The sequence below is a fragment of the Aeromonas sp. 601027 genome, assembly GCF_049174455.1.
GTDB lineage: Bacteria > Pseudomonadota > Gammaproteobacteria > Enterobacterales > Aeromonadaceae > Aeromonas > Aeromonas veronii_A.
In genome coordinates this window covers 115,344-160,176 of the sequence record NZ_JAAKTN010000013.1, presented here as the reverse complement: position 1 = coordinate 160,176, position 44,833 = coordinate 115,344, and the positions used below count along the sequence as shown (strand labels likewise).

37 protein-coding genes (1 of these 37 running past the window's edge) are annotated in these 44,833 nt (G+C 58.6%); 19 read left to right on the top strand and 18 right to left on the bottom strand.

The annotated features are described in order from the left end of the window. Window positions 1-186: 186 nt before the first annotated feature. A complete protein-coding gene (gene adhE / locus G5193_RS16685) occupies window positions 187-2,853 on the bottom strand; it encodes a bifunctional acetaldehyde-CoA/alcohol dehydrogenase (protein WP_421206503.1) in 2,667 nt (888 codons plus the stop codon). Between the two features lie 840 nt (window positions 2,854-3,693). Here adhE and G5193_RS16680 point away from each other — a divergent pair. The 7 genes from G5193_RS16680 (at window position 3,694) to G5193_RS16650 (ending at window position 11,451) form a co-directional block, all read left to right on the top strand. Next, complete coding sequence (locus G5193_RS16680) at window positions 3,694-4,329, top strand: YchE family NAAT transporter (RefSeq protein WP_005337678.1); 636 nt, start codon at window positions 3,694-3,696, stop codon at window positions 4,327-4,329. A gap of 279 nt (window positions 4,330-4,608) precedes the next feature. Beyond that, on the top strand, window positions 4,609-6,228 hold the full coding sequence (locus tag G5193_RS16675; RefSeq protein ID WP_421206501.1) for an ABC transporter substrate-binding protein: 1,620 nt from the start codon (window positions 4,609-4,611) through the stop codon (window positions 6,226-6,228). 98 nt (window positions 6,229-6,326) lie between these two features. Continuing rightward, window positions 6,327-7,247: an oligopeptide ABC transporter permease OppB gene (gene oppB, locus G5193_RS16670; protein ID WP_005337672.1), complete on the top strand. Its 921-nt coding sequence runs from the start codon at window positions 6,327-6,329 to the stop codon at window positions 7,245-7,247. A gap of 14 nt (window positions 7,248-7,261) precedes the next feature. Beyond that, complete coding sequence (gene oppC / locus G5193_RS16665; RefSeq protein WP_005337670.1) at window positions 7,262-8,173, top strand: oligopeptide ABC transporter permease OppC; 912 nt, start codon at window positions 7,262-7,264, stop codon at window positions 8,171-8,173. 54 nt (window positions 8,174-8,227) lie between these two features. Further along, window positions 8,228-9,208, top strand: a complete 981-nt coding sequence (locus tag G5193_RS16660; protein ID WP_005337668.1) for an ABC transporter ATP-binding protein — start codon at window positions 8,228-8,230, stop codon at window positions 9,206-9,208. Further along, window positions 9,209-10,204, top strand: coding sequence for a murein tripeptide/oligopeptide ABC transporter ATP binding protein OppF (gene oppF / locus G5193_RS16655; protein WP_058055903.1), 996 nt, complete (start codon window positions 9,209-9,211; stop codon window positions 10,202-10,204). A gap of 302 nt (window positions 10,205-10,506) precedes the next feature. Further along, complete coding sequence (locus G5193_RS16650; protein ID WP_005337664.1) at window positions 10,507-11,451, top strand: TerC family protein; 945 nt, start codon at window positions 10,507-10,509, stop codon at window positions 11,449-11,451. 64 nt (window positions 11,452-11,515) lie between these two features. Here the strand turns inward: G5193_RS16650 and alr are convergent, their stop codons facing one another. Next, window positions 11,516-12,742, bottom strand: coding sequence for an alanine racemase (gene alr, locus G5193_RS16645; RefSeq protein WP_421206498.1), 1,227 nt, complete (start codon window positions 12,740-12,742; stop codon window positions 11,516-11,518). Between the two features lie 173 nt (window positions 12,743-12,915). Between alr and G5193_RS16640 the strand changes: the two genes are divergently transcribed. Further along, a complete protein-coding gene (locus G5193_RS16640; protein ID WP_019446653.1) occupies window positions 12,916-13,365 on the top strand; it encodes a methyltransferase family protein in 450 nt (149 codons plus the stop codon). Window positions 13,366-13,460: 95 nt separating this feature from the next. Here G5193_RS16640 and tapW read toward each other — a convergent pair whose 3' ends face one another. Both tapW and G5193_RS16630 read right to left on the bottom strand, forming a co-directional pair. Further along, window positions 13,461-14,600 (bottom strand): type IVa pilus ATPase TapW, encoded by a 1,140-nt coding sequence (gene tapW / locus G5193_RS16635; protein ID WP_005353124.1) that lies wholly within the window; start codon window positions 14,598-14,600, stop codon window positions 13,461-13,463. A gap of 58 nt (window positions 14,601-14,658) precedes the next feature. After that, window positions 14,659-15,015, bottom strand: coding sequence for a DMT family protein (locus G5193_RS16630; RefSeq protein ID WP_005337656.1), 357 nt, complete (start codon window positions 15,013-15,015; stop codon window positions 14,659-14,661). A gap of 112 nt (window positions 15,016-15,127) precedes the next feature. On the opposite strand from G5193_RS16630, the gene G5193_RS16625 reads away from it, so the two are divergent. The 3 genes from G5193_RS16625 to G5193_RS16615 all read left to right on the top strand — a co-directional run bounded on the left by G5193_RS16625 (window position 15,128) and on the right by G5193_RS16615 (window position 17,829). Beyond that, window positions 15,128-15,859 (top strand): substrate-binding periplasmic protein, encoded by a 732-nt coding sequence (locus tag G5193_RS16625; RefSeq protein ID WP_421206496.1) that lies wholly within the window; start codon window positions 15,128-15,130, stop codon window positions 15,857-15,859. 99 nt (window positions 15,860-15,958) lie between these two features. Beyond that, the gene (btuC, locus tag G5193_RS16620; RefSeq protein WP_421206494.1) at window positions 15,959-16,966 is read left to right on the top strand and encodes a vitamin B12 ABC transporter permease BtuC; all 1,008 of its coding nucleotides are present in this window, start codon (window positions 15,959-15,961) and stop codon (window positions 16,964-16,966) included. Window positions 16,967-17,031: 65 nt separating this feature from the next. Next, window positions 17,032-17,829 carry an ATP-binding cassette domain-containing protein gene (locus G5193_RS16615; protein WP_162632481.1) on the top strand — a complete coding sequence of 266 codons (798 nt, stop codon included), beginning with the start codon at window positions 17,032-17,034 and terminating at the stop codon, window positions 17,827-17,829. Window positions 17,830-18,066: 237 nt separating this feature from the next. Here G5193_RS16615 and G5193_RS16610 read toward each other — a convergent pair whose 3' ends face one another. Continuing rightward, window positions 18,067-19,134, bottom strand: coding sequence for a 3-deoxy-7-phosphoheptulonate synthase (locus tag G5193_RS16610; protein ID WP_421206492.1), 1,068 nt, complete (start codon window positions 19,132-19,134; stop codon window positions 18,067-18,069). A gap of 144 nt (window positions 19,135-19,278) precedes the next feature. On the opposite strand from G5193_RS16610, the gene G5193_RS16605 reads away from it, so the two are divergent. Beyond that, window positions 19,279-19,659 carry a diacylglycerol kinase gene (locus G5193_RS16605; RefSeq protein WP_005337641.1) on the top strand — a complete coding sequence of 127 codons (381 nt, stop codon included), beginning with the start codon at window positions 19,279-19,281 and terminating at the stop codon, window positions 19,657-19,659. Between the two features lie 81 nt (window positions 19,660-19,740). On the opposite strand, the gene serA is transcribed toward G5193_RS16605, so the two are convergent. From serA to G5193_RS16580, 5 genes are all read right to left on the bottom strand, one after another. Further along, window positions 19,741-20,973 (bottom strand): phosphoglycerate dehydrogenase, encoded by a 1,233-nt coding sequence (gene serA, locus G5193_RS16600; protein WP_005337639.1) that lies wholly within the window; start codon window positions 20,971-20,973, stop codon window positions 19,741-19,743. 320 nt (window positions 20,974-21,293) lie between these two features. Further along, window positions 21,294-21,947: a ribose-5-phosphate isomerase RpiA gene (gene rpiA / locus G5193_RS16595; protein ID WP_005353106.1), complete on the bottom strand. Its 654-nt coding sequence runs from the start codon at window positions 21,945-21,947 to the stop codon at window positions 21,294-21,296. A gap of 161 nt (window positions 21,948-22,108) precedes the next feature. Next, a complete protein-coding gene (locus G5193_RS16590; protein WP_005337635.1) occupies window positions 22,109-22,705 on the bottom strand; it encodes a 5-formyltetrahydrofolate cyclo-ligase in 597 nt (198 codons plus the stop codon). Window positions 22,706-22,918: 213 nt separating this feature from the next. Further along, window positions 22,919-24,253, bottom strand: coding sequence for a Na+/H+ antiporter NhaC family protein (locus tag G5193_RS16585; protein WP_421206490.1), 1,335 nt, complete (start codon window positions 24,251-24,253; stop codon window positions 22,919-22,921). A gap of 438 nt (window positions 24,254-24,691) precedes the next feature. Next, window positions 24,692-25,672: an alpha/beta hydrolase gene (locus tag G5193_RS16580; RefSeq protein WP_421206488.1), complete on the bottom strand. Its 981-nt coding sequence runs from the start codon at window positions 25,670-25,672 to the stop codon at window positions 24,692-24,694. Window positions 25,673-25,945: 273 nt separating this feature from the next. Here G5193_RS16580 and dapB point away from each other — a divergent pair, with 273 nt between their 5' ends. The 3 genes from dapB to carB all read left to right on the top strand — a co-directional run bounded on the left by dapB (window position 25,946) and on the right by carB (window position 31,810). Then, window positions 25,946-26,758: a 4-hydroxy-tetrahydrodipicolinate reductase gene (dapB, locus tag G5193_RS16575; RefSeq protein WP_005347132.1), complete on the top strand. Its 813-nt coding sequence runs from the start codon at window positions 25,946-25,948 to the stop codon at window positions 26,756-26,758. Between the two features lie 670 nt (window positions 26,759-27,428). After that, window positions 27,429-28,565 carry a glutamine-hydrolyzing carbamoyl-phosphate synthase small subunit gene (carA, locus tag G5193_RS16570; protein WP_041208559.1) on the top strand — a complete coding sequence of 379 codons (1,137 nt, stop codon included), beginning with the start codon at window positions 27,429-27,431 and terminating at the stop codon, window positions 28,563-28,565. A 20-nt stretch (window positions 28,566-28,585) separates the two neighbouring features. Further along, complete coding sequence (gene carB, locus G5193_RS16565; protein WP_033113583.1) at window positions 28,586-31,810, top strand: carbamoyl-phosphate synthase large subunit; 3,225 nt, start codon at window positions 28,586-28,588, stop codon at window positions 31,808-31,810. A 124-nt stretch (window positions 31,811-31,934) separates the two neighbouring features. Here carB and G5193_RS16560 read toward each other — a convergent pair whose 3' ends face one another. Next, window positions 31,935-32,969, bottom strand: coding sequence for a sterol desaturase family protein (locus G5193_RS16560; protein ID WP_421206506.1), 1,035 nt, complete (start codon window positions 32,967-32,969; stop codon window positions 31,935-31,937). Window positions 32,970-33,226: 257 nt separating this feature from the next. Here G5193_RS16560 and G5193_RS16555 point away from each other — a divergent pair, with 257 nt between their 5' ends. After that, window positions 33,227-34,408, top strand: a complete 1,182-nt coding sequence (locus G5193_RS16555) for a DUF1615 domain-containing protein (RefSeq protein WP_421206486.1) — start codon at window positions 33,227-33,229, stop codon at window positions 34,406-34,408. A gap of 48 nt (window positions 34,409-34,456) precedes the next feature. Here G5193_RS16555 and G5193_RS16550 read toward each other — a convergent pair whose 3' ends face one another. After that, complete coding sequence (locus G5193_RS16550) at window positions 34,457-35,314, bottom strand: NERD domain-containing protein (protein WP_421206484.1); 858 nt, start codon at window positions 35,312-35,314, stop codon at window positions 34,457-34,459. A gap of 257 nt (window positions 35,315-35,571) precedes the next feature. Between G5193_RS16550 and katG the strand changes: the two genes are divergently transcribed. Beyond that, on the top strand, window positions 35,572-37,758 hold the full coding sequence (katG, locus tag G5193_RS16545; protein WP_421206482.1) for a catalase/peroxidase HPI: 2,187 nt from the start codon (window positions 35,572-35,574) through the stop codon (window positions 37,756-37,758). A gap of 106 nt (window positions 37,759-37,864) precedes the next feature. Here the strand turns inward: katG and G5193_RS16540 are convergent, their stop codons facing one another. Beyond that, a complete protein-coding gene (locus G5193_RS16540) occupies window positions 37,865-38,782 on the bottom strand; it encodes an autotransporter domain-containing protein (protein WP_227343024.1) in 918 nt (305 codons plus the stop codon). Between the two features lie 292 nt (window positions 38,783-39,074). Here G5193_RS16540 and G5193_RS16535 point away from each other — a divergent pair, with 292 nt between their 5' ends. After that, window positions 39,075-41,048, top strand: coding sequence for a methyl-accepting chemotaxis protein (locus G5193_RS16535; RefSeq protein WP_421206480.1), 1,974 nt, complete (start codon window positions 39,075-39,077; stop codon window positions 41,046-41,048). A gap of 68 nt (window positions 41,049-41,116) precedes the next feature. Continuing rightward, on the top strand, window positions 41,117-41,992 hold the full coding sequence (locus G5193_RS16530) for a flagellar protein MotY (RefSeq protein WP_005337611.1): 876 nt from the start codon (window positions 41,117-41,119) through the stop codon (window positions 41,990-41,992). Between the two features lie 84 nt (window positions 41,993-42,076). Here G5193_RS16530 and gloA read toward each other — a convergent pair whose 3' ends face one another. The 5 genes in view from gloA to rsxD are tightly spaced (at most 56 nt apart) and all read right to left on the bottom strand, a layout consistent with a single transcriptional unit that may run on beyond the window. Next, entirely contained in the window at window positions 42,077-42,490 is a 414-nt protein-coding gene (gloA, locus tag G5193_RS16525; RefSeq protein WP_005337610.1) for a lactoylglutathione lyase, read from the bottom strand. A gap of 56 nt (window positions 42,491-42,546) precedes the next feature. Beyond that, window positions 42,547-43,188: an endonuclease III gene (gene nth / locus G5193_RS16520; RefSeq protein WP_005337609.1), complete on the bottom strand. Its 642-nt coding sequence runs from the start codon at window positions 43,186-43,188 to the stop codon at window positions 42,547-42,549. Between the two features lie 13 nt (window positions 43,189-43,201). Further along, window positions 43,202-43,963 (bottom strand): electron transport complex subunit E, encoded by a 762-nt coding sequence (locus tag G5193_RS16515; protein WP_374844912.1) that lies wholly within the window; start codon window positions 43,961-43,963, stop codon window positions 43,202-43,204. Between the two features lie 15 nt (window positions 43,964-43,978). Next, the gene (gene rsxG, locus G5193_RS16510) at window positions 43,979-44,611 is read right to left on the bottom strand and encodes an electron transport complex subunit RsxG (RefSeq protein WP_421206477.1); all 633 of its coding nucleotides are present in this window, start codon (window positions 44,609-44,611) and stop codon (window positions 43,979-43,981) included. Between the two features lie 43 nt (window positions 44,612-44,654). After that, window positions 44,655-44,833: the 3' portion of an electron transport complex subunit RsxD gene (gene rsxD / locus G5193_RS16505; protein WP_204479647.1), read on the bottom strand. 874 nt of this gene lie beyond the right edge of the window; only the last 179 of its 1,053 coding nucleotides appear in the window; the start codon falls outside the window, past its right edge — the gene reads right to left on this strand; its stop codon occupies window positions 44,655-44,657.

Sequence of the window (44,833 nt, the reverse complement as noted above, 5' to 3'; positions counted from 1 at the left end):
GTTGGTTGGTTGGTTGGTTGGTTGGTTGGTTGGTTGGTTGGTTGGTTGGTTGGTTGGTTGGTTGGTTGGTTGGTTGGGAAGTTAGGGGCTGCACTACCGCAATCGGCTGGAGAGAGGAGCTCTGTGATAAGTGGCAGATAAAAAAAGCCCGCGCAGTGCGCGGGCTTGTTATCTCAGGACTGGTTATCAGGCCTTGGATTTCTTCTTGCCTTCAACCTTGGCTTCAACCGGGGCAGCAGTTACCGGAGCGGCTTCGGTGAACGGACGACCGTAGTAGGAGTCCAGCAGAACCTGCTTCAGCTCGCTGATCAGCGGGTAGCGCGGGTTGGCACCGGTGCACTGGTCATCGAAAGCTTCGATAGCCAGCTGGTCAACCTTGGCCAGGAAGTCAGCTTCAGTCACGCCAGCTTCGCGGATAGAGGCCGGGATACCCAGGGTAGCCTTCAGCTCGTCCAGCCAGGTCAGCAGCTTCTCGATCTTGGCGGCGGTGCGGTCACCGACAGCAGTCAGACCCAGGTGGTCAGCGACTTCGGCGTAACGACGACGAGCCTGCGGGCGGTCGTACTGGGAGAACGCAGTCTGCTTGGTCGGGTTGTCGTTTGCGTTGTAGCGGATGACGTTGCTGATCAGCAGGGCGTTAGCCAGACCGTGCGGAATGTGGAACTCGGCACCCAGTTTGTGAGCCATGGAGTGGCACACACCCAGGAAGGCGTTGGCGAACGCGATACCGGCGATGGTGGCAGCATTGTGTACCTTCTCACGAGCGATCGGGTCGTTGGCACCGTTCTGGTAGCTGGACGGCAGGTACTCTTTCAGCATTTTCAGGGCTTGCAGCGCCTGGCCGTCGGAGTACTCGTTAGCCAGTACGGAAACATAGGCTTCCATGGCGTGAGTCACGGCATCGATACCACCGAAGGCACACAGAGACTTCGGCATGCCCATGACCAGGTTGGCATCAACGATGGCCATGTTCGGGGTCAGCTCGTAGTCAGCCAGCGGATACTTCTGACCAGACACTTCATCGGTTACTACCGCAAACGGAGTGACTTCAGAGCCGGTACCGGAAGTGGTGGTGATACAGACCAGTTCGGCCTTCACGCCCATTTTCGGGAATTTGTAGATACGCTTGCGGATGTCCATGAAGCGCATGGCCAGATCTTCGAACGCAGTGTTCGGGTGCTCGTACATCACCCACATGATCTTGGCTGCATCCATCGGTGAACCACCGCCCAGCGCCAGGATAACGTCCGGTTTGAAGGAGTTGGCCATCTCGGCACCCTTGCGAACCACAGCCAGGGTCGGGTCAGCTTCTACTTCGTAGAACACTTCCACTTCCATATTCTGTGCTTTCAGCAGGCTGACCAGTTCATCGGCGTAGCCGTTGTTGAACAGGAAGCGGTCAGTTACGACCATGGCACGCTTTTTACCTTCCAGGTCGCTCAGAGCGATCGGCAGGGAACCACGACGGAAGTAGATGGATTTCGGAAGTTTGTGCCACAGCATGTTTTCTGCCCGTTTTGCGACTGTCTTCTTGTTGATCAGGTGCTTCGGACCCACGTTTTCGGAGATGGAGTTACCGCTCCAGGAGCCGCAACCCAGGGTCAGGGACGGTGCCATTGCGAAGTTGTACAGGTCACCGATACCGCCTTGGGTAGACGGAGTGTTGATCAGGATACGCGCGGTCTTCATCTTGTCGCCGAAGTACTTGATGCGGTCAGCGTTGCGATCCTGGTCGGTGTACAGACCGGAGGTGTGGCCGATACCACCGATGTTGACCATGTCACAGGCCATATCAACGGCGTTTTCGAAGCTGCTAGCACGGAACATACCGAGCAGCGGGGACAATTTCTCGTGAGCAAACTCATCTTCTGCACACAGCTTGACGCCTTCACCGATCAGGATCTTGGTATCAGCCGGTACAGTCACGCCTGCCATCTCGGCAATCTTGGTGGCTGGTTGGCCAACGATGTTGGCGTTCAGGGCACCGTTGATCAGGATGACTTTACGTACCTTGTCAGCATCTTCTTTGGAGAGCACGTGGCCCTTGTGGGATGCAAAGCGCTCTTTAACTTGGTCGTAGATGGCATCAACAACGATGACCGCCTGCTCGGAAGCACAGACCACGCCGTTATCGAAAGTCTTGGACATCAGGATGGAGGCAACCGCACGCTTCACGTCGGCAGTTTCGTCGATAACGATAGGTACGTTACCGGCACCCACACCGATAGCAGGCTTACCGGAGGAGTAGGCTGCTTTCACCATGCCCGGGCCACCGGTGGCCAGGATCAGGTTGATGTCGTCGTGCTTCATCAGGGCGTTGGAGAGCTCAACAGACGGTTGGTCGATCCAGCCGATGATGTCTTTCGGCGCACCAGCGGCAACAGCGGCATCCAGTACCAGCTTGGCAGCGGTATTGGTGGAGTTCTTGGCACGGGGGTGCGGGGAGAAGATGATGGCGTTGCGGGTCTTGAGCGCGATCATGGATTTGAAGATCGCAGTGGAGGTCGGGTTGGTGGTCGGAACGATACCACAGATGATACCTACCGGCTCGGCGATGGTGATGGTACCCATCTGATCATCTTCGCTCAGAATGCCGCAGGTCTTCTCGTCTTTGTACTTGTTGTAGATGTATTCGGAGGCGAAGTGGTTCTTGATAACCTTGTCTTCGATGATACCCATACCGGATTCTTCCACGGCCATCTGGGCCAGGGGGATACGGGCGTTGTTGGCGGCCAGGGCGGCGGCACGGAAGATCTTGTCTACCTGCTCTTGAGAGAAGCTGGCGAATTCACGCTGGGCTTCCTTAACGCGGGCGACCAGTGCATCCAGTTCAGCCAAATTGGTTACTGCCATGTTTATCTCCTGATTATTTGAAAACTGTTTAGTAAGACGTTGGCAATGCCCGGCAATTATAGTCGCCCTGTCAAGACGGTATCGTTGCAACAGCTTTTTCACATGCCTTACTAAATCGCTTTCTGAGTCGATTATAGAGCGGGGCTGACTCAGAAAAACTTGATCTGGATCATGTGTAACAAAAGAACAAAAGAAATTTTATTTCACAATCCTTGTTTGACTGATGTTATCGGAATGTGCATCAAAGGGAAAGGTGAGAGGCTTGTTAACGCAGGGTAATAAACCACATTTATCAAGTGGTTAATTGCAATCGAACATAGGATTGCAGAGCTATTTTGGCGGTATAGGTTAGTAAATATGAGTGAATCGGTTTCAAAATCACCGACAAACGCACTTTATTCCAGCGTTTGTTGCAAAAATGATTGTTGTTTTAATCCATGACTAATCCGCTTTATTCCCCGAGGGGGCCATTTCTGCCCGCTTTCCCGGTTTTTGCATTGTGGCTCTCTTGCCGAGTCAATGAAGTGATGTCTGGCCTGAAATAGTAGGAAGGCAAAGCTTGGATTCTCTCGAGTCGCTTGGTCATTCGGTCAGTCATCGTCGGACTCTCTGGTCATGATTAAGCAGGCTTGCGCTCACTTTTCTGGCGCGTGTCGGGCGGTAGAAAGGGCTTTTGGCATCGGTTTATGCCAGTTAGCGCGGATGCATTAGATGAACTAACTAAAAAACCCTCAAAATGGTGAGATTATTTGATTGGTACCCACTCTGGCTATGATGTAAATTTACGCACGAAATTAATGGACTGGCCCGCTGGGCCCGAAACTCTATTGGAAGGCGCCTATGGCAGCAATTGACGTCTCGTTGTATCTGAAGTTTTTTGTCGGTTTGTTCGCAATTATCAACCCGCTTGGTTTGTTGCCGGTGTTTGTCAGTCTGACCAGCCACCATACCCAGGCCGAGCGGATGAAAACCAATACCACCGCCAATATCGCGGTGATGGTGATCCTGCTGGTCTCCATGTATATGGGGCAACTGATCCTCGATGGGTTTGGCATCTCGCTGGCATCGTTCCGGATCGCCGGTGGGTCGCTGATTACCCTGATTGCCTGGTCGATGCTGCAGGGCAAGCTGGGCGAGGTGAAGCACAACAAACAGGAAAAGGGCGAACTGGCGGTGCGCGAGTCTATCGCCGTGGTACCGCTTGCGCTGCCGCTGATGGCGGGCCCAGGTGCCATCTCCTCGGTGATTGTCTACGCCAGCCAGAGCCACTGGCAGCAGCTGCTCGGCATGTCAGTGGTTGTCGTGGTCTTCTCCTTCTGCTCCTGGCTCATCTTCCGCGCCGCGCCGCTGTTGTTCAAGATCATGGGCAACACAGGCATCAACGTGGTGACCCGTATCATGGGTCTTATCATGATGTCGCTGGGTATCGAGATCATGGTGGCCGGCATCAAGGGGGTTTTCCCCAGCCTGATGTGAGCCAGCTCCGCTTTATGAAAGCCGGTCCTCGTGACCGGCTTTTTATTGGTTGCTTTTTGCCCAGTCTTTTCTAGAATCGGTCGTTTGTGTGAAAAATGAGCGCTTTGCTGGTGTTTTAATACTGAAAAAGCGCATGCTAGCTGATTTTTTGACCAGAAAATGACGATTACCCTGACAATATCTGTTGCATTATCGGAATTGGCAGGGAATTATGCTGGGAGCGGGTTTTAACCCCGTCACTTTAAAAAATGCATGGAATGTTCTTGTTGGAGTAGGGAAATGACTCATAAAAAAACAATGATTAACACATTGCTGGTGGCTGCACTGTTTGGTGGCATCAATATGGCTCAGGCTGCCGATGTCCCGGCGGGAACCAAGCTGGCTGAAGTCCAGCAACTGGTAAAAGGCAACGGCTCCGAGCCTGCGACCCTTGACCCGCACAAGACCGAAGGAACGGTCGAATCCAATATCCTGCGCGACCTGTTCGAGGGTCTCGTTGCATCCGGCCCGAAAGGGGAAATTCTCCCGGCGGTGGCTGAATCCTGGGAAACCAAGGATAACAAGCACTACGTCTTCCACCTGCGCAAAGATGCCAAGTGGTCCAACGGTGACCCGGTCACTGCCCACGATTTCGTTTTTGCTTTCCAGCGTGCCGTTGATCCGAAAACCGCCTCTCCTTACTCCTGGTATCTGGAGATCCCGACCATTGCCAATGCCTCCGAGATCATCGCAGGTAAAAAGCCGGCTGATACGCTGGGCGTGAAGGCGACCGATGACTACACCTTCGAAGTGCAGCTCGAGAAAGCGATCCCTTACTTCGTCAGCATGCTCTCCCACACCACCACCTATCCGGTACCGAAGAAGGTGATCGAGAAGTTCGGTGACAAGTGGACCCAGCCGGAAAATATGGTATCCAACGGTGCCTATACCCTGAAGAACTGGGTGGTGAACGAGCGCGTCGAAGTGGAGCGCAACAAGCACTACTGGAACGATGGCAAGACCGTTATCAACAAGGTGGTCTATCTGCCCATCCAGTCTACCAACGCCGACCTGAGCCGCTATCTGGCGGGCGAAGTGGACATCACCTATCAGATGCCCATCGAGCGCTTCAAGCAGATGAAGAAAGAGAAGCCGGACGAGCTGAAAGTGACCGGTTATGTTGGTACTTACTACTACCAGTACAACGTCAAGAAGAAGCCGTTTGACGATGTGCGTGTCCGTACTGCGCTCTCCTATGCCATCGATCGCGACGTGATCGCCGACAAGGTGATGGGGCAGGGTCAGACGCCCGGTTACACCCTGGTGCCGGACTTCGTCGATGGCTTCAAGCCGGTAGCGCCCGAGTGGTCGAAGATGACCCAGGCCGAGCGTGATGCCAAGGCCAAGGCGCTGCTGCAAGAGGCCGGTTTCGATGCCAGCAAGCCGCTGAAGTTCGAGCTGCTCTACAACACCGACGACAACCACAAGAAAGTGGCTGTGGCCGTGGCATCCATGTGGAAGAAGCTGGGCGTGCAGGTGAGCCTGGTCAACCAGGAGTGGAAAACTTACCTGGAAACCAAGAAACAGGGTCAGTTTGACGTAGGTCGTGCCGGCTGGATCGCCGATTACAACGAAGCCTCCTCCATGCTGGATCTGATGCAGACCACCCACGGTAACAACGACGGCAAGTACTCCAATCCGGAGTTCGACAAGCTGATGGATTCATCCCGTGATCAGGTCGATGTGGCTGCCCGTAACAAGCTCTACGTCCAGGCTGAAGAGATCCTGGCCAAAGACATGCCGATCGCCCCCATCTACCAGTACGTGACTGCCCGTATGGTCAAACCCTATGTAGGCGGCTACCCGGCCAACCCGCTGGATAACCTCTACAGCAAAGATATGTACATCATTGCTCACTGATTTAAAGCAACAAGTCGCATAACAAGCAGGGCCCGCCAGACGGCGGGCCTTTATTACAACCGCGACCATTTGGAAGCAGTACAGGACAGGAAATGTCTATGTTGAAATTCATTTTTAAACGGCTATTGGAAGCGATCCCGACTCTGCTGGTCTTGATCACCGTCTCTTTCTTCATGATGCGTTTCGCCCCCGGTAACCCCTTTACCAGCGAGCGTTCACTGCCCCCCGAAGTCATCGCCAACATCGAGGCCAAATACGGGCTCGACAAACCCATTGGCATGCAATATCTCACCTACCTGGGCAACCTGGTGCAGGGTGATTTGGGCCCCTCTTTTAAATACAAGGATTTCACCGTCAATGATCTGGTGAGCCAGGCGCTGCCTGTTTCCGCCAAGATCGGGACCACGGCCTTCTTCTTCGCCGTGCTGCTGGGGGTCACCTTCGGCACCATAGCGGCACTGAAACAGAACACTATCATCGACTATCTGCTGATGTCATCGGCCATGGCCGGGGTGGTGATCCCGGGCTTTGTGCTGGCACCCTTGTTGGTGCTGTTTTTCAGTATTCATCTGGGTTGGTTCCCTGCCGGTGGCTGGCAGGGTGGTGGCATCCAGTTTATGGTGCTGCCGGTGTTCGGCATGATGATGTACTACATCTCTGCCATCTCGCGGATCATGCGGGGCAGCATGATTGAGACCATGAACTCCAACTTCATCCGTACCGCCCGTGCCAAGGGCTTGCCGCTGCGCCACATCATCCTGAAACACGCGCTGCGTCCGGCCATGCTGCCGGTGGTCTCCTATCTGGGCCCGGCCTTTGTCGGCATCATCACAGGTTCCGTGGTGATCGAGACCATCTTCGGCCTGCCGGGGATCGGTCAGCTGTTCGTCAACGGTGCCCTTAACCGTGATTACTCCATGGTGCTCGGTCTGACCATTCTGGTCGGCGCCCTCACCATCACCTTTAACGCAGTGGTCGATATTCTCTACGCCTTTATCGATCCCAAGATCCGTTACTAATTCGGGAGTTCATCATGGTTGTTTCAACTGAAAAACGCGATGCCGTCGAGGCGTTCGCGCAAAAAGTGGAAGTGGTGGAGGGGCGCTCCCTGTGGAAGGATGCCCGTCGCCGTTTCCTGCGCAACAAGGCTGCACTGACCAGCCTGATCATTCTGACCATCATCGGTCTGGCGGTCATCTTTGGCCCCCATTTGTCCCAATACACCTTTGACGATCCGGACTGGGGCGCCATGCAGTCGCCGCCCGATATGGAAGCGGGTCACTACTTCGGTACCGACAGTCTGGGGCGGGATCTGTTCGTGCGCACCCTGCTGGGCGGTCGCATCTCCCTGATGGTCGGCATCATGGGCGCCATGGTGGCGGTCATCATCGGCACCCTGTATGGCGCGGCCTCCGGCTTTATCGGCGGTCGGGTCGACAGCCTGATGATGCGGGTACTGGAGATCCTCAACGCCTTCCCGTTCATGTTCTTTGTCATCATGCTGGTCACCTTCTTTGGCCGCAACCTGGCGCTCATCTTTATCGCCATCGGGGCGGTGAGCTGGCTCGACATGGCGCGGATCGTGCGCGGCCAGACTCTCAGCCTCAAGAGCAAGGAGTTTATCGAGGCAGCCCACGTCTGTGGCGTCTCCAAGTGGAAGATCATCACCCGTCACATCGTACCGAACGTACTCGGTATCGTGGCCGTTTACGCCACCTTGCTGGTGCCGGGGATGATCATGTTTGAATCCTTCCTGAGTTTCCTGGGCCTTGGTGTTCAGGAACCGATGACCAGCTGGGGCGCCCTGCTGGATGAAGGCTCCAAGTCGATGGAAGTGGCCATCTGGCAACTGCTGTTCCCCGCCTGCTTTATGGTGGTGACCCTGTTTTGCTTCAACTTCCTCGGGGATGGTCTGCGTGACGCCCTCGATCCGAAAGATCGTTAATCGAGCATCGGGTCGACAGGAAAGCATCACGAAAGATCGATAAGGAGTTTTTATATGAAGTTACTGGATGTGAAAGATCTGCGGGTCGAGTTCAAGACCCCGGACGGCAATGTGGTGGCGGTCAACGACCTCAACTTTTCTCTCTCTGCGGGTGAAACCCTGGGGATCGTCGGCGAGTCCGGCTCCGGCAAATCCCAGACGGCCTTTGCCATCATGGGGCTGCTGGCCAAAAACGGCATTATTACGGGCTCCGCCAAGTTTCAGGGGGAGGAGATCCTCAACCTGCCGGAGTCCAAGCTCAACAAGATCCGCTCCGAGAAGATCGCCATGATCTTCCAGGACCCCATGACCTCGCTCAACCCCTACATGAAGGTGCAGGATCAGCTGATGGAAGTGCTGATGTTGCATAAGGGCGTCAGCAAGGCGGAAGCGTTCGAAGAGTCGGTACGGATGCTCGATGCGGTGAAAATTCCCGAAGCACGCAAGCGGATGGGCATGTATCCCCACGAGTTCTCCGGCGGTATGCGTCAGCGGGTGATGATCGCCATGGCGCTGCTCTGCCGGCCGCAACTGCTGATCGCCGACGAACCGACTACCGCACTCGACGTGACCGTACAGGCCCAGATCATGACTCTGATGAACGAGCTCAAGCGCGAGTTCAACACTGCCATCATCATGATCACCCATGACCTTGGCGTGGTCGCCGGTATCTGCAACAAGGTGCTGGTGATGTATGCCGGTCGTACCATGGAGTACGGCAAGGTAGACGATATCTTCTATCGCCCGAGCCACCCCTACACCGAAGGCCTGCTGCGCGCCATTCCTCGTCTCGATACCGAAGGGGAAGTGCTGCCCACCATCCCGGGCAATCCGCCCAACCTGCTGCGTCTGCCCACCGGCTGCCCCTTCCAGGAGCGTTGCCACCGGGTCAGCGAGATTTGCGGCCAGCAGTCACCGATCCTGACTCCGTTCAACGATGGTCGGGAGCGTGCTTGTCACTGGGTTTCGGATGCCATGAACAAGGGGGCCAACTAAATGGGTGCCGACAAAAAATTGCTGTTGGAAGTGTCTGACCTCAAGGTCCACTTCAGTATCAAGAGTGGCAAGGCGTGGCCCTGGGCCAAGCCGTCTGACCTCAAGGCGGTCGATGGGGTGACCTTGCGTCTCTATGAGGGTGAAACCCTCGGTGTGGTGGGGGAGTCCGGCTGCGGCAAATCGACCTTTGCCCGCGCCATCATCGGTCTGGTACCGGCCACCGATGGCAAGGTGGTGTGGCTGGGTGACGATCTCACCAAGCTCGATCAGAATGCCCTGCGCGAGAAGCGCAAAGAGATCCAGATGATCTTCCAGGATCCGCTGGCTTCTCTGAACCCGCGCATGACTATTGGCGACATCATCGCCGAGCCGCTCATCACCTTCTATCCCAACCTGCCACGGGAAGAGGTGAAGGAGAAGGTGCGCGCCATGATGAGCAAGGTGGGGCTCTTGCCCAACCTGGTCAACCGCTATCCGCACGAGTTCTCCGGCGGCCAGTGCCAGCGGATCGGGATTGCCCGGGCGCTGATCCTCGAGCCCAAGATGATCATCTGCGACGAGCCGGTCTCGGCGCTTGACGTCTCCATTCAGGCGCAGGTGGTTAACCTGCTCAAATCCCTGCAAAAGGAGATGGGGCTGTCGCTTATCTTCATCGCCCACGACCTGTCTGTGGTCAAACATATCTCCGATCGGGTGCTGGTGATGTATCTGGGCAACGCCGTCGAGCTGGGGACCGGCAAGGAGATCTTCGCCAACCCGTTGCACCCCTACACCAAGGCGCTGATGTCAGCGGTGCCGATCCCGGACCCTGAGCTGGAGCGCAACAAGGTGATCCAGATCCTGGAAGGAGACCTGCCATCGCCGATGAATCCGCCGTCCGGCTGCGTGTTTCGTACCCGCTGCCCGGTGGCAGGCCCCGAGTGTGCCAAGACCCGCCCCGTGCTGGAGGGTAACTTCGATCACGCGGTCTCCTGCCTCAAGGTCGATCCGCTCTGATGGGGATGTGTTGAACCTGTTTGCGGGGCTCCTTGATGGGGTCCCGATTTATTTCTGGCGGTAGTGAAGATGCCTCTTGGCGTTATCTTTTACCGCTGCTACTATCCGCGCAACAAGGGGAGTAACTTCTCGCCGGTTTGTCGTCATTACGGTGCACCCATTTCCTGCAGTGCACCCGGCAGCCGGGCAGTCGATGCAAATCAGCTGTAAGTGAGACCTTGCCGAGAGGCAAGGTGTATCTGCTCCAAACGCAAACCCACGCCTCTCGGTCGTGGGTTTTGTCGTTTTTGGGAGAAGTGAAAATGGGTGAATGGTGGATGTGGACCGGTTTCTTCAGCATAGTGCTGGTCCTGTTATGGATAGACATACGCTTTGTCGGTGGTGGCAAGTCACACAAGGTGTCCCTCAAAGAGGCGGGTGTCTGGTCCCTCATCTGGGTCAGCGTGGCGCTGCTCTTCAACCTGGCCATCTGGCTCTGGCTCGATCACAGCGCGGGCCGTGAAATCGCCAACCAGAAGGGACTGGAGTTCCTCACCGGCTACCTTATCGAGAAAGCGCTGGCAGTGGACAACGTCTTCGTCTGGCTGATGCTGTTCGGCTACTTTGCCATTCCAGCCGAGTTACAGCGCCGGGTGCTGCTCTACGGGGTACTGGGGGCCATCGTGATGCGTGCCGGTATGGTGTTCGCGGGCAGCTGGCTCATCGAGCAGTTCCACTGGATCCTCTATCTGTTTGGCGCTTTCCTGCTGCTGACCGGTGCCAAGATGCTGTGGGCGGCCGACAAGGAGCCTGATCTCGCCAACAACCCGTTGCTGGGCTGGATGCGCCGTCGTTTCAAGGTGACCGAGACCCTGGAAGGGGAGAAGTTCTTCGTCTGGCGTGACGGTGTGCGCTATGCCACCCCGCTACTGCTCATTCTGGTGTTGGTGGAGGTGAGCGATCTCATCTTCGCGGTGGACAGTATCCCGGCCATCTTCGCGGTGACCACGGATCCCTTCATCGTGCTGACCTCCAACATCTTCGCCATCATGGGTCTGCGTGCCATGTACTTCCTGCTGGCCGGTGTGGCTGATCGCTTCGCCCTGCTCAAATACGGTCTGGCGCTGATCCTGATGTTTATCGGGGTCAAGATGCTGCTGCTGGATATCTTCAAGATCCCGACCGGCATAGCACTGGGCGTAGTCGCGTTGATCCTGCTGGCATCCATGGGGCTGAGTCTGTTTGTGACCCGAAAAAAGGCCGCTTAAACGCAACATCATTTAATACCAAACAACAAGGGCTCCCGCGGGAGCCCTTTTTCATATCGCGTGATCAGCGTTTGATCTTCTTGGGGTTGGTGTAGCCCCAGATGGTGTACATATCCGCCAGCAGGGCGCCGTTGTACTCCTCCAGATCCGCCTGTTTCACTTCGGCGTCACCCTGACGGCCAAACAGCACCACCTCGTCGCCGGGTTTCACCCCTTTCAGATCAGTCACATCCACCATGATGGTGTTCATGGAAGTCTTGCCGACCACCGGCACCTTCTGACCCTGGATCAGCACATAGGCCTTGTTGCTGAGGGCGCGGCGATAGCCATCGGAGTAGCCCAGCGGCAGATTGGCGAGCCAGGAGTCACGCTTGAGGGTGAAGGTGCGGTCATAACCGACGGTGTTGCCGGCCGGGTAGTGGTTGACGGAGGCAACCTGGGTCTTGAATGCCATCACCCGCTTGTACTCGGTGTGAGAGGGGATGGAGTCACCGTACAGCAGGCCGCCCGGGCGCACCATGTCGAAGTAGGCGTCCGGCACGGCCAGAGTGGCGAAGGAGTTGGCGGCGTGGATGGTGATCTTGCTGCGATCCAGCTTGCCCGCTTCCAGCAGCCACTGGGAGTCCAGTTTGAACTGGGCCAACCCCATCTTGACGTCCTCTTTCTCCTCAACCGGGAAGTGGGTCATGATGCCGACCGGGGTGATCCCCTTGAGCTTGAGCATGGCCAGCGCATCCTGCTTGGCATCGGCCAGACGCAGGTCGATGCCGTTGCGGCTCATGCCGGCGGAGTTGAGCGCGATATGCACCGGAATGGTGGTGTGGTGCCGCTGGGCGATATCGGCGATACCCTGTGCACTCACCAGACTGCCGATCAGCTCCTCCATCTTGTAGGGCAGGGCCTGCTCTACTTCATCCGGGGTGGCAGCACGCACCCGCATCAGACGGCCGGTAAAGCCCTTCTCCCGGGCGACGCGCGCCTCTTCGTTGCTGGCGATGCCGATGCAGGGGATATTGGCCTTGACCACGGAGGGGACCAGCAGGTCGATGCCATGACCATAAGCGTCGGCCTTCATGATGGCGCAGATCTGCGGGCCCTTGTCGCCGAGGCGATCCTTGAGGGTCTGGATATTGTGTTCAAAGGCGCCCAGATCCACTTCCAACCAGGCGTTGCTGGCGGTTTGCTCCTGGCCGCTGCGATGATCCGTCGCAAGGGGCAGATAGGGAGCCGCAACGGCTTGGCCCGCGAGCAGGCCGAAGATCAGGGTAGCCAGCAGAGTTTTCTTGTGCATGGTGATTCCTTTTTGTTGTTCGCGTTGGATAGTTTGGACGGGGTCGGCCACATTGGTGGTGGTTTAACCACAACTTGTTGTTATTATTATGATCTTTGTCACTCTCAACAGGCGCTGACTGGTTGGGAGTCTACCGCAACACGGGTTCGGCCGACACTCGTCAGGGGAATAAAATGGTCAATCTTGAGTTACGTTTGCCACCACCGCTGATCTTCCTGCTCTGTGCCGGGGCCATGTGGTGGCTAAGAGGGGAGAGCCAGCCCGGCATCTGGGCAATGGCGCTGATGGCTGTGCTGGTCGTGGCGGGGGCCATCATGGGCTTTGGTGCCCTGCAACGATTTCGTCACCACCAGACCACGGTCAGCCCCACCAAACCTCAGCACACCAGTCGTCTGGTGACCTGTGGCGTCTATCGTGTCAGTCGCAATCCCATGTATCTGGGGCTGCTCTGCTGGCTGGCCGCCTGGGGCTGTTATCTCGGTGGAAGTTGGGTCTGGGTTGGGCCAATCGTGCTGGTTGCCTGGCTGACTCGCTTTCAGATCATGCCGGAGGAGCGGCTGTTGCATGCTCGTTTCGGCGACGAGTATGTGGCGTATTGCCAGCGCGTTCGCCGTTGGTGCTGACTGGCTGTGAGCTGCGTGAGCTGAGCGGATAATTCGGGTCAGCCGTGCTGGATAAAGAGAACCCCGGGCGGGCCCGGGGTTCTCGAGGGGACAGGTTAGAAAAAATCGCCCTTCTCGTCCTTGGTGGGTTCGAGGCTCCAGCCAGTGGCATCGCTGCTGCTGGCAATCTGCCCCTTCTCCTTCCACAACTTGATCTTGAGGCGCAGGTTGTTGGCCGAGTCGGCGTTTTTCACCGCCTCTTCTTCCTCAATTACCCCTTCCACCACCAGATCAAACAGGGCGCTGTCGAAGGTGACCATGCCGAGGGCCTTGGATTTTTCCATCACCTCTTTGAGGCCGCCAAATTCGCCGCGCTTGATCATGTCGCGGATGGTGTGGGTGCCAAGCATGATCTCCACTGCGGCCCGGCGGCCGCCATCGGTGGTTTTCACCAGCCGCTGGGAGACAAAAGCCTTGAGGTTGTTGCCCAGATCGTTGAGCAGCTGGGGGCGGCGCTCCTCGGGGAAGAAGTTGATGATGCGATCCAGCGCCTGGTTGGCGTTGTTGGCGTGCAGGGTGGAGATGGCAAGGTGGCCGGTTTCGGAGAAGGCCAGCGCATGTTCCATGGTCTCGCGATCGCGGATCTCGCCGATAAGAATGACGTCCGGCGCCTGACGCAGGGTGTTTTTCAGGGCGGCGTGGAAGCTGCGGGTATCCACGCCAACCTCCCGCTGGTTGATGATGCTCTTGCGGTGGCGATGAACGAACTCCACCGGATCCTCGATGGTAATGATGTGGCCGCCGCTGTTGCGGTTGCGGTGGTCGATAAGCGCCGCCAGCGAAGTGGATTTACCCGAGCCGGTACCGCCGACAAACAGCACCAGACCGCGTTTCTCCATGATGGTGTCGAGCAACACAGGCGGGAGTTTGAGATCTTCAAAGCGGGGGATTTCGGTCTTGATGTTGCGGGCCACCAGAGAGACTTCGTTGCGCTGCTTGAAGATGTTGACCCGAAAGCGGCCGATCTGGGGCAGGGAGATGGCGAGGTTCATCTCCAGATCCTTCTCGAACTGCTGCTTCTGCTCGCCATCCATGATCTCGGCGGCGATCCGCGCCACTTCACCCGGCTCCAGCGGCGTTTCGTTGAGGGGGCGCAGGCCGCCGTTAAATTTGGCGCAGGGGGGCGCGCCGGTCGACAGATAGAGGTCTGAGCCATCCTGCTTGGCCAGGATCTGTAACATGTCTCGCAATTCCATTTTTTTGCCTCTTCGATCAATGAGATGCCATGAGCGGGATGATATTGAGTGTACAGCCTCAGGCGCCGGTCAGTTTCTCGCGAAAGACAAAAAAGACCGCACCGAGAATGCAGAGCCCTGCCCAGAGATAGTCCCATTTCAGATCTTCCTTGAGATAGAAGATAGAGAAGGGGACGAATACGGTGAGTGTGATCACTTCTTGCAGGATTTTAAGTTGGCCCACGCTCATCACCGTATGGCCGATGCGGTTGGCGGGCACTTGCAGCAGGTATTCGAACAGGGCGATACCCCAGCTCACCAGGGCGGCAATGATCCAGGGTTTATGGTTCATGCTCTTGAGGTGAGCGTACCAGGCGAAGGTCATAAAGACGTTGCTGCAGAGCAGCAGACCGATACTGGTGAAAATCGGGTTCATAGGGTTCTCCTTGAAAATCCGGCGCATTTTATCCCTGAACCACGGGTTTTCATACGTGGTGCGGGAGGGTATTTTTAACCAACAGGATAAGCCGTGCGAGGTATGCGACGGGATGGGCAAGTTATGCGGGATTGTGTTGTTACTGTTATTTGCCATGCCGGTGCGTGCGGCCCCGACGCTGACGGTGGCCACCGATCTGTGGCCGCCATTTCGCATCCTGCAAGCTGATGGCCGGTTGCAGGGGCTCGACATGGACATCCTGCGTCGGTTGCAACAGGCGAGCGGCATTGAGTTGCAGGTACGACGGATGCCGTGGGGCAGGGCGCTCAAGCAGATGCAGACCGGTCAGGTCGATCTGATGATTGGCCTCGCCTATACCGCCGAGCGGGCGCAGTTTATCGACTATCTGCAGCCTGCCTACTACCAGTGCTGGCCCGCGTTTTATGGTCAGCCGGTCAATGTGGCCCGGATCCACCAATACCGCGATCTGCAGGGGGTGAAGGTGGGCTATGTGCTCAACTCCGCCTACTTTGAGCCCTTCAACAGTGACGGCCGCCTCGACAAGCACGGAGTACCCACCGAAGATCAGCTGCTGCGCATGGTGCAGCGCGGTCACCTGCCGCTGATGATTGGCACTGACTGTCAGGTGGACTATGCCCTGAGTCAGGGAAATGCCAGCCGGATAGGCAAGGCGGACTACCGCCCCGCCACGCCGGTGACCCTCTATCTGGGGATGAGCAAGCACTCACCTCATCAGTCGTTGCGCCAGCCCTTGCTGGTAGCGCTGCAAAATCTGGTGGCCAGCGGCGAGATAAGCGTGATGGCAAAGCGTTACCAGCCTTGACCTTGGGTGGCAAGCCACTGTTATCATGCCCTTTTCCTGCTTCCCCCAGGCGCTGCGACAGGGCTGGGGATGTAGCCTTGTTATTGTTGGGGATCATCCTTGTACCTCTCCCTTATCGCCCGCCAGCAGCGCTGGCAGCGGCGCTGGCTCTGTGGCCTGACGCTGCTGACCCTGCTGCTGTTTCTCTTATCCCTCGTCTGGGGCGAGTTTGTGCTGCTGCCCTGGCAGCCCCTTGGCGATCTCGAACAGCGCATCCTGCTGGAGCTGCGTCTGCCGCGCGCCTTGCTGGCCCTCTTGGCTGGTGCAGCGCTTGCCTGTGGCGGTGCCGTGCTGCAGGTGATGCTGCACAACCCGGTGGCGGAGCCCGGGCTGCTTGGTGTTTCAAGCGGGGCAGGACTGGCTGCCATGGTAGCGATGGCGGTAGCCAAATCCCTCGGTGTCTATCTGCCCGGCTGGGGGCTGTCACTGGCGGCCTTCGGTGGCGCCCTGCTGGTGACCATGCTGCTCATTCGGCTGGCTCGCCGGGCGCGTCTCGGCCATGCCCGCTTGCTACTGTTTGGGGTGGCTATCGGTATTCTCACCAATGCCGCCATGACCTGGCTGATGTACTTTGCCGACGACGGCTCCTTGCGTGAATTCATGTTCTGGATGATGGGCAGCCTCTCTTACGGCAGCCAGCAGTTTGCCTGGTGGTGGCTGGTGCTGCCGCTCACCCTGTGCTGGCTCTGCTGGCAGGGCAAGGCGCTGCAACAGTTGTTGTTGGGGGAGACCCAGGCCCGCCTGATGGGGATGGATGTCGACAGGATGCGGGTGCGGTTGGTGCTGGCGGTCTGTCTGCTGACCGGTGTGGCGGTGTCGCTGTGCGGCGTGATCGGTTTTGTCGGGTTGGTGGTGCCCCATCTGCTGCGGCTCTGCGGTGGCAGCGATCAGCGCTTTCTGCTGCCTGCCTCGGCGCTTGGCGGCGGGGCCCTGCTGCTGGCGGCCGATCTGGTTGCTCGATCCACCCTGAGCGCGGGGGAGTTGCCTATCGGCGTCATCACCGCCTCGGTGGGGGCGCCGCTCTTTATCTACCTGCTATTGAGGCAAACTGCCGATGGTGCTGCATGAATATCTGCATGATTTGGTCGGGGCGCGCAGTCTTCTTATTTACCCGTTGTTGAGGCAAGATGCCGATGTCACCCGCTGATCCCATGCCGGTTTCTTCTCGTGCTGCTGCGCCGATGCTGGAGGCGCGCGCACTCGCCATTGCCGGACGGCTCTCTCCCCTGGATATCCGCTGGCATGGCGGCCAGTTGGTGGCGCTGCTTGGCCCCAATGGCAGTGGCAAGTCGACCCTGCTCGGGGCGCTGGCGGGGATTTTACCCGCCGATGGCACAGTGCTGCTGGGGGGGGAAGTGCTTACTGACATGAGTTGGCCCGAGCTTGCCAAACGGCGCGCCATGCTGCCCCAGCGTCAGCCCCAGCTGTTTCATATTCCGGTGTTTCAGGTGTTGAGCCTGGGGCTCGATGAGATGGTTGCACCTGCCAGACAGAACGAGGCGATAAATGCATTGTGCGAGGCATTGGAGCTGGAAGCTTTGCTGGCTCGTGACTTCAGCCGGTTGTCGGGGGGCGAGCAGCAGCGGGTGCTGATTGCCCGCACCCTGTTGCAGCTGTGGCCGAGCCTCAATCCGACCGGCAAGGTGCTGCTGCTAGACGAGCCGCTGGCGGGGCTCGATCTGCATCATCAGTTGGCGCTGTTGCGCTTGCTGAAAACCCTGGCCGTGCAGGGATTGCTGGTGGTGCTCGCCATCCACGATATCAATCTGGCCATCGACTGGGCCGACCGCATTCTCTGCCTGCAAGGGGGCGCGGTGGTGCGTGAAGGGGGTGTCGAGCTGGTGGATGAAGCGCTGCTGGCGCAGGTGTTCCAGATTCGCACCGACCGTATCGAAGCGGCAGGGCGCGTGTGGTTTATGCCCAGTTTGTGAGTAGGGTGTACAGGAAAGAGGGCGCATGTAGGGCCGATTAGCGAAGCGTAATCGGCCGACAGCAAGAAGAAGGGGCCGGTATCAAAAATACCGGCCCCTTTGGTTTTATTCGCAGTTCAAGCCTGTTTGCTCAGGCGTACCTACGCGGCTTCTGCCAGCATCGCCAGCAGGGTTTCGGTGTCGCTCCACGACAAGCAGGCATCTGTGATGCTCTGGCCGAAGGGTGATGTCGCAGTCTTACCGCAGGTTTGCTTTGTTCAGCCGTACCCGCGCGGCTTCGGCCAGCATCGCCAGCAGGGTTTCGGTGTCGCTCCATGACAGGCAGGCATCGGTGATGCTCTGGCCAAAGGTGGCGGCGCAGCCGTTCTCCACATCCTGACGCCCTTCCACCAGGAAGCTCTCGGCCATGATACCGGCGATGCCGGTGCGGCCGCGGCGCAGCTGATCGCAGATATCTTGCGCGACCAGCAGCTGGCGACGGTGATCCTTCATGCTGTTGCCGTGGCTGAAATCGACCACCAGCCGCTCCGGCAGGCCCACATCGGCCAGCGCCTCGCACGCTTCATCGACACTGGCGGTGTCGTAGTTGGGTCGGTGGCCGCCACGCAGGATCACATGACCAAAGGGGTTACCGGCGGTGCGGTAGATGGTCATCTTGCCGTCCTTGTCCGGCGAATAGAAGATGTGGCTGTGACGGGCGGCGCGCACCGCATCGATGGCGATGCGGGTATTGCCGTCGGTGCCGTTCTTGAAGCCAACCGGGCAGGAGAGGGCCGAAGCCATCTCGCGGTGTACCTGGGATTCGGTGGTGCGTGCGCCGATGGCGCCCCAGGTGATGAGGTCGGCAATATACTGGCCGGTCACCATATCGAGGAATTCGGTGGCGGTGGGCATGCCGATCTCGTTGATGTCGACCAGCAGTTTGCGCGCCAGTTTCAGCCCTTCGTTGACATCGAAGCTGCCATCGAGGCGCGGATCGTTGATCAGTCCCTTCCAGCCGACGATGGTGCGTGGTTTCTCGAAATAGGTGCGCATCACGATGCAGAGGCTCTCTTTATACTGCTCGCGCAGGGCGTTGAGGCGCTGGGCATACTCGCGAGCAGCAGCGGGATCATGGATAGAGCAGGGGCCGACAATGACCAGCAGGCGCTGATCGTCTCCGGCCAGAATGGCTTCCACTTCGCGACGGGCATCCAGCAGATTCTGGGCAATGGTATCGGTGATCGGAAACGCGTGTGCAAGCTCGCTCGGAGTGATCAGTGACTCCAGGCGACGGGTGCGCAATTCATCTGTGTGAATGGACATACAACTCAAGTCTCGAGTGGGTGGTGTCAGCCGCAAGGGGCGAAAAAGCAAAGAGATAAAATAAAGCAAAAGTCCCCTGATTGAAACCTTGGGGGGCTCTGATAGGATGTGAGGCCAAAATCGATTCCAAATGAGGTAGTTAGCGTGGCAAAGCCAGGGGCAACCGGGGTCACCCGCATCATCAACGCAACCGGTTACAGCATGAAGGGGCTCAAGTCAGCCTGGATTAACGAGGCGGCTTTTCGGCAGGAGCTGATGCTGATCCTGTTGCTGATGCCACTTGCCTTCTGGCTGGGGGATTCTCTCAACCAGATCCTGCTGCTTATCGTCATCAGCTGGCTGGTGGTGATCGTCGAGATCCTCAACTCCGCCATTGAAGCTGTGGTAGACAGGGTTGGCTCCGAGCATCATGAGCTCTCCGGTCGCGCCAAGGATTTGGGCTCCGCCGCCGTCTTTATCGCGTTGGCCCTCAATGCCCTGGTGTGGGGCGCGCTGGTGGGCCGCAACCTGTTGGGGTGGTGGTAAGCCATCACGCTGCTTTGAGGTTCTGCTTTATACAAAAGCCCGTCATCACGACGGGCTTTTTGCTGCGCAGATAAGGGTCTATCAGTGGAGGATGCGGGCACGGATGGTGCCGTTGATCTCCTTGAGCTTGGCGAGCGCCTTCTCGCTGTGCTCGGTCTCCACGTCGATCACCACGTAACCGATATGGCTGCTGGTCTGCAGGTATTGACCGGCGATGTTGATCCCCTCTTCGGCGAAGATCTGGTTGATCTGGTTCATCACGCCCGGCTGGTTGCGGTGAATGTGCAGCAGACGGCTGGAGCCCTTGTGGCCCGGCAGCGACACTTCCGGGAAGTTGACGGCGGAGAGGGTGGAGCCGTTGTCGGAGTATTTGACCAGCTTGTTGGCTACTTCCAGCCCGATGTTCTCCTGCGCTTCATGGGTGGTGCCACCGATGTGCGGGGTCAGGATGACGTTCTCCAACCCACGCAGCGGGCTTTGGAACTCCTCGTCGTTGGACTTGGGCTCGACCGGGAAGACGTCGATGGCGGCGCCGGCGATATGGCCGCTCTTGATGACGTCAGCCAGCGCATCGATATCCACCACGGTACCGCGGGCGGCGTTGATAAAGATGGCGCCCGGTTTCATCATCCGCAGCTGCTCGGCTCCGATCATGTTCTTGGTGGAGGCGGTCTCCGGCACGTGCAGGCTGATGACGTCAGACATATTGAGCAGCTCGACCATGCTCGGCACCTGAATGGCGTTACCCAGCGAGAGCTTGTTCTCGATATCGTAGTAATAAACCTTCATGCCGATGCTCTCGGCGATGATGCCAAGCTGGGTACCGATGTGGCCGTAGCCGATGATGCCGAGCTTCTTGCCGCGCGCTTCCACCGAGCGGTTGGCCAGTTTTTCCCACACGCCGCGATGGCACTTGGCGTTCTTCTCGGGGATGCCGCGCAGCAGCAGCAGGATCTCGCCCAGTACCAGCTCGGCGACCGAACGGGTGTTGGAGAAGGGGGCGTTGAAGACCGGAATACCGCGGATCTGGGCCGCTTCCAGCTCGACCTGGTTGGTACCGATGCAGAAGCAGCCGATGGCGACCAGCTTGTTGGCGGCGTCGAGGACTTTCTCGGTGATCTGGGTGCGGGAGCGCAGCCCGATGAAATGGACGTCGCGGATCTGCTCGATCAGCTCCTCTTCGGAGAGCGAGGTCTTGAGATACTCCACACTGGTGTAACCTGCGGCACGAAAGGTCTCTACGGTGTTGGGATGAACCCCCTCCAGCAGCAGAACCTTGATTTTATCCTTGTCCAACGAAAACTTGGCAGTCATGACGATCCCTCTGTATGTGCAAACGTAAGTGCAGATTTGGTGTGCGAAGAAAACCGTAAAGTAGCAAAAACGTTTGGGAGAGGGAATATTTGTGACGAAAGTCAAATTCTTTGAAGTTATCAACGAATGTTGTAAACATCCGTATGCAACTTGTTGAGGGATAAATAAAAACGGCGCCATCAGGCGCCGTCATTTATTCACAGTGCAATGTTTGGGTCATATCCCATCCCGGGGCTCAATCAACACCGCTGTTGCGTCAGGGCTGGCACAATGGCGTTGGCGGGCGAGGATGCCGCTGCACTGTGTTACCGATGTCGGGATTACTGGGTAATCACGCCGTCCGGCGTACCGATCAGGACCACATCGGCGCCGCGGGCGGCGAACAGGCCGTTGGTGACCACGCCAACAATGGCGTTCAGTCGCACTTCCAACGCCTTGGCGTCGGTAATGGCCATGCCTTTCACATCCAGAATGTGGTTGCCGTTGTCGGTGACCACCCCTTCACGCCACACCGGGTTGCCACCCAGTTTGCGAATTTCGCGGGCCACGTATTCGCGGGCCATGGGGATCACTTCCACCGGCAGCGGGAACTGGCCCAGCACGTCGACGGTCTTGGTGTTGTCGATGATGCAGATGAACTTGTCAGCGACGGCGGCAACGATCTTCTCGCGGGTCAGGGCTGCGCCGCCGCCCTTGATCATGTCGCGGGTTGCGTTGATCTCGTCGGCGCCATCCACATAGACGGAGAGGGCGTCGATCTCGTTGAGATCATATACTGTGATGCCGAAGCCCTTGAGGCGCTCGGTAGAGGCCACGGAGCTGGATACCGCCCCCTTGATCTCGTCCTTCATGGTCGCCAGCGCGTCGATAAAGTGGTTGACGGTAGAGCCGGTGCCCACCCCGACGATGGTGCCGGGAACCACATACTTGAGCGCAGCCCAACCGGCCGCCTTCTTCATTTCATCTTGAGTCATGATCGTTCCTTAAGAAAAAAGCGGGCGCATTATATCCAACCCGGTACCCCGTCGCGACCTTGTTGCTCACGTTCCGGGGCAAAAAGAGGGACTTTGTAAATCGTTTGCCTGTTTATTCTGCGTTTGCGCGCACAAAGCAGGGGCTGCCTGCCAAAAACAGCCTATTCAAAGCGCCAGCAGTGGCTCGGGGTGATGATCTGGGGCAGCGGCACATCCCACTCCTCTTGCGGGACCGCATCCACCTGCTGGCAGTCGTGGGCAATGCCGAGCGGTTTGGGGCCCAGCTTGTGCTCATGCCAGATGGCGAGAGTGCGATCGTAGTAGCCGCCTCCCATGCCAAGACGATTGCCCTGGGCATCGAAGGCGACCAGCGGGGTGCAGATAAGATCGAGCGTGCTGTGGGGCACCACCTGCAGGATATCCAGCTCCGGCTCTTCGATGCCGTAGCGGTTGCGTACCATGGGGCTGGTGGCGGTATAGCGCAAGAAGAGCAGGTGACCCGGGGTAAAAGGGTGGAGCACCGGCAGGTAGACCTCTTTGTGCTGGGCCCACAGCCAGTGGATGGTGGGCAGGGGGTTGATCTCCCCGTCATTGGCCAGATAGAGGGCAATGCGTTTGGCGGCGAGGATCTCGGGGTGTTGCTTGAACTGGGCCAGCAGCTGTTGGGCCGCCGCTTGCTGCTCGGCCGGACTCAGATTTTTGCGGCGTTGACGAACCAGTTGGCGCAGGGATTGACGTTCGGGTTGGGACTCATGCATGGGGAACCTCTGGTATAGCTGCGCATCGATGGCTTGAACGCGCTCTACCTTAGCACATTCACTCTTGACGTTAAGGGGTGACAGGGGAACTCTCGCCCCGGACGGCTGATGCCCGGAACGGTGGGATAAATGCTGGCGGATCCGTTAGTGAGTCAACAAGGGCCAGGGTGTGGCCCCTGTTGACAGCATGTCGGCGCGCCAGCCTCTGGTCTGTTACTTGTCAGCTTTGCCGCGCATCTGGTGCTTCACAAACACGGCAATGAGTGCTGCTACAGCGAGTGCCATCGGGTAGAAACTCATGCTCACTACCGCCAGCGGTGACAGGGCGAAGATGGATCCCAGAAGCAGCGCCTGTGCGCCCCAAGGGATCAGACCCTGTACCACGCAGGAGAAAATATCGAGCATGGAGGCGGCTCGGCGCGGGGTGACACCGTGGTGTTCGGCCAGATCCCGGGCTACCTTGCTGGCGACGATAATAGCCACCGTGTTGTTGGCGGTGCAGAGGTTGGTGAGGCTCACCACCCCGGCGATGCCGAGCTCGGCGGCTTTCTCGTTCTGTTCACCATTGTGCTCGCGAGTGAAACGGGCAATCAGGGCGCTGATGCGCTCACTGATCCAGGCCAGACCACCCTGACGCTCCATCAGGGCGCCGAGACCGCCGATCAGCATGGAGAGCAGGAAGATCTCCTGCATGCCGGTAAAGCCCTGATAGATATCCTTGCTGAACTGACCGATGGCGTAGCCGTTGATCATGCCCACCGCTCCGGCGGCCAGAATGCCGATCCCCAGCACCACAAACACATTCACTCCGGCGAGCGCCAGCCCCAGGATCAGCAGATAAGGCATCACCTTGAACAGTTCGATGGCGCTGTCACTGGCAGGGGATTCACCCACTGACCCCAGGGTCAGATAGAGCAGGATCACCGCGATGGCAGCGGGGGCAGCAATCTTGAAGTTCTCGCGGAACTTGTCCTTCATCTCGCATCCCTGGCTGCGGGTTGCTGCTATGGTGGTGTCGGAGATGATGGAGAGGTTATCGCCAAACATGGCGCCGGAGAGAATGGTGCCTGCCATCAGCACAGGATCAATACCGGCTGCCTGCGCTACGCCAAGGGCCACCGGCGCCACGGCACCTATGGTGCCCATGGAGGTGCCCATGGCGGTGGCAATAAAGGCAGAGATGAGGAACAGCCCGGGCAGCAGTGCCCAGCCGGGGATGAGGGAGAGACCCAGCGCCACAGTGGCATCAACGCCGCCGGTGGCCTTGGCCACGCTGGCAAAGGCCCCTGCCAGCAGATAGATAAGGCACATCGCCATGATATTGCTGTGGCCAACCCCCTTGAAGAAGGTCTCCAGATTGCTGTTGAAGCTCTCTTTGCCAAGCAGCAGGGCGAGCATCACCGCAGGCAAGGCTGCAACCGGAGCGGGCAGCTGATAGAAGGCGAATTCGACCCCCTGCAGGGTCAGCCAGGTACCGGTACCGATAAAGAGTGCGAGAAAAACCAGAAGTGGCAACAAGGCCCTGGCACTGGGTTGAGTCTGGATCATGTGTTCCTCTGAAATTGAACAATGACCTCCTGTCATAAACTGCTTTGTACCTGTATCTGATAGGGATAGGGGGAAAACAGGGCGGGCATCCTGCCGCATTGGGGTGCCCACAGTAGTGAGTCAACCTCGCTTGGTCAAGATAGACGTCCAGATGGATAAGTGTTTTTGTTTGATGATTCTGGTGTTGTTGAGATATCCAAAGAATATTCGGAAAAAGAAGTTAGCGCTGTTTATTGTTCATTGCTGTTCTGGCGCAGTCCGCGGGTATCTGGGGGTATCGCGTGTCTTTAATAAGGAAAGAGGTAAACGATAAGATCTCTGCATGCCATCTTGGGGATTTCTCCCGCAGCCAAACGTCAGCCGCACCTCTCTCTATCTCTACGTGAGCATGGTACGGATATTTCCAGAACGCGTGGACACAAGATCTTGTCTGTGTGGTTACTGTGTCAGTTTCTCTACCGCCTGAACGGCTGTCGCAATGGCATCCTGTTCCAGCGTCAGCGGAATGTGGCCAATTCCGGGCAGCAGGGTGACAGGCCAGGAGATGCCGAGACGTCTTAACTCAGGTTCAAGTTGATCTGTTTGGAAAGCTTCGTCATTTGCACCCGCGATCACGGCGCAGGGGAGTTGCACATTGCGTAAATTCTGCTGATAGTCGCGCTCTGGCTGAAAGTTAGAGGCAAGGTTGAAGGAGTAGGAGGGGGTCAGCAGGGATTTCGCCTCATCATTGAGAGCAAAGTTCAGCACGGTCAGAGGGTTGAGTGCGGAAATATGGAAACCGTTGAGGATGCTCAGGGCGATGAGGCGAGGCAAGCCGACACGTACCCAGCCACCGCTGTTGGGCCGGTAGTTGGCGGCGGTGGGGCCGAGATAGGGGGAGAGCAGCAGATAGCTCTCGAACAGGGTTTGTCGCGCACTGCCAGCAACACGCAGCACAAAGCCGCCGCCTGACGAGAAGCCGACGAGTGTTGCAGGCTTGTCGGGGGCTACCGACTTGATGAAATCTTCCAGATCGTCTTCAAGCTGACCGATGTAGGCAATGGTGCCTTTGTTGCCCGATGCGCCATGGCCGCGAATATCGAGGGCGTAGGCGTCGTATCCCGCTTGCGAAAAGGCGTTCGCCATCTTGTGCATGCTTTGACTGCTGGCAGAAGAGCCGTGAACCAGTACCACGCTGCCCTTGACCTTGTTGTTCTTCGTATTGCCCTCTGCGCCATAGTGCCGATAGGCCAGCTGCGTGCCGTCACGCGCCGGGTATCTTGAGATAGGTGGCATGTTGCTCCAGCCACTCCCCTTGAAAGGGTCGTTGATGCTGGCCATCGCCGGTGCCGGACTAGGCCCGCCAAACAGCAGAGCCGCTGCCAGCATGACCAGGGTCAGTGATATCAACCCCACAGCAAACAGCAATCCTGCGCTCATCCTTGCACCTCGTTTGATATCGACACGGGCGTTGCCCTGGTTCCGTGTATTCTGGCATTTCACTCGTTCGAACCTATCAGATGGCACCCGGTCTGCCAAATGATGGAGTGAGACGATGAAAAGCGGCCTGTGACCAAAAGGAAGTTCTTGGCCAGCCAGCGGGCGCTGCTGTTGGCGAGTGCAGCAAGGAGTGGTGGCATCATGGCTTTTCAAACCCGGCGCGGGCTGGTAAAACGGTCTCTTTCCATAATTAAAAGAGATGAGAGGGTGGAGATGGACAATCCGATCCGTGTGGCCGTGATGGGCTGTAATGGTCGTATGGGCAAGGTGCTGCTGGAGGCCATCACCAACACCGATGGCGTGGTGGTTGGTGCTGCGCTGGAGCGGCCGGGTTCGGCGGTGATCGGTCTTGATGCCGGTGAGCTCAATGGGCTGGGCCATCTGGGTGTGGCCATCAGCGACAGTCTGGACAAGGTGCGCGATGAGTTTGATCTCATCATCGACTTCACCCGCCCCGAGGTGACCCTTGCCAATCTGGCTTTTGCGCTGGCCCACCACAAGCAGATGGTGATCGGCACCACCGGTTTTGACGATGCAGGCAAGGCCGCCCTGAAAGAGGCGGGCAAGCAGATCGGTATCGTGTTCGCCTCCAACTACTCGGTCGGGGTCAACCTGGTCTTCAAGTTGCTGGAACAGGCCGCCAAGGTGATGGGGGATTATACCGACATCGAGATCATCGAAGGCCACCATCGCCACAAGGTGGATGCGCCATCCGGTACTGCGCTCTCCATGGGGGAAGTGGTCGCCAAAACGCTGGGCCGGGATCTCAAAGAGTGCGCCGTCTATGGTCGCGAGGGGATCACTGGCGAGCGGGATCGCAACACTATCGGCTTTGCCACCATCCGCGCCGGCGATCTGGTGGGGGAGCACACCGTCATGTTTGCCGATATCGGCGAGCGGGTGGAGATCAGTCACAAGGCCTCCAGCCGTCTGACTTTCGCCAACGGTGCTGTGCGGGCGGGCAAGTGGCTTGGTCAGCAGGGTGCCGGTCTTTATGACATGCAGGATGTGCTCAATCTCAAGTGATGCCTCTGAGCGGCACTTTCGTACTACTGCTACCCCAGTGAAAAACCCCGGCTTGCCGGGGTTTTTGCTGTCAGTCAGCCAGAGTTTGTGTAAAAAGACACGCTATCGGCAATTTTTGTCTGAATGCCCTATAAATCACAATATTGCGTGATCCGCCAGATTTTCCCTTCCTGAATGTCATCACCAGGTAACAGATTTGAGCATCTTTATGGCTGATGAAGCCATTTTTTTACACCAATCTGAAAAGACTAAAAATTCAAACGAAGAAAAACGTTTTCCATTTTTCACGTTCACTCTTGTCATCATAAAAACGTTAAATCTGTCATTAATGTTTTGTTTGTAAAAATAAATGCCATTGTTTTAATTGGGTTTTTTGTTTGTTTTTGTCGCTATTGCTGGCTTGGTGTCATCTTTTGGTGGTGGTTTTTCCTTTTCTTTCATGGGAGGGGGTTGCAAAGCGATTGAGTGCATAGATAATGGGTAATGTTGCTTTTTTATTGAATTTAGATGCATTTCATCTGAGAAAAGACGTTGAAATGCCACTTTTTTTAAGTAGAATGCGCCCAATTTGCCAGAAATCTGCCGGGTTCGAGTCCTGTCCAAGACCGGAACCGAGCCCGCAACACCCAGGTAAATTGCTGAATTTAAAGCTAAATAACTGGAGGTTGTCTTGAATCACACTGCATTGCTAGTGCTGGAAGATGGAACTGTATTCAAAGGCGTGTCGATAGGCGCCGAGGGATGTTCCGTTGGTGAAGTGGTTTTCAATACGTCGATGACGGGCTATCAGGAAATCCTCACCGATCCCTCTTATTCCCGTCAGATAGTCACCCTCACTTACCCCCATATAGGCAACACCGGCACCAACAGCGAAGATGAAGAGTCCAGTCAAATCCATGCTCAGGGATTGATCATCCGGGACCTTCCGATACTTGCCTCCAATTTCCGCAATCAGCAATCCCTCTCCGAATACCTCAAGTCTCACAATATCGTTGGCATCGCCGACATCGACACCCGCAAACTGACCCGCATCCTGCGCGAGAAAGGCGCCCAGGCTGGCTGCATTCTGGCCGGCAAGCAAGTCGATGAGGCCTATGCCCTCGAACAGGCCCGTGCCTTCCCCGGTCTGAAGGGAATGGATCTGGCCAAAGAGGTCACGGTTAATGAGGCGTACAACTGGACCGAAGGGAGCTGGCAGCTTGGCAAGGGGCACGTCACCCCGGATGCCGACCAGCTGAAATACCACGTGGTGGCCTATGACTTCGGCGTCAAGCGCAACATCCTGCGCATGCTGGTTGACCGTGGTTGCCGCCTGACTGTGGTACCCGCCAAGACCCCGGCCGCCGAGGTACTGGCGCTGAACCCGGATGGCATCTTCCTCTCCAACGGCCCCGGTGACCCCGAGCCGTGCGACTACGCCATCGACGCCATCAAGACCTTCCTTAATACCAACACGCCGGTGTTCGGTATCTGTCTGGGACACCAGCTGCTGGGTCTGGCCTCCGGCGCCAAGACCGTCAAGATGAAGTTTGGCCACCACGGCGCCAACCATCCGGTCAAGAGCCTGGACGACAACACAGTGATGATCACCGCCCAGAACCACGGTTTTGCGGTAGACGAGAACAGCCTGCCGGATTGCCTGCGCGCCACCCACGTCTCCCTGTTCGATGGCTCCCTGCAAGGCATCCATCGCACCGACCGTCCGGCCTTCAGCTTCCAGGGTCACCCCGAGGCGAGCCCGGGCCCGCACGACTGTGCCGGTCTCTTTGACCACTTTATTGAATTGATTAAGCAGTATCGCGCCTAAGGAATAGAGGAAAGAGTTTCATGCCAAAACGTAACGACCTTCAGAGCATCCTGATCCTCGGCGCCGGCCCCATCGTCATCGGCCAGGCCTGCGAATTTGACTACTCCGGCGCCCAGGCGTGCAAAGCCCTGCGCGAGGAGGGCTACCGCGTCATTCTGGTCAACTCCAACCCGGCCACCATCATGACCGACCCGGAGATGGCAGACGCCACCTACATCGAGCCCATCACCTGGGAAGTAGTGCGCGAAATCATCAAGAAAGAGCGCCCGGACGCCATCCTGCCCACCATGGGTGGCCAGACTGCGCTCAACTGCGCACTGGCACTGGAGAAGCACGGCGTGCTGGCCGAGTTCGGTGTCGAGATGATCGGCGCCACTGCTGACGCCATCGACAAGGCCGAAGATCGCTCCCGCTTTGACAAGGCGATGCGCAGCATTGGCCTCGAGTGCCCGCGCGCCGGCATCGCCCACAACATGGAAGAGGCGTGGGGCGTGCAGCAGATGGTTGGCTTCCCCTGCATCATCCGTCCCTCCTTTACCATGGGCGGCTCCGGCGGCGGCATCGCCTACAACACCGAAGAGTTCGTCGAGATCTGCGAGCGCGGTCTGGATCTCTCCCCGACCAAAGAGCTGCTCATCGACGAGTCGCTGATCGGCTGGAAAGAGTACGAGATGGAGGTGGTGCGGGATCGCAACGACAACTGCATCATCGTCTGCGCCATCGAAAACTTCGACCCCATGGGTATCCACACCGGTGACTCCATCACGGTCGCGCCAGCCCAGACGCTGACCGACAAGGAGTACCAGCTGATGCGCAACGCCTCCATGGCGGTGCTGCGCGAGATCGGCGTCGAGACCGGCGGCTCCAACGTCCAGTTCGGTATCAACCCGAAAGATGGCCGCATGGTCATCATCGAGATGAACCCGCGGGTGTCGCGCTCCTCGGCGCTGGCCTCCAAGGCGACCGGTTTCCCCATCGCCAAAATTGCCGCCAAGCTCGCCATCGGTTACACCCTGGACGAGCTGATGAACGATATCACCGGCGGTCGTACTCCGGCCTCCTTCGAGCCGGCCATCGACTACGTGGTGACCAAGGTGCCGCGCTTCAACTTCGAGAAGTTCGCCGGTGCTAACGACCGTCTGACCACCCAGATGAAGTCCGTCGGTGAAGTGATGGCCATCGGCCGCAACTTCCAGGAGTCCCTGCACAAGGCGCTGCGCGGTCTCGAGACCGGCAAGGCGGGCTTCGACCCCATGGTGGATCTGAACGCCCCGGACTCCCTGACCCGCATCCGTCACGAGCTGCAGGATGCCGGTGCCGAGCGTATCTTCTACATCGCCGACGCCTTCCGCGCAGGCCTCTCCATGGACGGCATCTTCAAGCTGACCAAGATTGACCCCTGGTTCCTGGTGCAGATTGAAGAGCTGGTGAAGCTGGAAGAAGAGGTGAAAGAGCGCGGCATGGCCGGTCTTGATGCCGACTTCCTGCGCGCCCTCAAGCGCAAGGGCTTTGCCGATGCGCGTCTGGCCAAGATCCTCGGTGTGGCCGAAGGGGAAGTGCGCAAGCTGCGTGCCCGCCACAACATCTTCCCGGTCTACAAGCGGGTCGATACCTGCGCCGCCGAGTTCGCCACCAACACCGCCTACATGTACTCCAGCTATGACGAGGAGTGCGAGGCCAACCCCACCGACCGCGACAAGATCATGGTCATCGGTGGCGGCCCGAACCGCATCGGTCAGGGCATCGAGTTTGACTACTGCTGCGTGCATGCGGCGCTGGCCCTGCGTGAAGACGGCTACGAGACCATCATGGTCAACTGTAACCCGGAGACCGTCTCCACCGATTACGACACCTCGGATCGCCTCTACTTCGAGCCGGTGACCCTGGAAGATGTGCTGGAAATCGTGCGCATCGAGAAACCCAAGGGCGTTATCGTCCAGTACGGTGGCCAGACCCCGCTGAAACTGGCCCGCGCACTGGAAGCCAACGGCGTGCCGATTATCGGTACCAGCCCGGATGCCATCGACCGCGCCGAAGACCGCGAGCGCTTCCAGTCTGCCGTCGAGCGCCTTGGCCTCAAGCAGCCGGAAAACGGCACCGTCACCGCGCTGGAGCAGGCGGTCGTGGTGGCCGAGCGCATCACCTACCCGCTGGTGGTTCGCCCCTCCTACGTGCTGGGTGGCCGCGCCATGGAGATCGTCTACGACGAGACCGACCTGCGTCGCTACTTCGCCGAGGCGGTGAGCGTCTCCAACGAATCGCCGGTACTGCTGGACCGCTTCCTGGACGATGCCACCGAGCTGGACGTGGATGCCATCTGCGACGGTACCGATGTGGTTATCGGCGGCATCATGGAGCACATCGAGCAGGCCGGTATCCACTCCGGTGACTCCGGTTGCTCCCTGCCTCCTTACACCCTGTCCAAAAAGATTCAGGACGAGATCCGCGAGCAGGTGCGCAAGCTGGCGCTGGAGCTCGGCGTTATCGGCCTGATGAACGTGCAGTTCGCGGTCAAGGGCAATGACATCTACCTCATCGAGGTGAACCCGCGTGCCGCCCGTACCGTGCCGTTCGTCTCCAAGGCGACCGGTGCGCCGCTAGCCAAGATTGCCGCCCGCGTGATGGCCGGTCAGAGCCTGAAAGAGCAGGGCTTTACCAAAGAGATCATCCCGCCCTACTACTCGGTGAAAGAGGTGGTGCTGCCGTTCGCCAAGTTCCCGGGGGTTGACCCGCTGCTGGGGCCGGAGATGCGCTCCACTGGTGAGGTGATGGGGGTGGGCAGCAGCTTTGCCGAGGCTTATGCCAAGGCGCAGCTGGGTGCCAACCACGCCGTACCGAAAGAGGGGCGAGCCCTCTTGTCAGTGCGTCACAGCGACAAGGCGCAGGTAGTCGACTTGGCTGCCAAGCTGCTGGAGCTGGGTTACGAGCTGGATGCCACCCACGGCACCGCTGTCGCGCTGGGCGAGGCGAGCATCAACCCGCGTCTGGTCAACAAGGTGCACGAAGGTCGCCCGCACATTCTCGACCGCATCAAGAATGGCGAGTACACCTACATCGTCAACACCGCCGAAGGGCGGGTGGCCATCGAGGACTCCAAGCAGCTGCGCCGCGCCGCCCTGCAGAACAAGGTGGCGTATACCACCACCATGAACGAGGCATTCGCGACCTGCATGGCCATCAGCGTGGATGCCACTGCCAGCGTCAACTCGGTGCAGGAGTTGCACGAGCGGGTGAACAACCGCTAACGCTCTGCGCGCGAGCCATGCTCGCTCCGCATAGATGACAAGCCCCCGCCAGTAATGGCGGGGGCTTTTTTATGACGACGGGGTGGGTGCTGCGAGGACTGGACTTATGGGGCGAAGAGCGTAACTACCGTAAATCAGGCTGCGGCTTGCGACTGCGTGGACGGGGCAGGGCATGCCACAGCTTGCGGGCCGTGACCAGAAAGGGGCGCAGGATCAGCGCGCTCAGGCGGCTGTAGCGCACATTGTCTTTCGGGCCGACCCCGAAGGTGAGGGGCTCTGGCTGGTGGTTGGTGACGTAAAGAGTGCCGAACCACCAATCCCACAGCGACAGGTTGATCCCGAAGTTGTGGTTGAAGTGGCGGGGATCCCGGCTGTGGTGGATCTGATGCTGGGCCGGGCTGTTGAAGATATGCTCCAGCCGCGGGCCAAACGACAGCCAGATATGGCTATGGCGCAAATTGGCGGCCAGCGAGTTGAAGATCAGCACCAGATAGCCCACCCCAAACAGTGTGTAGGGGCGCACGGTTCCTCCGCACAGCCAGTAGAAGGCACCGGAGTAGAGGGAGAGAGCGCTCCCCTTGAGCAGGATTTCAGCGAGCTTCTCCACCAGATGAATGCGGCTGGCGGTCGGCGGTACCAGCACGGTGGCGCTGTGGTGCACCTTGTGAAACTCCCACAGCCAGCGGCTGTGAAAGAGACGGTGCAGCCAGTAGTGGACGAAATCGCTGACCAGAAATACCCCGAGACCGTAAAGCATCATCAGCCAGCTAGCCTCGGCCAGACGGGGACGCTCCCCCCACAGACGGGTGAGCGCGGAGGTAATATCCGTTGCCTGCAAAAGCCAGGGGTTGAGCAGGGTCAGGAGCGGCACGATCAGGGCCACATGGAGCAGGGCACGCACCAGATAATACTGATAATCGAGCAGGGCGGAGGGATGCAGCCAGATGGCACGGCCGCCGAGAAAACCGGCGAAACTGCCCGCTGCGGGGCCTTGCTGGTGCCGGCGCACACGGTAGAGGAGGTAGGCAATGAGGCCGGATATCAGCAGAAAGGGGAGGCCCAGCCGCCCGTTGAAGTCAAACAGTCCGGTCAGGCAGTGCCAGATCGGAGTGAGCAGCCACTGCTGCACGTAAGCAAAGAGATGGGCGAGCGTATCCATAGGGTCCATACCGTGAGCATCCTGGCGGCGGCATTCTAAATGTAAACAACTCTCGATAAAAGCCCATGTCTGTTGTCGGGTCATACCTGTTATCTGGTCATATCTGGGGGCGCTCCTGTTGCGGCAACCCCTGTCTGGTCAGGAAGAGGGGCGAGGTGATGGGACTTTAGCCTTGTGGATCAATTCTCTACAATGAGCCATCATGTGTGCGCCCGCCGCCTGGCGGGTTTGCCTCCAGCCTCAGTACCGGATATCCGATGACGCTCTCTCTCTTTTCTGTTTCCCCCGCCATGCGCACGCTGGCGCTGCTGATCCCCTTGCTGCTGGCCGGCTGTGCCAGCGATCCCGCTTCTGCCCCGGCGCCTGGCGACACAACGGGCGCAACTACGCCCGCCAAAAAGGCGACCCCGCCAGCCATGCAGCCGCGCAAGCCGGCGGATATGAAGAGCCGCATCGTGAGGTTTCTGCCCCGCCATGTGGCCGACAAGCAGGGGTGGGCCAACGATGTGGTGACGGCGCTCACTACCCAGGGGGTGACAGTCAATGACCACAACGTCTGTACCGTGCTGGCGGTAGCGGAGCAGGAGGCGACCTATCAGGCCGATCCCGTGGTGCCGGGCCTTGGCAAGATCGCCTGGAAGGAGATCAACTCGCGGGCGGCCAAGCTGCTGATCCCCGAGTTTATGGTGCGGGCCGCGCTCTCCATCAACTCGCCGACAGGCAAGAGCTATGCCGAGCGCATCGATGCGCTTCGCACCGAGCGGGAGATGAGCGAAATTTTCGAAGACATGATCAGCATGCTGCCGATGGGCAAGACCCTGTTTGGCAACATGAACCCGGTGCACACCGGCGGCCCGATGCAGGTGAGCATCGCCTTTGCCGAGGCCAATACCCGTGGTTACCCCTATCCGGTCAAGGAGTCCATCCGCCACGAAGTCTTTACCCGTCGCGGCGGTATCTGGTTTGGCACCAAACATATCTTCGGTTATGAGGCGGAGTACCCCGATACCCTCTACCGTTTCGCTGACTTCAACGCCGGCTGGTATGCCAGTCGCAACGCCGCCTTTCAGGCCGCCGTCAGCCGTTTGAGCGGTACCACGCTGGCTCTGGATGGCGATCTGATCCGCTATGACTCCGACCTGCCGGGCAAGACGGAACTCGCGGTCTATACCATTGCCAGCCGGATCAACATGAGTCAGCAGGCGATCCATCAGAGCCTGAAACTCGGCGATACCGCCGAATTTGGCCAGAGCGACCTCTATCATCGCGTGTTCACGCTGGCAGACCAGAAAGCGGGCAAGCGGTTGCCCCGCGCCATCCTGCCGGGCATTCAGCTGAAAAGCCCCAAGATCACCCGCAACCTCACCACCGCCTGGTTTGCCAAGCGGGTGGATGACAGGGAGCAGCGCTGCGTGCGGCAGATGGCGACCATTCGCTAAGAAACACAACAAGGGCGGCCAATTGGCCGCCCTTGTTGTTTCCGATGTTTACCGCTCTTCAGCTTGCCGCGTGATTATCTGCCGGCATTTCGGGTAAGCGCTGCATCCCCAGAACTGTTCCCCCTTGTTGCTGCCACGACGTGCGGTGCGAAGCACCATGGCGTTGCCGCATTTCGGGCAACGCTGCTGGGCGTGACTCGTGTCATGAAGGATGGGGAGCTCCTCTTTTACCATGCTGACGTTATTGCTTGGGGAAGAGGGAATGGCAGGTTGGTTGTGGCGCGCCTTTAGCTGCGCCACATGCTGTTTATGGGTCTGCCAATTGGCGGCCAGTCGTCCCCGCTGGATGGTGTCGATCACTCTGGTGACTTCGGCAGAGGTCAACACCTGCGTGGTTTTACTCTTGATATAGCGAATAAGCCCGCGGTTCATCACGTTATCCGGCATGGGGGTTTTAAAGGTGCAGTCGCCAGTAAAGTAGATAATCGAATGGAGCTGATGATCAGCAAGACCCAGCAAGGATTTGAGCGTCATCAGGTGCAGATAGTTTTGGCGCAGGGGATTTTGAAAGGTATGTCTGCGGCGATAGAGCTGCTGGGTCCAGCTCTTGTGGGCTGGATTGCCAAATATCCACCCCTTGATGTTCTTGGTTTCGATCACAAATAGCCCGAAGCGCGAGATGATCACATGGTCGATCTGGGTAGTGCCCTGCGGGGTTGGCAGCGTCACATCCTTGAGCAGGTGGTACTCCCGCTGGTCGAGAAAAAGCCGGATGCCCAAGTTGATAAATGCCTCCCCAACCATCCCCTTGAACCTGGGCGTTTTGATCAGGGTGGCAATCAACAACAGGGGCAGCAGATACCAGAACTGGCCCAGTAGAATCGCAATAACGGGTGTGAAGTCCATTTCAACGCTGTCGTCTGATGTGCAATGGCAACATGTTAACAGTGGGTTCAACAAGCGTGTGTGATCTATGCCACTACTACTCTGCCAGCGCCTGCATTGTTCTGTTTGTTACCCGGTGACGAGATAGTTCAATCGCAAAACCAGATTGAATTGAACTTTTTTATTCGGTTTTTTAAGTGACTGGTGGGGGGTAGGCTAGTCTCTACTGCGAAGCGAAGGGTTTCGCCGTCATTATGACCACAATGAGGATCTGATAGATGGACAAACACGCTAGCGGGGCCGGTCAGTGCCCCTTTGCCCACGGTGCCAATACCTCTGCCAGCCAGGAGCATCAAGTCTGGTGGCCCAATGCCCTTAACCTCGACATCCTGCACCAGCATGACAGCAAGACCAATCCGATGGATGAGACTTTCGATTATGCCGATGCCTTCAACAGCCTCGATTACGATGCCCTCAAAGCCGATCTGCATGCCCTGATGACCGACAGCCAGCCCTGGTGGCCGGCAGACTGGGGTCACTATGGCGGCCTGATGATCCGCATGGCCTGGCACTCCGCCGGCAGCTATCGCGCTACCGACGGACGCGGCGGTGCCAACACCGGCAACCAGCGCTTCGCTCCCCTCAACAGCTGGCCAGACAACGGCAACCTCGACAAGGCGCGCCGTCTGCTGTGGCCGATCAAACAGAAGTACGGCAACAAGATCTCCTGGGCTGACCTGATGATCCTGGCGGGCAACGTCGCCTATGAATCCATGGGGCTCAAGACCTTCGGCTTTGCCGGTGGCCGCGAGGATATCTGGCATCCGGAAAAAGATGTCTATTGGGGCTCCGAGAAGGAGTGGCTGGCACCGAGCGGTAGCGAAGGGAGCCGTTACAGCGGCGAACGGGATCTGGAGAACCCGCTGGCCGCGGTGATGATGGGGCTGATTTACGTCAACCCGGAAGGGGTGGATGGCAATCCCGATCCCCTGAAAACCGCCCACGACATGCGCGTCACCTTTGCCCGTATGGGGATGAATGACGAAGAGACCGTCGCCCTCACCGCCGGTGGCCACACCGTCGGCAAGGCCCACGGCAACGGCAGCGCAGCCAAACTGGGACCAGCCCCCGAAGGGGCGGATGTGCACGAACAGGGGCTTGGCTGGATCAACCACGAGAGCCGCGGTATCGGCCGTGATACGGTGACCAGCGGGATCGAAGGTGCCTGGACCAGCAACCCGACCCGCTGGGACAACGGCTACTTCAAGATGCTGCTGGGCCACGACTGGTGGCTCAAGAAGAGCCCGGCCGGTGCTTGGCAGTGGGAGCCCGTCGCCATCAAGGAGGAAGATCGTCCGGTGGACGTGGAAGACCCCTCTATCCGCTGCAACCCCATCATGACCGATGCGGACATGGCGCTGCGTTTTGACCCCGTCTATCGGGAGATCTCCGAGCGCTTTGCCGCGGATCAAGCGCTCTTCTCCGACGCCTTTGCCCGCGCCTGGTTCAAGCTTACCCACCGCGACATGGGGCCGCGCAGCCGCTATCTGGGGCCAGAAGTGCCGAGCGAAGTCATGGTGTGGCAGGATCCGGTTCCGGCGGTGGATTACCAGCTCTCTGACAAAGAGGTTAGTGAGATCAAGGCCAAACTGCTGGCCTGCGGCGTGGCGCCAACCGATTTGATCGCCACCGCATGGGACAGTGCCCGCACCTTCCGCGGCTCCGATTATCGCGGTGGTGCCAACGGTGCTCGCATCCGTCTCGCGCCGATGAAAGAGTGGGAAGGCAACGAGCCCGCTCGCCTCGAGAAGGTGCTCAACGCCCTGATCGCCCTGCAGGCCTCCCTGAGCAAGCCGGTCAGCATCGCCGACCTGATTGTGCTGGGTGGCAGCGCAGCGGTGGAGCAGGCGGCCAAACTGGCTGGCGTCGATATCGTCGTTCCCTTTGCGCCGGGCCGCGGCGATGCCAGCGCCGAACAGACCGATGCTGAGTCGTTCGCCTTCCTCGAGCCGGTTCACGATGGTTTCCGCAACTGGCAGAAGGGGCACTACAAGGTGCAGCCGGAGGAGATGCTGCTCGACCGTGCCCAGTTGCTGGGGCTTACCGCCCGCGAGATGACTGTGCTGGTCGGCGGTATGCGGGTGCTTGGCACCAACCATGGCGGGTCGGCCCACGGCGTCTTTACCGACCGGGTCGGTGTGCTCAGCAACGACTTCTTCGTCAACCTGACCGACATGGCCTATAGCTGGCAGCCGACTGGCCGCAACAGTTACCAGATCGTGGATCGCCAGAGTGGTGCGGTGAAGTGGACTGCTACCCGGGTTGATCTGGTGTTTGGCTCCAACTCGGTGCTGCGTGCCTACGCCGAGGTCTATGCCCAGCAAGATGGCAAGGAGAAGTTCGTCCGAGACTTCGTCAAGGCCTGGGTCAAGGTGATGAACAATGACCGTTTCGATCTGAAATAAGTCACTTCAACCCCAATGAGAACGCCAGCCGCAAGGCTGGCGTTTTTTATGGTGGCGGTGATAGCTGCATGATGCGACTCGGAGGATGCCCCTCTGGCAGCCCGGGTTAGAAGCTCATGGCCAGCCCGATGGAATAACCGCTGGTGTTGTGGCTGAACATGTAGCGGGCAACCAGCCGGGTACGGGTGACAATGATGTCGTACTTGCTGCTGTCCAGCTCCAGACCGGCGCCGATGGAGTTGAGGGAGTCAAAGCCAAGCAACCCCCGTTGCTCCCCCAGATATGCGGTATGAGCCCCCTCCAGTACATAGCGCACCGGTCTGTCGAGCAGGGTCCAGTGGAACAGCGGGGCGCGGCGGCGCAGATAGAGGCCGAGGTTCTCCGCCTCGGCGTGACCACGGACGCTGGTCGAGGTGCCGCCAAAGCTCTGCAGGTGCTGATAGGAGTAGCGCAGTTCGGCATCTATGTCCTGGGCCGGTGAAAAGAGTTCGTAATCGAGCATCAGCGAGCCACCCAGCCCGTACATATTGAGCTGACCCCCATCGAGAAAGTCCAGCGAGTAGCCCTTGGTACGATCCAGCAGCCAGTTGCCGATCCGCAGGTCACTGGCCATGGTACCGAGCGAGACGTTGGCTATGGGGCGCAGCACCCAGTGGCCGCCACGCGGATCTTTGTGAAGGGTGACATCCCAGCCGATCCCGCCCGAGGCGGTCAGGCTATTCCACTTGGTCGGTATGGTGCGACTTTCGGTACCATTGCTTATCACAAACTGGGGGTCGTAGCGGCTGTAGCCCAGCGCCCCCTCCAGATAGATGGGCACGGCTTCGCTCAGGGTTGCGCCGCCTCCCAGTTGCCCCATGTTGAGCGCAGAAGATTGGCCAGTGCTGCTGCCGATGTCCAGGTTGCTGGCGGTGATGTCCGGCACCACGCTGAAAGTCATCAGCGAGATCACCGCATTGGCCCGTTTTTGCGCCCAGTCCTCCTCCTGATCGTCAAGGTTGTTACTGGCCGCGAGTGACGCCATGGGCAGGGTCGCCGCGAAGAGGGCGCAACCCAGACGGTAAAGCGGGCAGAGCGGGTGTTTCATGGCTGGATTCCCCAAACAAGCGACCTCCTGTCGCCCTGATCTACTGTAGCGAGTTTCTCTCTGGCTGTCTCGACCTGACCATTGGGCTGGGCTATGGGGGGGCTGCGTGGCCATCTACAGAAAATGGTTGATGCAGCTCATGGTTCTGGCCAATGGCAGATGTCGTCAGCGGCATAAGCGAGCAGGCCGGATATAATCAACGCGTTGATAAAAATGACAGGAGTGCGGGATGAACAGACTCGGATTGGCCGGCAAGATGTTGCTGGCAATTTGCCTGCCGTTATTGGCGCTGCTGTTTTTCGCCAGCCACTACGCATACGACAGATATCGGGTGACCCATGAGATGACGCAAGCCCTGCAGCAGCTGACTGTGGTCGAACGCAGCGCCCAGTTGGTGCACGAGCTGCAAAAGGAGCGTGGCATGTCGGCGGGGTTTATCGGCTCTGAAGGGCGCAAATTTGCAGATGCCCTGCCACGTCAGCGGCAACAGGTTGATGAAGCCATTCATCGCTTTCAGGGGTTGGAGAGGGGGGTTGCCCACGAGCAGGTGGATCTGGCTTTGCGCGAGTTGATGGGGATCCGCAATCAGGTGGACAAACTGGCCATAGAGGCCCCGCGTCAGGTCGCCTTTTATAGCCAGTTGATTGCTTCTCTGCTCAAGGTCGTGGATGAGATTAGTCTGCGTAGCCAGGATGCCGCTATTGCCTTGCAGACCAATGCCTACGCCGCATTTTTGCAAAACAAGGAGCGTATGGGGATGGAGCGGGCGACCCTCAGCAATGTCTTTGCCAAAGGGAGTTTCACCCCGGCTACCTTGCAGCAATTTATGTCCCTGCTCGCTGCCCAGCAGAGCTATCTGGAGCGTTTTCGCGCCGTGGCAAGCGAGCCGCAGCGACGCCTGCTTGAGCAAATTGAGAAGAGTCCGGTGATGGCAGAGGTCGCGAAATATGAGCAGCTCGCCCTGGGCAAGATGACCGAGGGGAGCTTTGGCGTCGATCCGGAGCGCTGGTTTGCCGTGAGCACCGAGAAGATCGACCAGCTCAAACAGGGCGAAGATCAGCTCTTCCAGCAGTTGTTCGAACGGGTTGAGCAGATGCAGGGAGAGAGTCAGCGCAACTTCTGGTGGGGGGCTATGGCGGTTCTGTGCTGCCTGCTGTTGACTACCCTCATCAGTTGGAAGGTGCTGCGGGATGTGCATCTGGGCTTCGTCGCTCTGCATCGCACCTTTTCACGGCTCGTCAATGACAATGATCTGACGGTGAGGGTCAACTGGCAATCGGGTGACGAGCTTGGGGCATTGGCGCGGGATCTCAACCACTTTCTGCAGCATCTGGAAGGCTTGTTGCTGGAGGTGCGCCGCTCCTGTGAGATATTGACCCGTAGTGCCAGCAACTCCAGCGAGGTGATTGCCGAAGTGAATGAAGGTGTGGTGCGTGGCGTCGGTCAGGTTGAACTGGTTGCCACCGCCGCAACGGAAATGGCTTCGACGGTGGCCGAAATTGCTCGCAATGCGACCCAGACCTCACTGGCGACCCAGCAGGCCATTGGCCGTGCCCGGCAGGGGGACAAGGAGGTGGATCAGACTATCGCCGCCATCGAGCAGGTGGCCGGCACCCTCGACGAGACCCGGCTGTTGGTCAACAACCTGCATCAGGATACCGAGTCCGCCGTCGAGGCACTCAACCTCATCAAGCAGATCTCCGATCGCACCAATCTGTTGGCCCTCAATGCCGCCATTGAGGCAGCCCGTGCCGGTGAGTCGGGGCGCGGCTTTGCCGTGGTCGCCGATGAGGTTCGTTCACTGGCTGCCCGTACCCAGCAGGCGGCAGATGATATCGAACAGATGCTCTCCCGTTTGCGGGCTGGAGCCCTTCAGGCGGTGGTGGCCATGCAGTCGGGCAGCGAGCAGGCGGGCCTCAGTGTCAGTGAAGCGCAGCGGGCGGGTCACGAGCTGACCGACATCGTCAATGAGGTGCGCAAGGTGAGTGACATGACGGCACAGGTGGCTACCGCAACCGAGCAGCAGCGCTACGTAACGGACGATATCCAGCACAACGTAATGACCATCCGCGAAGTGTACGAGGCCCATCGCCAGCACTCGGTCACCCTGCAGCAGAATAGTGTCGAACTGGATCAGTTGGCACGGGAGCTGGCTGGACGAATTGCCAGCTTCAAGTTGCTGGAGAGAGCCTCTCCCCACTGATCCATTTGCGCTAAAGCTTGTCCCTCCCTGGCCGATACCCCTTGTGAGATCGTGTGGAGGACAAGCAATTGAACGCTTGGGTGTTGGGGTTGGTCAGCATATCCGTGAGTATGCAGTTACAGGCTGGGGTCACCGAATTTGGTGCCGGTCTGGATCAATCCGTCTGGCGTTTGACCTCCGATACCCAGATTGAGTGTCGCCTCGAGCACCCTATTCCCAACTGGGGAACGGGGGCCTTTGTCAGCCGCGCCGGGCGCAAGATCAACCTCGACTTCGAGCTCAAGGGGAAGCGGCCACAAGCCCAGACCCAGACGGTGAGCCTTGGCATCATGCCGCCGGTATGGCGCCCAGGGATTGCCGGGCGAGAAGTGAGCCAGCTGCGCTTCTATCAGCAGTTCGATGGGCTGGTGGAGGGGCAAACCGCCTGGACCATGCTCGACGAGCTGGAGGGGGGGCGGATGCCCACTTTCCAGTATCGGGACTGGTATCGCCAGAACCGCGCGGTGCGAGTGTCCCTCTCGTCGGTCAACTTTCGGGTTAAATATCAGGCCTTTATAGATTGTCTGAGTGGGCTCTTGCCCTACAGCTTCAACGATATCGCCTTTAGCGTGCTCACCTACGACAAAAACAGCGATCAGCTCTCCATCCCCTCCAAGCGGCGGCTGGCGATGATCAGCGAGTTTATCAAGGCGGACAAGAGCATCGATGTGGTGGTAATTGACGCCTACAGCGACAGCTATGGCGGCCGCTGGCCGAACCTGAAACTCTCCGAGAAGCGGGCCGATGCCATCAAGAAGGTGTTTGTCGATCTGGGGATCGATCCCGGCAAGATCTCGGTGGAGGGGCATGGCGAGAAGCAGCACGTCGCCTCCAACGAAACGGAGCAGGGTCGTGCCAAGAACCGGCGGGTGGTGATCAGCATGGGGCGCAATGGCGAGATCTAGTGCTGTCCCCGGCAAAGAGGCATAAAAAAGAGCGCAGATGCGCTCTTTTTTGATCCTGCTATTCAGCAGCGGGATTAGGGCAGCTTAGAAGCTGTCACCCAGGCCGGTACCGGCATCTTTCTTGGCAATCAGTTCAATCTTGTAACCGTCCGGATCTTCGACGAAGGCGATGACGGTGGTGCCGCCTTTGACCGGGCCCGGCTCACGAGTGATCTTGGCACCGGCGGCGCGCAGTGCTTCGCAGGTGGCATAGATGTCGTCCGCTTCCAGCGCGATATGGCCGTAGGCGGAGCCCAGTTCGTACTCGCTCACCCCCCAGTTGTAGGTCAGCTCGATCACCGCTTCATCCTTCTCGTCACCGTAACCGACGAAGGCCAAGGTGTACTTGTACTCGCTGTTCTCGCTCTTGCGCAGCAGCTTCATGCCAAGGACGCGGGTGTAGAAGTCGATGGAGCGTTGCAGATCGCCGACACGCAGCATGGTATGCAGAATTCTCATTGCTCAGTTCTCCGGGTTGGTGATGTGTACTGCTTTCAATCTCGGTTGCGAGGCTATCAGCTTTCTGGATAGACCTTCTCTTTGTATTCGCACAAGTCCTCGATGATACAGGAACCACAACGGGGCTTGCGAGCCAGACAGGTGTAACGCCCGTGCAGGATCAGCCAGTGGTGGACATCCAGCTTGAACTCGGCGGGTACCACTTTGAGCAGCTTCTCCTCCACCTGATCCACGTTCTTGCCTACCGCAAAGCCGGTGCGGTTCGATACCCGGAAGATATGGGTATCGACGGCGATAGTGGGCCAGCCAAAGGCGGTGTTGAGCACCACGTTGGCGGTCTTGCGGCCGACGCCGGGCAGGGCTTCCAGCGCTTCGCGGTTCTCTGGCACCTCGCCTCCGTGGCGCTCCAGCAAGATGGCGCAGGTCTTGATGACGTTCTCGGCCTTGGTGTTGAAGAGGCCAATGGTCTTGATGTACTCCTTGAGCCCGTCCACCCCGAGATCCAGCATTGCTTGCGGGGTGTTGGCCACCGGATAGAGTTTGTCGGTCGCCTTGTTGACGCTGACATCGGTCGCCTGTGCCGAGAGTAGCACGGCGATCAACAGCTCGAATGGCGAGTTGAAATTGAGCTCTGTGGTGGGGTGGGGGTTGTTTTCCCGCAGTCGCTCGAGGATCTCTCTGCGTTTCTGGTTATTCATGCCTTGCGTCCGATCATAGTTCGGTCGCCCGGACGCGAGCCGGGGCAACGTTGCAGTGGGCCACTGTGGATGCTTGTTTGCGGTCCCGCCAGTCGTTGATGGCGTTCTTGGCGGCGATCAGCAGTCCCAGCCCGATAAAACCGCCCGGCGGCAAAATCGCCAGCAGCAGACTGGCATCGGCGTGGAACAGCTCGATGCGCAGGGATTTGGCCCACTCGCCCAGCAGCAGCTCGGCGCCATCAAACAGGGTGCCCATGCCGATGATCTCGCGCATGCCGCCCAGTACCAGCAGCACCAGGGTAAAACCAAGGCCCATCATCAGGCCGTCGAGGGCCGCCAGCAGCGGCGGGTTCTTGGAGGCATACGCCTCGGCGCGGCCGATGATGACGCAGTTGGTGACGATGAGGGCGATAAAGATGCCGAGTGCCTGATAGAGGCCATAGGTGTAGGCGTTCATCAGCAGCTGCACGCTGGTCACCAGCGAGGCGATGATCATCACGTAGACCGGGATGCGAATATCCTTCGGCACCCAGTTGCGCACCAGCGAGACAGCGAGGTTGGAGCAGACCAGCACCGCCATGGTGGCAAGGCCCAGCCCCAGCGCATTGGTAAAGGTGGAGGAGACGGCGAGGGTCGGGCAGAGCCCCAGCACCTGCACCAGCGAGGGGTTGTTCTTCCACAGCCCCTGACTCATCAGCTCCTTGAGCTCGCCCTTGCGGCTTTCCAGCTCGGCAATCGGGGCTGCGCCCGTTTCAATCTGTTCCATCTGGTTCATGATGGCTCGACTCCGTTAGTTCGCCGCCGGACAAGCCGGGGCGTTGCTGAGCAGTTCCGGGTGCTCGTGCTGCAGTTTCAGCAGGTTTTTCACCGCCTTGACCACGGCACGGGGGGTGATGGTGGCACCGGTAAAGGCATCGAACTCGCCGCCATCCTTCTTCACTGCCCACTCCGATTCATTGTCGGCGGTCAGGGATTTTCCGGTAAAGCTGTTGATCCAGTTCGATTTTTTCAGCTCGATCTTGTCACCAAGGCCTGGGGTCTCGTTGTGAGCGAGCACTCGCACCGCGCTGACGGTGCCCTTGGCATCAAAGCCCGCCACGATGCGGATCGCCCCGCTGTAGCCATCCGGCGCGATCGCCTCCAGCGCATAGCCGGTCACCACGCCATTTTTGCTGGCGGTATAGAGGGCTTGCGGCTGATCGCTGCCCAGATACTTCCTGCTGGTCACCAGCTTGCAGCTGGTCACCAGATCGTTGTCATAGCTGCCGGCAGGCAGCAGCGCCTCCAGCGTCTGCAACTTCTCCAGCTGCTGCTGGTGGGCGATTTTATCCTTGGTCAACTCGTTGGTCAGCACCACCAGTGCGGTGCAGCCCAGCGCGAACATGGCCAGGATCAGGCCGTTCTTGCGCATGCTCTTTAACATGTCCGGGCTCCGTCAGCTGTGATGGGAAAAGAGGGCAGAAACATCATTGGCGACGGGCTCCATACACTTTCGGGCGAGTCAGGCTGTCGATAAAGGGTACGCAAAGGTTGGCCAGCAGCACGGCGAAGGCGAAGGCATCCGGGTAGCCGCCAAAGCGGCGAATGATGTAGACCAGCACCCCGATCAGCACGCCATAGACCAAGCGGCCGCGCGGCGTGGTGC

Excerpts from the sequence above, each read along its gene's own strand:
- G5193_RS16540 (WP_227343024.1), bottom strand. The coding sequence starts at position 38,782 with ATGGCGTCACTCGCGGCCAGTAACAACCTTGACGATCAGGAGGAGGAC.
- katG (WP_421206482.1), top strand. The coding sequence starts at position 35,572 with ATGGACAAACACGCTAGCGGGGCCGGTCAGTGCCCCTTTGCCCACGGT.
- G5193_RS16585 (WP_421206490.1), bottom strand. The coding sequence starts at position 24,253 with ATGATCCAGACTCAACCCAGTGCCAGGGCCTTGTTGCCACTTCTGGTT.
- G5193_RS16560 (WP_421206506.1), bottom strand. The coding sequence starts at position 32,969 with ATGGATACGCTCGCCCATCTCTTTGCTTACGTGCAGCAGTGGCTGCTC.
- G5193_RS16515 (WP_374844912.1), bottom strand. The coding sequence starts at position 43,963 with ATGAACCAGATGGAACAGATTGAAACGGGCGCAGCCCCGATTGCCGAG.
- G5193_RS16555 (WP_421206486.1), top strand. The coding sequence starts at position 33,227 with ATGACGCTCTCTCTCTTTTCTGTTTCCCCCGCCATGCGCACGCTGGCG.
- adhE (WP_421206503.1), bottom strand. The coding sequence starts at position 2,853 with ATGGCAGTAACCAATTTGGCTGAACTGGATGCACTGGTCGCCCGCGTT.
- G5193_RS16610 (WP_421206492.1), bottom strand. The coding sequence starts at position 19,134 with ATGTCCATTCACACAGATGAATTGCGCACCCGTCGCCTGGAGTCACTG.
- G5193_RS16580 (WP_421206488.1), bottom strand. The coding sequence starts at position 25,672 with ATGAGCGCAGGATTGCTGTTTGCTGTGGGGTTGATATCACTGACCCTG.
- rsxG (WP_421206477.1), bottom strand. The coding sequence starts at position 44,611 with ATGTTAAAGAGCATGCGCAAGAACGGCCTGATCCTGGCCATGTTCGCG.
- G5193_RS16640 (WP_019446653.1), top strand. The coding sequence starts at position 12,916 with ATGGTCAATCTTGAGTTACGTTTGCCACCACCGCTGATCTTCCTGCTC.
- oppF (WP_058055903.1), top strand. The coding sequence starts at position 9,209 with ATGGGTGCCGACAAAAAATTGCTGTTGGAAGTGTCTGACCTCAAGGTC.
- serA (WP_005337639.1), bottom strand. The coding sequence starts at position 20,973 with ATGACTGCCAAGTTTTCGTTGGACAAGGATAAAATCAAGGTTCTGCTG.
- gloA (WP_005337610.1), bottom strand. The coding sequence starts at position 42,490 with ATGAGAATTCTGCATACCATGCTGCGTGTCGGCGATCTGCAACGCTCC.
- G5193_RS16650 (WP_005337664.1), top strand. The coding sequence starts at position 10,507 with ATGGGTGAATGGTGGATGTGGACCGGTTTCTTCAGCATAGTGCTGGTC.
- dapB (WP_005347132.1), top strand. The coding sequence starts at position 25,946 with ATGGACAATCCGATCCGTGTGGCCGTGATGGGCTGTAATGGTCGTATG.
- oppC (WP_005337670.1), top strand. The coding sequence starts at position 7,262 with ATGGTTGTTTCAACTGAAAAACGCGATGCCGTCGAGGCGTTCGCGCAA.
- G5193_RS16680 (WP_005337678.1), top strand. The coding sequence starts at position 3,694 with ATGGCAGCAATTGACGTCTCGTTGTATCTGAAGTTTTTTGTCGGTTTG.
- rpiA (WP_005353106.1), bottom strand. The coding sequence starts at position 21,947 with ATGACTCAAGATGAAATGAAGAAGGCGGCCGGTTGGGCTGCGCTCAAG.
- G5193_RS16660 (WP_005337668.1), top strand. The coding sequence starts at position 8,228 with ATGAAGTTACTGGATGTGAAAGATCTGCGGGTCGAGTTCAAGACCCCG.
- G5193_RS16590 (WP_005337635.1), bottom strand. The coding sequence starts at position 22,705 with ATGCATGAGTCCCAACCCGAACGTCAATCCCTGCGCCAACTGGTTCGT.
- tapW (WP_005353124.1), bottom strand. The coding sequence starts at position 14,600 with ATGGAATTGCGAGACATGTTACAGATCCTGGCCAAGCAGGATGGCTCA.
- G5193_RS16550 (WP_421206484.1), bottom strand. The coding sequence starts at position 35,314 with ATGGACTTCACACCCGTTATTGCGATTCTACTGGGCCAGTTCTGGTAT.
- alr (WP_421206498.1), bottom strand. The coding sequence starts at position 12,742 with ATGCACAAGAAAACTCTGCTGGCTACCCTGATCTTCGGCCTGCTCGCG.
- nth (WP_005337609.1), bottom strand. The coding sequence starts at position 43,188 with ATGAATAACCAGAAACGCAGAGAGATCCTCGAGCGACTGCGGGAAAAC.
- G5193_RS16675 (WP_421206501.1), top strand. The coding sequence starts at position 4,609 with ATGACTCATAAAAAAACAATGATTAACACATTGCTGGTGGCTGCACTG.
- oppB (WP_005337672.1), top strand. The coding sequence starts at position 6,327 with ATGTTGAAATTCATTTTTAAACGGCTATTGGAAGCGATCCCGACTCTG.
- G5193_RS16615 (WP_162632481.1), top strand. The coding sequence starts at position 17,032 with ATGTCACCCGCTGATCCCATGCCGGTTTCTTCTCGTGCTGCTGCGCCG.
- carB (WP_033113583.1), top strand. The coding sequence starts at position 28,586 with ATGCCAAAACGTAACGACCTTCAGAGCATCCTGATCCTCGGCGCCGGC.
- G5193_RS16535 (WP_421206480.1), top strand. The coding sequence starts at position 39,075 with ATGAACAGACTCGGATTGGCCGGCAAGATGTTGCTGGCAATTTGCCTG.
- G5193_RS16630 (WP_005337656.1), bottom strand. The coding sequence starts at position 15,015 with ATGAACCCGATTTTCACCAGTATCGGTCTGCTGCTCTGCAGCAACGTC.
- G5193_RS16625 (WP_421206496.1), top strand. The coding sequence starts at position 15,128 with ATGGGCAAGTTATGCGGGATTGTGTTGTTACTGTTATTTGCCATGCCG.